Source organism: Acinetobacter sp. C32I (genome assembly GCF_023702715.1).
Taxonomy (GTDB): Bacteria; Pseudomonadota; Gammaproteobacteria; order Pseudomonadales; family Moraxellaceae; genus Acinetobacter.
In genome coordinates this window covers 2,767,005-2,824,675 of sequence record NZ_CP098480.1, presented here as the reverse complement: position 1 = coordinate 2,824,675, position 57,671 = coordinate 2,767,005, and the positions used below count along the sequence as shown (strand labels likewise).

The window sequence follows — 57,671 nt, the reverse complement described above, 5'->3', positions numbered from 1 at the left end:
GTCATGGCTAAAACTAAAGCAGTGGCTAAACCGAGTTTTTTCATAATGATTTCCAGCTTTAAAACAAGAAAGAGTAAAGTTGGAGTCATTGTATTGTAACAAAGTATGAAGTCAATGTAATAAATTTGAGCTTCCGATGAATGAACAAATGCTGACCAGCTTGTGTATGAAAAACGAGCAATTAAAAGAAATGCTGTCAACCTTTTATAAAATACATATCTAACAAATAGATAAGTTTATTTTTTAACAAGATAAGCGCTGTCATAAGAATGACATCTGCAAATATTTTAATTGGTTTATCCAATTGGTGTGATCGATTTTTTCATTTAAGCCATTCTTGTTGTTGTCATAATTTTGACGCTAAAAGTGTGGATTGAAATATTGTTCTACTATTTTTTGCGACCTGCTTTGCAGAATTTCATGTGATTGGCTACGCGTTAATATAAACCAAAAGTGTCGAATAAATCTGATTTTTAATGATCAATCAACAAAATCGATTGTAACAATAAACCCGATCTATTTAATCAACTTTACTTTGTGAGAGCTAATTCACATAATACATAGCAAGAGATATCTAATTTGCATTTAAGTATCTCGTAACATTTTCTTTTGAGTTTTTTGATGTTTTTACATCATTGTTTTACTAGCTCGGCTTTCCCCAAGGCTGAGCTTTTTTTTGTCTGTTTTTTTACAAACTATTGATGAAAATAACACTACAGAACAACGGTGATAAAACACTTATAGTGACAGATTATTCTACTTTTCCAGCTTTATGATCATGTCAAAAAAATTAACATGTCTGGCCCTTTTTACCGCTGTCTTTTGTGCAATTCCCATGGCTGCTTGTCAAACTTTTAGCCAACAAAAGCAACAGCTCACAACACAAAAAAATGAACAGCAGCAGATTTCAAGCTTATTCCAGAGTGCCCAAACCCGTGGTGTTTTGGTGATTTATGATGGCAAGAAAATTCAAAGCTATGGCAATGATCTTGATCGCGCAGAACAGCGTTATATTCCTGCCTCAACTTTTAAAATGTTAAACGCCTTGATCGGAATACAGCATCATAAGACTACTCCAGATGAAGTGTTTAAATGGGATGGCAAAAAGCGGGCATTCAGCAGTTGGGAAAAAGACCTCACATTAGCTGAGGCGATGCAGGCATCAGCGGTACCCGTGTATCAAGAATTGGCAAGACGAATTGGTCTGGAATTGATGACTCGTGAAGTGAAGCGTGTGGGCTATGGCAATAAAAATATCGGGACACAAGTCGATAATTTCTGGTTAGTTGGCCCATTAAAAATCACCCCCGTAGAAGAGGTTCGCTTTGCCTATGCACTGGCAAAGCAGAAACTGCCCTTTGACCAGCCGACACAGCAACAAGTCAAAGCGATGTTATTGGTGGATCAGATTCAGGGAACCAAAATCTATGCCAAAAGTGGTTGGGGCATGGATGTCAGCCCGCAAGTGGGATGGTGGACAGGCTGGATTGAACAGCCAAATGGCAAGATCACTGCGTTTTCACTGAATATGCAAATGAGCCAGCCTGAACATGCGGATGCACGTAAAGCGATTGTGTATCAGGCCTTACAAGAGTTGGGATTGTTAGCCCATTAAATAGGCAAAAAAAGACCCAGCTTTTGGGGAAAGCTGGGCTGAGAAAGGATGTTTCGCTTGGGGGAGAAAACATCCTAGAGGGTTAGAGGTTTAAATTCTGCAATCTCTGTATGTTTAAATTATCTGCTTTGGAAAGTAATTTGTAAAATTGATAATTTATATGTTTTGAATAGAATTTTTCGATTTTAAAGCATGTTCAAGATTGGAAAACCAGCGCCGAACCCAAGTGAAATATGATTGATATTATTTAAACTAGAAGTTTAGTGGCAAAACGTTTAGATCACTTGGTATGTGTACTAGAGACTTCAACCGTTTTGCCCATATGAGTGAATTAATTTCGTGATTACCACTCGTAGCGTAAGCGAAATAAATGCATGTCAGGCGTATGGTTGCTGTCTTGGGTATACAGGCGCTCGTAGTCAAAGCCAATACCATGATTGAAACGGATTGCCACGCCAATGCCATGATCGCGTCGAGAGAAATTGTAGCCGCTCCGATATTTTAAATAATTGCCCATCAGATAAGGCTGTATGTATTGCATGCCATGATGGTCAAGGTCGATATGATAGCCTGCATAATATTCAAGTCCATAAGCCTCCGTGTCTAACAGGTTTTCAACTGATTGGGTGGAGGTCTGATTGAATGCATCAAAATTAGGCAATAGATTTTTATACCAGCCAACACCGCTACTGAGCATCCATGTCCCATCAAAATAGAACAGGGCAGACGCAAGCATATCTTGAGAGAGCTTAGATGTTGCATGATCAGATTGCAGCTGAGCTTTGTTGTGTTTCCATGAAATCGCCCAGTTTAAGTTTTTATTTAAATGAATATCGACAGCGGCTTCTTGCCCAGATTTACGTTGATAACGGAGCTGATTCAGACTGGTGTGATCCTCAAATAAATAAGCCGCATAAAAATCAATCTTTTCCGTTTTTTTCTCATATCTTAAAGTCTTATTGGCTGCTTGAGTCCCATCGAAATAAGCAAAAGGACTCCATGTTTGTGGTTGCGCCAGTGTACTGTAGTCCCAAAGATCGGTTTTACTTCCGACCACATCGTAATACAGACTATAAATTTTTCCATATTTTAAAGTGCCATAGCGATGGCTTGAGATTCCCGCATAGGCTTGTTCTGTGGTCAGACGCTCATCATTGTTTTGATAATGTCCTTCCCAATCTAAAATTTTGGCTGGATTAATAAAATTCTGATAACCCGTAATCAAATGCAGATCATCATTGATTTTATAGTCAGTATTGAGATAGATCCTGCTGGTTGAGCTATAGCCATTGCGACGATATTTCTGTGCTGCATTGGATGGCTGATACTGATCGAAATTCAGGGCTTGCAGTCGGAGACTGCCAGCACTGCTCAGTTTAAAGTTGTCCTGCGCAGTGAAAATCTGATCTTGATTGATCAATTCAATCTGTGCAAATGCCGAAGAACAGAGTGCAAAACTCAGGGCAATAAAAACCCGATGGTATTGAAGTTTGAACTTAACCATTTTTAAATACGTCCATGTATAGATTTAAGTGTGAGCGGTTAATCTCCGATGAAAATATTCATCTAAGATGTTGTAATGATGCGTATTATCCAGTAACTGGAAGGAGACAAAGTCTGGGTCGATGGCTTTCCTTCGATGAAAATACGACTGACTTTGCCCGATCAACTCATCGAGCTCTTGCGCACCACAGAAAATGGCATAGGGCTTTTGGACAGCGGTCTCGACAAGGATGGGACTATATTGTCGAATCTCGTGTTCCGAGAGATTCAATGCTGTATTTAAATGGGTCTGTTGAATGGGCATGAGATCATAAATGCCACTCAATAAAACGGCTTCAGTTACAGCAGGATGGGTGAGCATTAATGCAGATAAATGAGCCCCTGCAGAATGCCCAATCAGCATGATGTCTTGAGTGCTCCATGCTTGTTGTTGGATAAAGTCAAGCGCTTGTTGGATTTGCTTGACGATTTCACTCATGCTGCGTTGCGGAGCCAAGTCATATTCAAGCAAGACACATTGCATATTGTTGGCAACAACATCCGTGGCGATAAAGGCAAAATCGGATTTATTACACCATTGCCAATAGCCACCATGCACAAACACGATAGTTTTGCGTGCCTGTGCTAAAGGAAAGAGATCTAAGCAGGATCGAGCCGTCTCAGCATAGGCAATATCCTGAATACAGGGGTGTTGCTGATAGCTCAACCGACTACGCTGTTGAAACTCCATCAGAATATCCTGCTCATTTGCAACCGTTCGAGAATTATCATAAAGCTTCATGGCGTGTTTACTCGGAAGCTTCGGTGTTCGTGCTTAAATCGAGCTTTGCTGAGCTGCGTTTTAGCATATAAAAAACGATTAACAGCGCAATGAAGGGAATGCCAAACTGTAGCGTAGATTTAAATTCGGCAGTAAACCAGGTGGTGAGGGTAATGCTCAGAATACTGAATAAACCAAACAGTGAAATGAACTGACTTGCTGGAATTTTGTATTTTAATCCAATGCCATTTTTCGCAATATGCCGTCTAAAGCAGATATGGGTCACAAAGATGCTGCCCCAAGTAAACAATGCGCCGAACATGGATAAGGCAATCATGATGGGGAAAGCTGATTCAGGATTGATGGTATACACTACGCTAGCAACAGCAATCCCCATCGCGGATAAAAACAGCGCATTGATGGGCACGCCATTGGGACGGATTTTACCGAAGATTTGAGGTGCATCGCCTGCCCGTGACAAGCTAAATAACATTCGGGTTGAAATATACAGCATGCTATTCATGGCAGAGAGAGCGGCGACAATCACGATGAAATTGAGAATACTATCTGTATATGGAATCCCGACAATTTTCATCACGGTGACAAAAGGGCTGCTGGCATCTTTACCAATCAGTTCTGTCCATGGAACCAGTGCTACAATTAAGGACAAGGACAGTAAATAGAATAAAATCAAACGCAGTGCGGTACTCTTAAAGGCGTATTTGACCGCTTTTTCCGGATTCGATGCTTCACCTGCAGCGACGGCTATCATTTCAATACTTAAATAACTAAAAATTGAAATAATCACCCCAATCCAGACGCCACTGAATCCATTGGGAAAGAAGCCACCGTGTCCAGTCAGATTACTCACAACATGGTGACTTTGCTGATTGTTTTGAGTCAGAATGCCGATTGCCAACAGAATAAACACGATAATCGCAAAGATTTTAATGGTGGAAAACCAGTATTCCACCAGTCCAAATGCCTTGACACTATAAGCATTCACTGCAAGCAAAGTACCTGAAAAAAACACGATCCAGATCCATGCGGGCAGATCGGGAAACCACATTTTCATATAGTCTGCGACGGCGGTGATCTCGGTTCCAACCGCCAGTACGATACAGGCCCAATAACTGTAGCGCACCAAGAAACCTGCCAAGGGGCTGATATAATGTTCAGCATAGGCCCCAAATGAGCCTGAAGTCGGGTGTTGTACTGTCATTTCGGCGAGACATGCCATCAGCGCAAAGGCAATTAGCCCGCCAATGGCATAACTCAAAATGACAGCAGGGCCAGCAAAGCTAATCGCAAATTTGCTCCCCATAAACAGCCCGGTTCCAATCGCGCCACCAATCGCAATCATTGCCATCTGTTTGGCGGATAATTTTTTATGTAATCCTGCTTCACGTGCTTGAATCTTATCAAAATTATTCATTGGCCTCTCCTAGCCATCAGCTCAATCCGAAAGTGACGACTTAGGTCACTTCTCCCCGTACCAGGTAGCTTTCATTGTTCCATTCTTGATGCTGCATGATGGCTTTGAGATGTTGCACCGCATGCCAGATATCTTCAAATCCAAGATACAGCGGAGTAATGCCAAAGCGTAAGACTTCAGGTTCACGATAGTCTCCGATCACGCCACGGGCAATCAGTGCCTGAATAATTTCATAGCCATGTGGATGTTGATAGCTGACATGACTGCCGCGATATTGATGCGCTTTCGGGGTGATCAGCTCGAAACCATACTCAGCACACTCTTGATCAACCAGCGCAATAAATAGGTCAGTCAATTTAAGCGATTTCTCACGAATTTTCTGCATGTTGGCTTGCAGGAAAATATCTACCCCACATTCGATCAGACTCATGGAGATAATTGGCTGAGTACCGCACAGATAACGGCGGATATTGTTGGCTGGCTGATAATGCTGAGCCATGGCGAAGGGCTTTTGATGTCCCCACCAGCCAGAAAGTGGTTGCCAGAACTGATCCCGATGTTTGGGATTGACCCAGAGCAGCGCAGGTGAGCCTGGACCACCATTGAGATATTTATAGGTACAGCCAATGGCAAAATCACTGTTCGTTTGATTGAGATCCATCGGTACAGCGCCAACAGAGTGACACAGATCCCAAATGATTAAGGCATTATTGGCATGCACTTGCTGATTAATCGCGGCCATATCATAGAAATAACCTGTGCGATAATTGACATGAGACAGCACCACAACGGAGACATCAGACGCTAAAATTTCGCTTAAACCAGCAGGGCCCTCAATCAATTCGACCTGATAGCCTTGATTGATCAAGTCAATGAAGCCTTCGATAATATAAATATCGGTGGGGAAAGCGTCTTTTTCCGCGACAATAATTTTGCGCTGCGGATATTTTTCAGCCTGAATTTTAACTGCGGCCGATAATACCTTGAATAAATTTAAGGTGGTCGAATCAGAAATCACGGTTTCGCCAGCATTGGCCCCGATCAGTTGTCCGACTTTATCGCCTAAACGGGTCGGTAAGCCCCACCAATCTGCTTTATTCCAACTGTTAATGAGATCTTCACCCCATTCTTGTTGAATAATATGCTGTGCATAATTTAAAGATTGCTTCGGTCTTGCACCTAAAGAGTTACCGTCTAGATAAATCACATTGTTAGGCAAGGCAAATTCATTTTTAAATGTGCCGAGCTCGTCTTGTTTATCCCAATACAGACATTGTTCATGTGTCACCATATTGAATTTCATCCCTTTATTTATTGAATTCCACTGTTAAATTTTATCACTGCAATTTTTGTTTTTTTCCGATAAAATCAGTAGATAAAGTTAAAAATTAGGATATGATTTCAATAATATTTAAATTATTAGAATAATTTCCGAATATGAATATTGATGCGATTGATCTTAAAATCCTAAATTTCTTGCAGAACGATGCACGCCTGAGTAATCAGGAATTGGCCGATCTGGTGAATCTTTCACCCTCCGCCTGTCATCGACGGGTCAAACTTTTGGAAAGCAATGGCATTATTGAGAAGTATCAAGCTCGGCTCAATTATGAAAAATTAGGCATTAAAATTGAGGCCATAGTTGAAATAAAATTAATTCAACTAACTGAAACTGATCATAATTTTTTCTTAAAGCAGATTGATGGCTTTGAAGAAGTCATCAATGCCTATGTGATTACAGGTGAGTCTAACTATGTGCTGCATGTCGCAACCAAAGACCTGAATGCGTTTTCACAATTCATTATTAATAAATTGAATAAGATTAAAGGCATTATGAGTATTAATTCTAAGATCATCTTAGATAAGGTAATTCAGAAAAAACTGCTCTAACTGATAGGGGGATATGGCGAATTGGGTTAGATTTCAAAATATTTATTTTAATAAGATAAATTACTTAGTTAATTTAATTTAAATAAAAATCATTCTCACTTTTAGTTTTGACAAATAAGCTCGATCTTAAAATAATGATTTAAACCAATGCATCGCGATTAATGTAACCAAAAACCTCGGTTTAAGCGTGGTAGTGCGATTTAGAATTCGGGTAAAATTAATCTCTGTTTAAAAATCAATTGAGATCGTTCTTGAAAAGTGCAAGGTGTGTGAATGGGGCGTAAATTAAAAAGCTCGAAATTACGATCTGAGCAAATTAGCCGTCGCCTCTTTTTCTGCATGATTGTCATTATCTTTTCGATTTTTTATCTGTCCATTCCTCTAATTATCAATAGTTACCAAGAATATATAAAATCTGACCAGACGCTGACCGAAATTACCTGTCTGCGCGCCTTAGTCAAAACATCCAATAAAATTTCCAGAGAACGGGCTCCTTCCAATAAATTGATGTCGAGTCAGCCTGAGGTGTTGTTAGAAAATCAGAAGGAATTATTCGAGTATCGTAAAATTGTTGATGCAGAAATTGATGACACGATTGCGATCTTAAAGCAAAACGGTTTTAGGCTGATTGCCTATGAATTGGAAACAGATTTAAAAGTTAAATTATCCAAAGCGCGCGCTATTGTTGATGCCTATGCCAATACACCACATGCTGAGCGAACATCGAAACAGTATGATCATGCAATTTTATCGATGTTTAGTGTCTGGGATGAAAGCCGTGAGTTTTTAACGTGGTTATTGGTACGTTCCAATAGCAAGAATAGCAAGATGTCGAATTACTTTACGGCAATTCTGGTGCTCACGGATATGCGTGATCAGGCAGGGCGGGTGGCGTCTAATATTATGGCGCCTGTGACCTTTGATGAGAAAATTTCAGATGAAAACCGAGCGCGCTCGTTACAGACTCAACATCAAGCAATTTATCTCTGGGAATTAATTGACACGATTCAGCCGGAACAGTCAAAGACGCCTGAATATGTGCGTTTATATCGCCGTGTAAAAACCGAATTTTTAGATAAAGGCTTGCCGATCGTGGCGAAGCTGCTTGATGAAAGCAAGAATAATCAGGCCTATTTCCTGTCGGGCACGGAACTGACAGAACGAATGGTGGGGAAATTCACCACGGTGATGGATTTGCAAAACTATATTCTGGATTACAGTATTCGGGTGGCTGATGAACAGAATAAGTTGGCAAAGCGGCAATTCATATTCACCTTGTGTATTTCAAGTCTATCTTTGCTGATCGCTATTTTTACCATGATCTACGCGAAGCGAAGGGTATTTAGCCCATTAATTCATGCGCGTAATATGATTTTACGCCTTTCAGGAACTTCAGATGAACTCCCTGCGGAAAACAAGCGGAAAGGTGAGTTTTTTTCCTTGTTTGAGGCGATTGATAAACTCAAAGTCATGTTGACACAGCGTGATCAAATGGAACTACAACTTAAAAAAATTGCGAATTCAGATGTGCTAACAGGAGTCGCTAACCGCTTGGCCTTGGATGAATATATTCAAATGTTGGAATCCAAACCTGAGTCTTTGTCTCAGACCTGCGTGATTGCAATTGATATTGATAATTTTAAGTTCGTGAATGACCAGTATGGGCATATTGTCGGGGATCAGGTGATTAGCATGATTGCCGATCAACTGAAACATAATGTGCGGGCCTCGGATTTAATCGTGCGTTATGGCGGTGATGAGTTCTTGGTCGTAATCGAGAATATCCAGATGGGCGCTGCTAAAGTGATGGCAGAAAGTATGCGTTCGGCTATTTTAAAACAAAGGATTGTGATCCCGAATGTAACTGAATCACTTCATGTTTCGGTCAGTATCGGTGTGGCGATTGGCGCCAAAAGTTGGTTGGAGCTGTTGGAAAAAGCGGATCAGTCCTTACTTAAAGCGAAGGCAAAAGGGAAGAATATTGTAGAGACTTAAAGCTTGTGCGGAAGGTCTGATGCTTATTTTGCTTTAGGTATCTTGAAATATTGAATCAAAAACAGGATTAAGTTTGTGTACTTAATCCTGTTAGAGAACTCTAATTCTTTATAAGAAGGATCATTTCAACATCGGTTTTAAGAAACGACCAGTATGTGAAATTTCAACTTGTGCTACGTGTTCTGGTGTCCCTTCGGCAATAATTTGACCACCACCCGAACCGCCTTCAGGACCGAGATCAATCACCCAATCGGCAGTTTTGATCACATCCAGATTATGCTCAATCACCACGATGGTATTGCCCTTATTGCGGAGCTCATACAAAATGTCGAGTAACTTGGCAATATCATGGAAATGCAGACCTGTGGTCGGTTCATCCAAAATATATAAGGTTCGACCTGTATCGCGTTTTGCCAACTCTCGTGCCAGTTTCACCCGTTGTGCTTCACCACCTGAAAGGGTTGTCGCTGCTTGTCCTAAACGAATATAGCCAAGCCCGACCTGGGTTAAAGTATCTAAACGACGATGAATCACAGGTATTGCACTAAAGAACTCAGCGGCATCTTCAACTGTCATTTCCAGTACATCAGAAATATTCTTGCCTTTATAACCCACTTCTAAAGTTTCACGGTTATAACGCTTGCCATGGCAGGCATCACATGGCACATACATATCAGGCAAGAAATGCATCGCCACCTTGATCATGCCATCGCCTTCACAGGCTTCACAACGACCGCCTTTCACGTTAAACGAGAAGCGACCTGCGCTGTAACCACGGGCTTTGGCTTCAGGCGTTTGTGCAAACAATTCACGAATCGGCGTGAATAAACCGGTATAAGTAGCTGGATTGGAACGTGGAGTACGACCAATTGGACTTTGGTCAATATCGACCACTTTATCCAAATGCTGTAAGCCATCAATCGAATCAAATTTTTCGGCAGTCAGTGTGGTTGCACCATTCAGTTGAGTCGCAGCTAAAGGCAATAAGGTACGGTTAATCAAGGTTGATTTACCTGAACCTGAAACCCCAGTCACACAAGTCATGATGCCCAATGGAATGGTCAAATCCACATTCTGTAAGTTATGTCCGCTGGCACCAGAGAGCTTGATGACTTCATCTGGGCGCGGTGAGATGGTACGTTGTTTCGGTACTTCAATTTTGAGCTTGCCTGACAGGTATTGGCCTGTGAGCGAGTCCGCATGATTGGCCAATTCATCGTAAGTTCCTTCGGCAATCACGGCACCGCCATGAATCCCCGCACCTGGGCCGATATCAATAATATGGTCAGCGGCACGAATCGCATCTTCATCATGCTCAACCACCAGTACCGTATTGCCCAAATCACGTAGGCGAATTAGGGTTTGTAATAGGCGATCATTATCGCGTTGATGCAGGCCAATTGATGGTTCATCCAGTACGTACATCACGCCCATGAGGCCCGCACCAATTTGTGAGGCCAGACGAATACGTTGTGCTTCACCCCCTGAAAGGGTTTCAGCTGAACGTGCCAAGCTGAGATAATTCAGACCAACGCTGACCAGGAAGTGTAAACGCTCACGAATCTCTTTAAAGATTTTATCGGCGATTTCGCCTTTAGCCCCTTCAAGGTTCAGGTCTTGATAATAGTGTTCCGCATCACCAATCGACATTTTGGTGATTTGGGCAATGGTCTTGTCTTTGACTCGCACATGACGAGAAATTTCATTCAGACGTGAACCACCGCAAGCGTCACAAGCCGCATTCGATAGATATTGCGCCAGATCATCACGTACATAATTCGATTCAGTTTCGCGGTAGCGACGTTCCAAATGCGGCAAAATCCCTTCAAAGGCTTGCACACGGCTGTGTTTACGACCACGTTCATCGATATAGCTTAGATCGATTTTCTCTTTGCCTGAGCCTTGTAAGAATTTTTTCTGCGTGTCTTTATCTAATGTGTTCCACGGTTGATCGAGGTCAATATTGAAATGATCAGCCACTTTTTGCAGCATGGTGTAGTAATACGGACGCTGTCTGTCCCAACCACGAATTGCACCTTGGCTGATGGACACTTCTGGATTCGGAATTAACTTGTCGGCGCTGAAATGGCTACGCGTTCCCAAACCATCGCAGACAGGGCAGGCACCGAAGGGGTTGTTGAATGAGAATAGACGTGGTTCAAGCTCTGCTACAGCACGGTCACATTCAGGGCAAGAATGTTTGGCTGAAAACACACGTTCAGGATGTTCGCCATTCATCCATGATAGCACTGCAATATCGCCGCCTAGACGCAGTGCCGTTTCAAACGATTCTGCGATACGGTTACCCAGATCATCACGCACTTTAAAACGATCGACCACCACTTCAATGGTATGTTTTTTCTTTTTGTCCAGTTCCGGCGGGGTATCAATATCAATGATCTCCCCATCGACACGGGCACGTACAAAACCTTGGCCTTGAAGCTGTTCAAACAGTTGAGTGTATTCACCTTTACGCTCACGGACTACAGGAGCGAGCAACATCAGTGCAGTGCCTTCTTCAAGGCTTTTTACTGCATCGACCATTTCTGAAATGGTTTGTGCCACCATCGGCAGATCATGTTCAGGGCAGTAAGGTGTTCCTACACGCGCATAGAGTAAACGTAAATAGTCATAAATTTCGGTAATGGTGCCCACGGTTGAACGTGGGTTATGACTGGTCGACTTTTGCTCAATCGCAATTGCGGGGGAGAGACCTTCAATCGAATCGACTTCTGGTTTTTCCATTTGTGACAGGAATTGACGCGCATAAGCGGAAAGTGATTCGACATAACGACGTTGACCTTCGGCATACAAGGTATCAAAGGCCAAGGATGATTTACCTGAGCCAGAAAGTCCCGTAATCACCACAAACTTGTCACGTGGAATATCGAGTGACACATTTTTTAAATTATGGGTACGTGCGCCTCGAATACGGATATGACTTTGACTCATAAATACATCTCAATAAGCTGAATATGAAAACGTGTATATGATAGCGATTTAAAATCGTTCAAGTGGTATAAAAATAATTAAAACGACAAATTGTGACGGTTAATGAACTGGTTCACATTTGTCTCACGCCAAGCGCCTAGTATTTTTAGCATTCAATGCCTCAGATTACCATGTAAAAATTGATCACTTATTAAAATAGATATTTTACTAGACGACTGGTCTAATATTGATTTATAGTGTGACGATGAAACGATCAAATAAAAGTGAAGCCACGCGACAACACATTCTCGATACCAGCTTTGAACTGGTATTGCGTAAAGGTTTTGTCGGTGTTGGCTTGCAAGAGATTCTCAAGGCCTGTGACGTCCCGAAAGGATCGTTCTACCATTATTTTGCTTCGAAAGAGGCGTTTGGTTGTGCCTTGCTGGAACAATATATGGCGGACTATAAAGCCCGTGTCGAGCAGCTCTGGCAACAGGCCGAACAAAGTGCGTATGCGCGTTTGATGGCGTTATGGCAGGCGTGGATCGATGATCCTGTTTATGGTAGTTGGGCAGAGAATTGTCTGATTGTGAAATTGGCCGCAGAGGTTTCAGATTTATCTGAAGACATGCGCCAAATTCTCAACCTCGGTGTGCATCGATTGACACAACGCGTGGCGTTGTTATTACAAGAAGGGCAACAACAAGGCTCAATTCCTACCCATCTTGACCCATTAAAAACAGCTCAGGTGATGTATCAATTGTGGTTGGGTGCCGCTTTGATGACCAAGTTGGCTCAAGACAAAGCACCGCTATATTTAGCTTTAGAAACCACTCAACAACTGCTCCAACCGATTAAGGAATAAAACATGCAAAGTATTATCCATCACAGTTTTGGTGAACCCGTCGATGTGTTGCAGTTGGGTGATATGCCTCAGCCTGAGCCGAAAGCAGGTGAAGTTCGTATCAAGATGATTATGTCTCCAATCCATAATCACGATGTTTGGACTGTACGTGGTAGCTATGGTTATAAGCCAACCTTGCCTGCGATTGGTGGCAGCGAAGCGGTGGGTATCGTCGATGCAGTGGGTGAAGGTGTTGATGCAAGTAAATTAGGACAGCGTGTTGCAGTCGCAGGAGTACATGGCAGTTGGGCGGAATATTTTATCGCGCCGGCAGCTAGTATTATTGCTTTAAATGACGCGATTGATGACCAAACCGCCGCACAACTAATCGGGATGCCGATCAGTGCGCTGATGCTCCTCGATTTTGTCAACGTACAAGCAGGTCAATGGTTGATTCAAAATACCGCAAATGGTGCGGTAGGAAAAACTGTCGCCATGATTGCTCAAGCGCGCGGACTACAAGTGATTAATTTGGTTCGTCGTAGCGATGCGATTGCGGAAATGCAGGCCTTGGGGATTCAGCATGTGGTTGCGACAGACCAGCCAGATTGGAAACAACAGGTAAAAGCGATACATGCGGATCAGTCATTAATTGCTGGGGTGGATTCAATTGGCGGCAGCGCCAGCGGGGAAATGTTGAATTTACTCAGTGAAAATAGTCTGTTGGTTTCGTTTGGCAGTATGACTGGCGAGACCATGCAGATCTCATCGGGGGATCTGATTTTTAAACAAGCCACGGTTAAGGGTTTCTGGGCCAGTGTGGTCAATAAAGAAATGCCAGCAGAGCGTAAAAAGGCTTTGTTTGTGGAACTAATTACATTGGCGACGCAGAAAAAACTGGTTCTACCCGTCGAAGGTGTTTTTAGTTTCGATCAGATCGAAGCCGCGGCATTGAAAGCAACTCAAGGCGCGCGTCAAGGTAAAGTGTTGTTAACACCATCACTATAAAACATATGAGGTCAGTCTAGGGTTTGGCCTGATTAAATTCGAACACAATAAAAAGGAAAAATCGCATGTTGGGACAAGTATTGATCGGGTTGATTGCAGTATTGCACGTTTATATCTTGGTACTGGAAATGTTTTTGTGGGACAAGCCCTATGGTTTAAAGGCCTTTGGCAATAGTTTGGAAAAGGCACAACTGACCAAAGTGTTGGCACAAAATCAGGGGCTGTATAATGGTTTTCTGGCAGCTGGATTATTCTGGGCCTTGCTAGCACCCGCAGACTACGCCACGGCAATTGCCAATTTCTTTTTAGGCTGTGTCTTGATTGCCGGGATTTATGGGGGGCTGACTGCGAGTAAAAAGATTATTTATATTCAGGCGGTGCCTGCATTGATTGCTTTAATTGTGGTGAATGTTTTTTAACCCAGCAATAAAAGTAGGCATTTGAGCTGATTTATGCTTTAATGCGCTCAGTTTGAGATGAGCCTCATACAGTATATCGGACGATACGATATACGACTAAGCCCCTTAATTGGGGCTTTTTTATGTCTGGAGAAAATATGGCTCAGGGCTAGGCGCTTAGGCTTGATCCAGACCTAACCATTGACGTTGCTGATAAGCGCTGTCCCAGAATAACCACTCCAGTTTTGCCCCCATGGTATAAGCCGCATGCATTTTGGCTAAGGTATCTTCATCACAACGGGCTGCCACTTTATCAACCGTCGCAATCACATTGCGTACCGCAGTATTAAATTCCTCGCCTGCATAAGTATCGATCCATGCTTGGTACGGATTGTTGGCAACCGATTGGCTGACGATGTCTTTACCTACTTCGGCATAAATCCAGAAACAGGGCAGTAAGGCCGCTAAAATCACAGGATAGCTTTCCGACCATGCGGTTGCCGTCAAGAATGAGGTGTAATGATGGCAGGCCAAAGTCAGCGGTGTGCTTTCAAACTCGGTCTTGCTGATTTCAAATTCCTGCATAAAGTCACTGTGCAAGCTGCGTTCCACAATAATGGCGATTTTTGCTGCTTCAGAAAACTGAATCACATCATCGGCTTCATAGGCCTTTGCGGCAGCAACCGCCAAGGCACGACCATAGGCCAATAAGTAATGCGCATCTTGAATCACATAATGACAAAAAGCTGAACGATCGAGTGTGCCTGCTGCAAGCTCTTGATTAAACGGAAGCGCTAATATTTTTTGATATAAATCTTGATTACGTTGCCAAACATCTTGAGAAAACGTCATGGAATGAACCTATTAAAGTACATATAAAAGAAATCTTTCAGCACTATAGCAGAGTCTGGTCTGGATGGTTTTTTTTGCCAAACAAGTCCAACAATCTTTTCTCTTTTGGGGCAAAACTCGCCTACAATAAGCACATTTTTATCACTCTATATTTGGATAAAAGGCTGCTCATGAAGCATTTCCGTTTCTCAATATTTTTTACGATTGTGTGTTTAGCACTTTCGGCTTACTGGGGCTATACACATGGCCCTGAAGCGGGTGTTGCCACCATGCTAAAAGCACTGACCATTACTGCAATTCTAGCGGTGATGGAAGTGTCTCTTTCTTTCGATAATGCGGTGGTGAATGCCTCAGTACTGCGTGGTTGGGATCATTTCTGGAAAATGATCTTCTTGACCGTCGGTATCTTGATTGCCGTATTTGGGATGCGTTTAATCTTCCCTGTGGTGATTGTCGCGGTAACCGCTGATATGGGCATGGTTGAAGTCGCTAAAATGGCTCTGAACGATCCAAAAACCTATTCAGAACGCTTAATGGCCCATCATGCTGAAATTTCAGCTTTTGGGGGTACTTTCTTATTGATGGTGTTCTTAAACTTCTTCTTTGACGATGGTAAAGAAACCCATTGGTTTAAATGGTTGGAAGCGAAATTAGCCCATTTGGCCAACGTGCCTGCCATGTCGGTGTTCTTGGCCTTGATCGCGATGATCATCATGGCAGCGAATGTCGATGAGTCTGCTCGTTTGGCTGTAACCATGGCCGGAATCTGGGGCATCGTGGTGTATATCGGAGTACAGGTCTTGAGTCATTTATTGGGTGGCGAGCCTGAGATTGATGAAAATGGCAATGCCATTGGCCATGACTCAAGTGGTGCAGCTTCGGGGGTGGTAAAAGCTGGTTTTGGTGGTTTCCTCTACCTTGAAGTACTGGATGCATCCTTCAGTTTTGATGGTGTGATTGGTGCATTTGCGATTACCAGTGATGTGGTGATCATCATGCTGGGGCTAGCAATTGGCGCGATCTTTGTCCGCTCAATGACCATTTATCTGGTGGAGAAAGGCACTTTGGATGCGTATATCTACTTAGAGCATGGGGCGCATTATGCGATTGGTGCTCTGGCATTCATTATGATTGCCAGCGGTACAGGTTTACATGTGCCTGAAGTGGTTACGGGGCTGATCGGTGTGGCCTTTATTGTGTGGGCAGTGATTGCTTCGATTCAATATAGCAAGCGTGAACAACAAGCCTCTTAAGCTTGTTTTCAGTTTGATCAGTTAGTGTAAATAAAGGAGCGAATATCGCTCCTTTATTTTTTCTCTGCAGAAAGATTATGTTTTTCATAATCTACGTACAACCTTTGTAGGCGAATGGCTTATAATTCGCTGAGCCAGTTATAGTGTCTTATCAATAATGAATGCTTTAGAACGCCGTTCAACCTTTGCCTTAAGTAGCATTTTTGCCTTACGCATGTTGGGCTTGTTCATGATTATTCCTGTGTTTTCAGTCGCAGGACAATCCTATCAATATGCCACACCTGCCTTAATTGGGCTTGCAGTGGGGGTCTATGGCTTAACCCAAGCAATTTTACAGATTCCATTTAGCTTATTGGCTGATCGCTTTAGCCGGAAGCCTCTGGTGGTGCTTGGCTTATTGTTATTTGCCATTGGCGGTGCTATCGCAGGTCTATCCGATACCATTTACGGGGTGATTATTGGGCGTGCCATCGCAGGTGCAGGTGCAGTTTCGGCTGTGGTGATGGCATTACTGGCCGATGTCACCCGTGAAGAACAGCGGACCAAAGCCATGGCCGCAATGGGCATGAGTATTGGTCTGTCTTTTGTGGTGGCCTTTAGCTTAGGGCCGTGGCTGACCAGTTTAGTTGGCATTTCTGGCTTATTTTTTGTGACCACGATTATGGGCTTGGCTGCGATTGCAATGCTCTTGCTGGTCCCTAAAGTCACGCGACACCATCGCAACTATCAGCAAGGCTATCTGAATCAGCTCAAGCAAGTCATCCAAATGGGCGAGTTGAATCGTCTACATGTCTCGGTGTTTGCACTGCATTTATTGCTGACTGCGATGTTTATTTATGTGCCTTCACAGCTGATCGAATATGCTGGAATTCCTTTAGCAAAGCATGGTTTAGTCTATTTACCTCTGTTAGTGATTAGTCTGTTCTTTGCCTTTCCAAGCATTATCATCGCGGAAAAATATCGCAAAATGCGCGGCATTTTTCTCACTGCAATTGCAGGGATTATCGGTGGCTTACTGATTCTGATCTTTGGCTATGAATCTAAATATGTATTGCTGGCAGGACTGGGTTTATTCTTTATTGCATTTAACGTGATGGAAGCATTATTACCCTCTTGGTTATCCAAAGCAGCTCCGATCCAATCCAAAGCCACTGCCATGGGCGTGAATGCCAGTAGCCAGTTTTTGGGTGCCTTCTTTGGCGGAACCTTGGGTGGGCAGCTTTTGATGTTACAGAATACTGCGCTCGGGTGGAGTGTGCTGACGGGGATTGCTATAATATGGCTGCTAATTAGTTTTGGTCTGGCTCAGCCGAGATATTTGTCTTCTATTGTGTTGCCTTTACCTCAAGCAATACAAACAGATGAATGGACTTCAAAACTGTTGGCGATTCGTGGTATTGAAGAAGTCGTGGTGATGCCAGAACAGCAAGTTGCGTATATTAAAGTCGATAAACAGTGCATTAATGATGCTGGGCGACAAGATTTAACGCACTTGATTGGCAAAGAGGTAGCCATTTAATCATAACTCTTATAAAGTAAAACATAGAAATATATAGGATGAAGACAGCTAATGCGTGGTGTGAATAAAGTTATTTTAGTAGGTACTTTAGGTAAAGATCCAGAAACTAAAACTTTTCCAAATGGTGGATCATTAACTCAATTCTCGATTGCAACCAGTGAATCGTGGATGGATAAAAGTACGGGTGAGCGTAAAGAGCAAACAGAATGGCACCGTATCGTGTTGCACAACCGTTTAGGTGAAATTGCACAACAGTATCTCCGTAAAGGTTCAAAAGTATATATCGAAGGTTCATTACGTACCCGTCAATGGACAGACCAAAATGGTCAAGAGCGTTACAGCACTGAAATTCGTGGCGATCAAATGCAGATGCTGGATAGCCGTCAACAAGGCGAGCAGAGCGGTGGCGACTTTAACCAACCCCGTTTTAACAACAATAATAACCAAGGTGGCGGTTACCAAAATACCGGTTATAACAATAACAACAACAACCAAGGTGGTTATGGTCAAGGCGGCGGCTTTAATGGCGGCAACCAGCAAGGTAATTATGCAGGTAGCCCACAAGCAGGCAATGGTTTTAATACACCAAAAGCAGCACCTCAACCTGCTGCGGCAGCACCTGCTGATTTAGATGACGATTTACCGTTCTAAATCGAAGTAACAGATATAAAAAAGGCATAGAACTCAGTTCTATGCCTTTTTTGTTGGCGTTGATTTTATCGCGCAGAGTCCAAGGTTTCATGGTTGGTCGCCACTTCTTGAGCTTTGCTGTAACTTTCAATCAGAAGCTGATAAGCCGGGAAAATCTGGGTATAGACCTGTGCCCATTCCAGAGCATCGTCACGGTTCCACGTGCGTTGAATCTCAGAAGCCACAGCAGCAGTATCCATTGGCACCACGCCGGCTTGCACCACACGGGCTAGGGTAATTTCTTCTGCCATTTTGCTATAGGTTCCAGAAGCATCAATCACGGCAAAGACTTTATAGCCTTCGGCAACGGCACTGATCGCAGGGAAGGCCATACACACGCTGGTAATGGTTCCTGCAATGATCAGGGTATTACGGCCTGTCGCTTTAACGGCATTGACAAAGTCTTGGTTATGCCATGCATTGATTTCACCTTTACGTGCTACATATTGGGCATGAGGTGCATTGGCATGGATTTCAGGAATTAAAGGGCCATTGGGGCCTTGTGGTACGGAAGCGGTGGTGATCACTGGAATTTTGGCCAAACTGGCAATCTTAGCCAAGGCTGCTGCTCGTTGACGTAATTCAGGCATTGGCATATCGCCGACGGTTTGGAATAAACCACTTTGGTGGTCAATCAATAACATCACGGCATCATTGACATCGATAACAGGTGCTTGACCATTGAAGTTTGCTGGCATTGTCATTGTTGTATCCTCATCTTGTCTTAGGGGTATAATTGATGATATAGACGGGACGATGACTGAAAAATATCTGAAATAGGATATATTGTCATGTCACAAGAACAATTGTGGTCATCATTGACGGGTCGAGCAAATAATATGAAAGATTTAAATGACTTATATTTCTTTGTGAAAGTGATCGATTGCGGTGGCTTTTCGGCAGCCAGCCAAGAATTAATGGTGACCAAGTCTTTACTGAGCCGTCGTATTGCCGAATTGGAAGACCGACTCGGGGTGAAGCTGATCAATCGAACTACCCGACAGGTGTCGATTACCGAGGTGGGTAAAATTTATTATCAGCACTGCAAGGCCATGTTGATTGAAGCTGAAGCTGCCGAAGAAGCAATCGAATTTTTAACGGCTGAGCCACGTGGATTGATCAAGCTGTCTTGCCCGACCAATTTATTACATATCAATATCAGTCACATGTTGAATGAGTTTTTACAGCTGTATCCGAAAATCAGTCTGCATGTCGAAGCCACCAATCGCCGTGTGGATTTAATCAATGAACGGTTTGATTTGGCCGTGCGGATTCGTCCTTTACCTTTGCCAGACAGTGATTTAATTGTGCGCGAGTTGGCTTTGGCACGGCAGTTTATTGTTGCAAGTCCAGACCTGTTACATCAGTTTTATTCAATTAGCGAGCCGCAACAACTGACCCAATTTCCCGTGCTGATGATGGAATCTTTTGCCCCTGAATATTATTGGCAATTATTTTCACGCGAGGAAAAAGAGCTAAAAGTCCAGTGCCATCCACGCCTCACTACCACGGATTTAACTGCACTTAGAGAAGCCACGCTGCAAGGTTTGGGCGTGGCAAAACTACCAGAATTAATGGTGGCTGAAGATATTAAACAAGGGCGTTTGATTCATGTATTGCCTGAATGGCAGCCTAAACCCGAGCTGATTCACTTAGTCTATACCTCTAGACGTGGCTTGCTGCCATCAATGAAATTATTGATCGATTTTCTGGTGCAAAAATTTGCTGAGTTAAAACAGCAGAACTCAGTTTTATACTAAAAACTGCACTATAAAGAATAGCCACTGTCAGTTTTTGCCAATTCTCGCAGGCCTTCCATCAGGGTTTCGATCAGCTTTTCTACCACCAAGCGTTGCCCCTTGCGTGAAGCATAGACCAACTGAACTGTGCCTCGATTGGATTTCCATTCGGGTAACAAATGAATTAACTTACCTTTCTGAATATCAGCTTGAACCGTGAGATAAGGCAGATCAGCGATGCCCAAACCATCATTGACCGCATAATAAACCCCTGCCAAATCATTACTTTTCACTCGTGGCTGATAAGGTACATCTACACTTTCATCATTGTTAACATGACATAAATGCCAATAATATTGATGTTTTTGAATACCCAAGGCCACGCTCGGATAGTGCTGTAATTCTGAATAATGCTGAATGGTTCTGTCTTGTAATAATTCGGGTGCTGCCACCAGACAATGCTCGGTTCGAATCACATCGCGGACAATGAGACTGGAATCCTGATTCGGTTCAAAACTAGTACGGATCGCGATATCAATATCATCATGTAGCACATCGACACGACGGCTGGTCAATTCTAAAGAGATTTCAACTTTGGGATAGGCTTTTAAAAACTGATTGAGTAATTTCCGAATTTGGAAATGCATCATTAACGGTGGGCAACTGATTTTGACCATGCCTTGCGGTTCATTTTTCTGCTTGAGCAGGACATTCTCGGCACATTCGACCTGTGCAATCACTTTGCAGCATTCTTCATAAAACTCTTGACCTAAATCCGTGACTTTAAAATGACGGGTGGTGCGCTGAATCAGGCTGACATTAAATTTATGTTCAAGTTCAATGATGCGACGGCTGAGCTTGGATTTACTGATATTTTCAGCTTCGCTGGCCGCGCTAAATCCGCCGTGTTTCACCACCAAATAGAAATAATGAAAGTCATCAAATGAGTTGATCAAGGCAAAGCGAATCCGATAAATATGACAAGATTAGGATAGCATTAACTAGGGGGCTGTTGACATTTCACAGATGCTTGCGACAGAAGACATTTTTTAGACGCTACAAGGCATGCCTTATGAGATTTAGTTATTCTAAATGAATAAGGCATAACACAGTAGCGGCAAAAAGTGTCTCTGTCCCGTAGGGTTATAGCTAAAACTTCCCTAAACTGCGTTATGAAACTTGGTAAGGGGATGACCATTACCTGCATTTCATGCCTTGTTTATGTCGTTTTAGCTGATAACGCAAGACATGGCTGAAATATCAACAGCCCCTCTTCTAATCTTGATATGACGGTTTATTTTTCTGCAGTATTGGTGAAATAACTGGTCATCAAGTTGCGATAATCAGGAATATGATTCGAGAATAAAGCGCCTAAGCCTTCGATATCATTGCGCCAGTCACGGTGCAGTTCACAAGCCATCCCAAACCAGGTCATCAGCTGTGCGCCTGCTTGTGACATACGATCCCATGCTGCATCACGGGTTAAGGCATTGAATGTTCCTGATGCATCGGTAATCACAAATACTTCAAAATCTTCTGCCAGTGCAGACAGGGCTGGGAATGCGACACAGACTTCCGTGACCACACCGGCAATAATCAATTGTTTTTTACCTGTTGCTTTGACCGCTTTAACAAAGTCTTCATTGTCCCACGCATTGATTTGGCCTGGACGAGCGATATAAGGAGCATCTGGGAACAGCTCTTTCAGTTCAGGGACCAGTGGACCATTTGGGCCATTTTCAAAGCTGGTGGTGAGAATTGTCGGTAAGTTGAAGTATTTTGCGGCATCTGCCAATGCCAAAACATTGTTTTTAAATTTGTCTGGATCAATATCCCGAACCAATGAAAGGAGGCCAGCTTGGTGGTCGACCAAAAGTACGGCTGCGTTGTCTTTGTCTAGGCGAATATAGTCTTTAGCCATTGTTGTATCCTCATGTTTTTGTAAAAAGAACACGGAAAAGAAAGTGAATTTCCGTCGTGCTTGAAATGATACTAGTTAAATTTTTCATGTAGATGAAGCGCAAAAAATGAGATAAACAATATCAAAAATAGGATGATTGATAAGGTTTAGGGTTTGATTCGCTTTTAAATTTTCAATTGTCCTATATGTAGAATAATGTGTTGCCATTCTGAGGCTATAAGCACACCTGCTTGAGGCGTAAAATAGATCCCAAGAACAGAACTTCTACTCTATAGGAGAAACCAAATGAAAAGAATTCTGGGTGTGTATCAAAATAAACACATGCACTGGGTCGGTGATGGTTTCCCAGTGTATAACTTGTTTTCCTATGACCGTTTAGGCCAAAGCCTCAGCCCATTCCTCCTATTGGACTATGCTGCACCATACCGTTTTGACCCAACCACAGCACAACATGGTGTCGGTTCGCATCCACATCGTGGCTTTGAGACCGTGACCATTGCTTATCAAGGTGAAGTGACGCATAAAGACTCAAGTGGCGGTGGTGGAACCATCAAAGCTGGTGATGTGCAATGGATGACCGCAGGTGGTGGTATCTTGCATCAAGAGTTCCATTCGCCTGAGTTTGCCCATCAAGGTGGTTTGTTTGAAATGGTTCAGTTGTGGGTTAATTTGCCAGCGAATTCCAAAATGACGCCAGCAAAATACCAAGCCATTGAGGCCGATCAAATTCAGCACATTAAATTGGATGATGCGGGTAGTGAGATGCGAGTGATTGCAGGTCAATACCAAGACACCGCAGGTGCAGCAACCACCTTTAGTCCAGTCAATGTCTGGGATGGTACGATTGTAAAAGATCAGGAACATACTTTTTATGCGACCGAAGGCCATACCGCATTGTTGGTATTGCTCTCTGGTCAGGTGGTCTTAAATGAGAACCAAAGCATAGAAGCACCGAGTTTGGTGGTGCTGAGCCGTGAAGAAATTGACTTTAGCATCAAGGCCGAACAGGACAGTAAATTCCTGATTTTGACTGGTCAGCCACTGAATGAGCCGATTGAAGGTTATGGACCTTTTGTTATGAATAGCAAAGCGGAAATCGTTGAGGCTGTTCGTGATTTCAATAGCGGTAAATTTGGTTCAATGCAAGCTTAATTGCAAGTTAAATCAGTTGCTTATATAAGAAAGCCTATCACTCCGTTAGAGTGATAGGCTTTCGCTGTAAGGGTCCTCTATTGATTTTTTTAATATTATGTCACTTATAATTATTCAGCTTGTTATGTGACTTTGTTCTCGTTATTGTTTAATAAAAATAGCACTAATATTGGGCTTTGCAAAGGCTATAAAGCACTGAAAATGAAAAAATATAGAATGTTCTGTATGTTTTTGTGTCCTAAAATGTAATAAGTCTAATTTTTTCATTATGTTAAGATAGGAATGCAATTTGTGATAAAATGTAACAAGAACCCAACAACGATATTACGACAAAAGTCTGGCAGAAGCCTTCAATCTGGTATTTTTTAATACCGTGTTTCGCTTAACTATCGGTCATAATCAAGAAAAATCATCAACTGATGGGACATAATTTTGGATATTGCAATTATTGGCAGTGGAATGGCAGGACTTGCCTCAGCCAGAATCCTACATGATGCAGGGCATAAGGTAACTATATTCGAAGCACTCGCAGGGCGAGGCATGGATAGTCATAGTATTGATTTTGATGGTGGCATTATTGATGCCCCGCTACGCGTAATGAATCCAAAGCTTTGGCAAAATACTTTAAGTTTGGCAAGCTACTTGGGCATAGAAACTTTCCCTGTCCGTACCTTTATGGCTTGCAGTTGGTTGTTTGAAGATAAAACAGATACATGGCTCACCACTTCACGTAGCCGTATCGGCAATTTCCCGATTATTAATAACCGCAAAGGCATTCAGCAATATGGTTGGCGCTTGGTCAAAGGCATGTTGCAACTGAAAACTGCGGTACATCAATTCTTTAAATCAGATAATCAAGACATCACACTAGCCGAGTTCATGAATCAATATCATATTGAGGAAGTGTTCTGGCATGGTACAGTGATGCCAGTGCTGTATACCATTTGTACTTGCCATCCTAAAACCATTGGAGAATGGCCAGCCAAACCTTTATTAGAATTTATCCGTCAGTTGACGGAAGGTGAAGCCTTACTGCGAATGAAAGGCGGAACGCCTGCACTGGTCAATCGCTTGATTGAAGGCATTGAAATTCATAGTGGTTCGCCTGTTCAAAAAGTTGAAGAGCAGGGCGAAAAAGTTTTGGTGGAAAATGCACAGGGTGAAAGCCAGTTATTTGATCGTGTGGTGATTGCGACACCAACCCCAGTGATTGAAGATTTCCTCAAGCAGCCACAATTTGCCGATGATATTGCCTTACTGAAAAAATTCCGCTTTGAACAGGGCGATTTGGTGATTCATACCGATCCAATTGTGATGCCACAACGCCGTAAAGATTGGGCGGTATTGAGCTATATGATGGATCGTAAATTTACCCGTCAGCAATTTACCGTATGGATCAATGCGATTGAACCAAGCTTGGTGGGTAAAAATGCCGTGTTCCAAACCTGGTGTCCTGTGATTGATATCGATCCGAAGAAAATCATTTCCAAGGTGAAACTTACCCGTGCAGTGGTCGATTCAGAAACGGTCGCCTTGAATAAACAAATCCAGCAACGTCATTTGGACTTAAACCGTAAAGTGTTTTATTGCGGTTCATGGTCGTGCGATGGTTTACCGATTTTGGAATCTGCCGTGACCTCTGCGATGCATATTTCTGAAATCTTAGGTGCAGCCGTTCCATTTGTTGGATTAAAACCAAAAGTCAAAGTTGCGCCTGAACTCGGTTATTAAGCATGGCCACCTTCAAGCAAGCGCTGATCGAAAAAGTCATAGGGCATAAATATGCGATTGATGCCAAAAGACTCGGTGATGATGCATGGCTTGCTTGGAGTAATTTAGGTTTTTGGCAAGGCCAACATCATTGTTATCCACAGGCCTGCCAAAGTCTGGCCGATCAAATTGCACAATCGATTCAACTGAAATCCACAGATCATGTTTTAGATCTAGGCTGTGGACAAGGTGCCAGTTTGTTGCACTGGACCCAGCATTATCACATTCAACAACTCAGTGCAGTTGAGTTGCAGCCTGATTGTGTCAAACGAATTCAAAAACAATTACCGCAGGTTCAAATTCATTGTGGATCTTTTTTGAATTTAAAAGCACTGCAACTTTTGAATTCATTTGATGTGGTGCTGTGTATAGATGCGGCTTATCACAGTGATTTGAATTCATTTCTCTATTCAGCATCTTCAGTTTTGAATTCAAAAGGTCGGATCGCGTTTCACACCCTGATGTGGTCGGAAAATTGGCAGCAGTGCTCTGCGCTACAAAAACAAAAATATCACTATCTATTAAAAAGTGCCGATGTGAATTGGCAGCATGTGATGGATCAGCAGCAGCAAGGGCAGACTTTAGCGCAGCATGGTTTTACTGATATTCAAATTCAGGATTTTTCAGAGCCGGTGTTGAATGGTTTTGCGGAATATATCGAAACACGGAAAATTGAAAAATCAGCGTTTGATGTGGCCCAACTCAAAATAAACATGACTGCCAAGTTGTGCCGAAAACTCTACCAAGATGGATTAGTACGTTATATTCAAATCAGTGCAGTAAAAAAGTGAGAACAAGATGCCAAATGAATATAAAGGTTCATGCCTGTGTGGGGCAGTGAGTTATCAGGCGCAGGTTGCGCCACGTTATCGTTTTAATTGTCATTGCCGTGATTGTCAGAAAGCCACAGGCAGTGCTTATGCACCGATTGCTTTCTTTCATCAATCCGAACTGAAGATTACTGGTGAACTCAAATATTTTGAGTCTTTGGGATTATCTGGCAAATCGATCCGCCGTGCATTTTGCCCAAACTGTGGTTCACAAATGTTTGGTCTACCAGAACTCGTACCTGAAATGATTTCAATCCGTGCAGGAACATTGGATGATCCAAATTTGTATCAACCGCAAGCAGAATGTTTTGTGAGTCATGCCAATGAATGGGATTTATTAAATCCGAATATTTCGCATTTTGAGAAAATGATGGGGAAAAAACGAGAGTAAAGCGAGAAATGGTGCCGGCACACGGATTCGAACTGTGGACCTACTGATTACAAGTCAGTTGCTCTACCAACTGAGCTATGCCGGCAACGTGGCGAGAATTCTACAGAATCTGTTTAAAAAAACAAGCGAAAAAATGAGCAATCAGATAAATTTAATTGGATTGTCGAATTTTCGCCAATTTCAGCTTAGCTATTGAGTGCATAGACAAAGGAATCAATGGTTTCGCCTGTGCTTAAATGCGCTTTGACAGGGACGCGTTGGTAGCCTGCACCTTCGAATTCATCTAGTGCTTGCCAGTGTTGTTCTAGATTGTCAGAGAAAAATACAAAGCCAGAGACTTGATTTTCGCTTTGATCCAGCACAATACCCGGAAAGCCCAATTCAGCGCCCCAGCCTTGTTGTTTGAGTGTGCCAAATACATGTGCTTCTGCCCATGTACCACCAATATTTTCCATGATATGGGCATTGGGACGGTTGGGTCCTAAAGTGCCGTAAACAAATAAACTGAGCATAGTAAAACGCAGAAAAGTAAAAGAAAGAGAGTAGCAGAGATGGGGCAGGATCGGGTGTTAGCATGGATAAAAGAATTTTATTTTTTGAGAAATTATTATCTTTTGATATTTATGTAAGTGTTTAATTTTTGCCTTCTAACTCAATAAAAATAGACTTCATATTCTAATTTTAAAATTTATACCTAATAGGTCAGTTTAATATACATATCAGGTGGATTGTTGATTTATAAAATAAAGATTAGTTAGTATTAAAATCGCTAAAAATGTTGGTGGATACGATTTTATATTTGATTGCGAGCAGTGAAATAAAATAATGGGAAAATATAAATATTTTAAAATTAAAACGGTCAAGGATTGGGAGGGCGAGTATTGGGATGCCTACGAGGAGCGAAAAACACATACTGGGATTATCGTCTATCGTGGCTGGCCTTATGGGTTTACCGCTAAAGATGAGGGCGTTAGTCCAAGTTTTTCAGTGATTTTAACCCCAGAGATGGCTGATTTTGTAAAAGAATACAAAGTCTTTGAAGTTGCGAAACAACTTGAACTCTCCTTAAGTATGGTCGGTAAATTCAGACGGCTATTGGGTATTCAAAGAAATTTTATCTATCGAAATAATTCATGGATTCTGGCACATCAAGATGAACTATTGTACGACAGTTTAGAGACATTAAAAGCGAAGTATGGATTAACACGACCTCAAGTTTATCAACATAAAATCTGGTTAGCTGAACTTGTCGATATTCCTGTGCGAAAGCGACTTAGAAAAAAACAAGCTGAGGTGATTCAAGAGCAGTGGTTTCAAGCCAATAAACAACAGCTGAGCGGCTTAACTGTTCAGGAAATCGTAGAAAAATTTGATGTCAGTGTATTCATCGCTAAAAAATTTTATAACCGTATTCGGCAAGAGCTAGATGAATTCAGTTTTTCTGAAAAATTTCAAAATGATAAACAAGCAAAGCGGCAATGGCTATTGGATCATCAGGAGGAATTATTAAACTCAGGAAAAACGGTTGCCGTCTTAGCTGATCAATTCCAAAAAATGCCAGGAGAAATTTTAAGAGCAAAAGCAAGATTAAGAGAAATGCTGGAGATCCCCAAAATCAAAGCACAAAAAGAGGCTTGGTTTGCGCTACATCAAGAAGACCTCCTTAATCCTGAGTTAAGTAATGAGGACTTAGTCAAAAAGCTTGGTTTGAGCCTTGAACAGATTTTTCGGAAGAAAGATGAATTAAGACAGCGTTTAGGTCTGGCAAAGCATAAGGATCGAGTTCAAGCATGGCGTTTAGAAAATCAGGAGATTTTATTGGACTTGCATTTAAGTTTGACTGAAATTGCGAAAAGATTAAAACGGAGTGAAAAATATATTATTAAAAATCGCATGCTTTTAAGAAAATTTTTAAATATTAGCATTGAGGATCAAAAGAAGGCTTGGGTAAAACAACACCAACAGGATTTGGAGCAACTTAGTATTCCTAAAATACAAGAAAAATATCAGTTGGGCCGTTATGTTGTTCAAGGCTATCGAAGACTTTTAGTTACAATGACACAAAACGAAACCTGTTCATAATTGAATCAGACAAATCATTCTGGTAATTTTTTTTGATCAAGAATAAGGCAATAATAATGTTGAATAATATCTTTAACGTCTTAGATAAATTAGGCGTTGGCACTCAAAAACGTGCGATGAGTATTCAGTTTTCAAATACAGCACTTAATACTCAAGTCATGCTGCAACGCCTAGAGGGTTATCATGGTATTAATGATGGATTATCCTTAGAACTGATTTGTTTATCTACCAATCCTTATATCGAACTCAAACAATTTATTGGATGCCAAGTTGCTGTTGATCAAGTGACAGATGCTGGTCAACTGTTTAGAACCACAGGAATTATTACAGGCGCAAGTCAGGGGCAAAGTGATGGTGCTTTAAGCCTTTATCGACTGACGATGCAGGATGCTACCAGCTTATGGCATAAGCGACGCAATAGCCGCGTGTTTATGAATAAAAGTGCGGTGGAGATTTGTGAAATCATTTTTAAGGAATGGCAAAGCAAAAGCCCTTTATTTGCAGCTAGTCTTAAATTAGATAGCAGTGGTTTGAGCAAGGACTATGATATTCGTCCTTTCTCAATGCAGTCGAATGAAAGTGATTATGCTTATTTAACGCGGTTGTTACGTGAAGAGTCGATTAACTTTTTAATTGATGAATCCAGCTATATTGTCTCTAGTAATAGCCAGAGTATTGAGCCACAAAAATTACGTTTAATTGATGATAATGTACAATTTAAGGCACTTGAACGTCGAAACATTCGCTATCATCGCTCTCATGCGACAGAACAGTCGGATAGTATTACCAGCTTTATTGCACAACGCCAATTGCAACCCACTGCTGTTCATGTGCAGCGCTGGCAGGCGGATAGTTTAAGCCAAGAAGATGCCAGTGGTTCAGTGATCAGTTCACATCAGCACAGTGCTCAGCGAGATAATGAAAGTTTAAGTCTGGAACAAGCATGGAATATTTCACCTGCTTGGATTCGTGATCTCAATGGAGAGGATCAAGCTACAGTTTCAGGAAATAGCCAGCTAGATAAACTCAATAAACAGCTAAATCAATATCAGGCTTTACAAGCAAAATATTTTACTGCGCATAGTAGTGTGCGGGATACACAGGTTGGTTATTGGTTTCAGTTGAACGATCATCCTGAGTTAGAAAAAAATCATAGTCAAAATGATAAACAGTTTTTGATTCTGACCAAGCATTTTTATAACCAGAATAACCTTCCTAAAGAGATTAAAGACCAAGTTGAAAAATTATTGAGTCTCAGTCACTGGACGATCAGTAAAGACAGTGAACAAGAACGCCAAGCCAATGAATTGATGGTTGTGCGCCGAACGATTGATATTGTGCCTGAATATGATCCATTGCTGCACCGTCCCATAACGCATGTACAGCGTGCCAAAGTGGTGAGTGATGGTGAGGAAATCCATGTCGATGAATGGGGGCGGATTAAAGTTCGCTTCCTGTTCACCCGTACAGCAGATCATGCGCATGATGGTGGTGCTGGCGCTAATGACAGTGATGCCGATTCAGCATGGGTGGATGTGCTGACCCCTTGGGCAGGTGAAGGTTATGGCGCACGCTTTTTACCGCGTAAAGATGAATTAGTTGTGATTGACTTCTTTGATGGCAACATTGACCGCCCATTTGTGACTGGCCGTATTCATGAAGCACAACGTTCACCAACCAAATTTGACATTAAAGGCCAACTTCCCGATACCAAAAAGCTGAGCGGGATTCGTTCTAAAGAAGTCGGTGGTGAAGGTTATAACCAACTGCGTTTTGATGATACTACAGGGCAAATCAGTGCCCAGTTACACAGCAGTCATGGTACAACTCAACTGAATCTAGGCAATTTAAGTCATCCGAAAGAGAAAGCCGAAAGTGAAGGTCGTGGCGAAGGTTTTGAGTTAAGAACGGATGAGTGGGGCGGGATTCGTGCCCCCAAAGGGATTTTGATTACGACTGAAAGTGCTTCTAATGCAAGTGGAAACCAACTTGATCGACCTAATTTACAACAAAATATTGAGAAATTCTTAGCGACTAATGCAGCAATAAAAGATGCAGCTAAAGGACATCAAACCACGGAACCTGAATTAGAACTTCAAGAGTCCCTAAAAACTGAACTTCCTCACTGGAATGAGTCAGATTCTACGCCATATATTGCGATTGATGCTAAAGATTCAATCATTCTAGATGCAGATAAAGGGATTGTTGCCCAAGCCAAAGAAAATATCGATTTAAGTTCTGAACGGAATGTACAGATTTTTTCAGGGCGAGGCTTTTTGGTGAATGTCTTAGATAAGATTTCCCTTTTTGCGAAAGCTGCGGGTATTAAAATTAAAGCTGGGCAGGGTCCCATAGAAATAGAAGCTCAGGCTGATACGATGAAAATAGCCTCACAAGAACTGATGCACGTTTATGCGATTAATGACTTTGTCAAAATAGAAAGTGGTAAGGGAATATTATTAGCCGCGGGGGGAGGTTATATCAAAATTGAAGGTGGAAATATTGATGTTGTTTGTCCTGGTACCATGTCGCTAAAAGCAGGGCAGATTAAAACAATGTCGGGGAGTAATTTAAGTACTGACTTGGCGGCAATGCCAAAACTACAGATGGATTATGACGAGCTCTTTGTTTTAAGAAACAAAGCAGGCAAAGCGATGCCAAATATGAAATATCGAATTAAAACAGAGGATGGAAAAACAATTGAGGGAGTGACCGATTCAGAAGGGAAAACTGAAAAAGTTACCTCTCTTTCAATGACGAAAGCCGTGATCACACTATTAGGATATATTGATGAATAAAATATATGCCCCTCTATTATTCACTACCTGTGTATTTAGTGTCGGCTGTATATCTGCAAAATCAGACATAAAAAATAGTGTAAATGACAAAGTGAATTTAGAAACAACCAAAAGCTATTGCATTGGGCGTTATACGGTAGAGATTCCTGCTGAGGCCAATCCTTTGAATCGCTATGATCAATACGACTCATTTATTATTAAAGTCAAAGAAAATGCGACACGTCAAGATTTTGATGCGGCTATTCAAAAGTGGCGACAAGATTATTCTAAATATGATAGGTTTATTACTGAAGATTCTGTAGAACAAAAAATAGAGGGGCGTATTACTAAAATACTTAAAGGAAAAAAATCAAAAGATAAAGGTGATCCATTTGATGTTTTTGGTTTTGTACTCGATAAAAAGACTTTGTTTTTAATAGAAGGTGGGCATAGTGATCTACCTGAGTGGACCGAAAAAAGTAACGAAGCTATACAGCATCTCGTTAAAAATTTACGCTATCGTCCAGAACATGAAATCCCCACAGAAAATGGTCAATGTATTTATCAAGGTTTTATCAAAGATAATGATCAAAAATTTAGACACAGTAAACAAAAAATGGGCTTTGATTTTAAAGATTATCCGAGTGTCGTATTACGTTTTGATAGTGAGACCAACTCAAGAGAAACAGCAGCCCTTATTCCAAGGATTGAAAGTAAGTTAAGCCAAGCAGGACAAAGTCAGCGTCAAATAAATAAAGACAATATTCGAAAAGGTGAAAAAAATACGAGCTATTTAAATGGGCAAGAGTGGATTTCGGTTGAAAAAATGAAAGGTCGCAATGGCCTAAGTGCCTTATGGGAACATACGGGTACAGCACGTAACAATAAAGACCCCTTAATTGGCCTAGAGGTAGATACCTCATATTCATCATTTGGAGATCAGACCAGTAGTTTAGCGCAGGGTGAAGCGTTAAAACTATATGAGTCTATTTTAAAAACCATTCGTACATTTCGAGAATAACCATGTCAATAAATGTAATAGGATCATTTAAAACCGTGTTGCTAGAGGGACTTAGCAATGTAATGGCTCAGATCATAATTACACTATGAGGATATATTGATGAATAAAATATACGCTTCCCTATTATTAACTGCATGTGTATTCAGTGCTGGCTGTATATCTGCAAAATCGAACATAGAAAATACTGGAAACAATATGATAAATTTAGAAAAAACTAAAAGCTATTGCATTGGGCGTTATACGGTAGAGATTCCTGCTGAAGCCAATCCTTTGAATCGCTATGATCAATACGACTCATTTATTATTAAAGTCAAAGAAAATGCGACACGTCAAGATTTTGATGAAGCGGTTCAAAAGTGGAGAAGTGACTATTCAAAGGGGAATCGAAAAATTTTTGAAGATCCCCAAGAGCAAAAAATTGATGGTCGAGTGGCGAAGGTTTTTAAAGGCAAGTTGGCCGATAAAGAAATTCTTCCTTATGATGTAGCTGGTTTTGTACTTGATCAAAAAACTTTATTTTTAATTGAAGGGAATCATAGTGATCAGCCTAAATGGATCGAAGGTAGTAATGAGGCAATGCAACACCTCATTAAAAACTTACGCTATCGTCCAGAACATGAAATCCCCACAGAAAATGGTCAATGTATTTATCAAGGTTTTATCAAAGATAATGATCAAAAATTTAGACACAGTAAACAAAAAATGGGCTTTGATTTTAAAGATTATCCAAGTGTTGTGTTGCGTTTTGATAGTGAGACTAACTCAAGAGAAACGGCACATCTTATTCCAAGGATTGAAAGTAAGTTAAGTCAGGCAGGACAAAGTCAGCGTCAGATGAACAAAGACAATATTCGAAAAGGCGAGAAAAATATAGCTTCTTTAAATGGGCAAGAGTGGATTTCAGTTGAAAAAATGAAAGGTCGGAATGGCCTGAGTGCCTTATGGGAACATACGGGTACAGCACGTAATAATAAAGACCCCTTAATTGGCCTAGAGGTAGATACCTCATATTCATCATTTGGAAATCAGACCAGTAGTTTAGCGCAGGGCGAAGCCTTAAAACTATATGAGTCTATTTTAAAAACCATTCGTAAATTCTGAGAATAATAATGTCAAATAATGTACATAACCATGAGGCGTATGAAACCCTTCATCAGTCTGGAAAAACTTCCTACGTTTCACAGACCACCCCCAATAGTGTTAACACCGAATGTGAAATCCCAGCACCAGTCAAATATGTGGTGCCAATTATTTTTATTCCAGGGATTATGGGATCCAATATCAAAGATAGCAATAAAAAGAGAGTTTGGTATCCTGGCATTTCGACTTTAATTGAATACAGTAAAAGAGATGCAAAGGAACGACAAATTGATTTAAATCCAAAAACAACTGAGGTTGGTTATGATGGTGATATTAAAATAAATAAAAAGAAAGCGCCGCATATCACTGAAGAAATTGCTAGAGCACGGGGTTGGGGGTCAGTGATTCCGATTGGCTATGCCAAAGTGTTAATTTATTTAGAAAGCCAGCTCAATAATCCCTTTAAGCCCCTAAAAGAGCAACAAAAAGACAAATTTAACGGTACAACAGAATGGGAAAAAATCGTCCAACCAGGCAATAAAGAAACTAAAAAAATACTCAAAAACTGGTCAAGTAGCAAAGTTGTTGAATTACTTAGTTTAGAACAGCATGAAGAACTAGCCGATTATGTTTTTCCTGTATTTGCCTGTGGTTATAATTGGCTGGATACCAATATGAATTCTGCGGACAAAGTTGCCGATCGAATGAATAATGAGGTTATGGCACAAATCAAAAAAGAATATCCGACAGCTAAATTTAAGAAGTTTATTGTAGTGACTCACTCTATGGGTGGGTTGGTCACTCGTGCCCTAATTCAAAATGACAAGGTCAAAGATAAAATCGCAGGCGTAGTGCATGGTGTCATGCCTGCGAGTGGTGCGCCAGCTGTGTATCAACGGCTTACAGTAGGTTGGGATGGCTGGAAAGCATCAACTGGGTTATTGAATAGTATTAAGGCTTGGGCGACCAAATTTATGTTTGGCAATACGTCTGAACGGCTTACCGCAACCTTAGCCAGTGCGCCTGGTGGCTTAGAGCTATTGCCATTTGCCAATTATTCCAATGTTGTTGATTTTCCTAAAAATCCGAAAGCGTGGATGTTAATTAAAGCCAAAACACCGATGGGTGAAATTACCGCATCATTGCCGCAAACAGCTGATCCTTATACTGAAGTTTATCAAAGAAAAGACAGTTGGTGGGCATTGATGAATCCTGATTTTATTGATCCTGCTGGATTGCTAGCTGTAGAAGCTCAAGAGAAACAACTAGATAGTACTTTTGATATTTATGTAAGAAATATAGAAATAGTCAGAGAATTACATAATCATATTAAAGATTCATATCATCCCAATACCTATGCGCATTATGGAGCAGATACAGAGCATCAATCGTTTGGGCAAGTGGTTTGGCGTTGTAAAGAAGTGCTCAATATTCGTTCTGAAGCTGAACTGATTGAGCTGATGAGCTTGTATGGTAAGAAAATTGGGCTACCAAATATTAAAGATCGAAGCAATGCAACAGAGAGTGATGAAACCAATCTGCTAGAAGATGAGATGAATTTAGCAATAGATGGTTCTAAAATGCATAACTTAAATGTAAATGCATATAAAGAGGATGGTGTTAGAGAAATTTTATTAGATCAAAAATCAAATATTTCAAAAACCAATAAAGCCACATTTTATTTAGATTTAAAACCAACATCGCGAGGCGATGGTACCGTTTGTTATCAATCTGGACAGGATGTTCGGGCGGACTCAAGAACCCCAAAAGAGACATTTGTGATTAATGGTTATGAACATTCTGGAAGCTATGATAATGCAGATGTTCAATTAAATACAATATATTGTATTGCGAATATAGTCGATACTATTAAAAAGGACTGTTAACTTTTAAAAATTTAAATTAGATCGAGTACATATCTTACTTGGTCTAATTTAGATGAAATTTCTAAATCCGAGTATTTTGCTGTCTTAAACTCGATAGAAACTCTCAAAGAAGGATTGGCATCCTGTAATAAAAATGGGTATAAAAATAAAAAATAATTTGATTAAAATTGTTTTATTCATAGCATATACTTCCTGTATTGATTTTAATACTATAAGTGAAGTAAAGCCTCAGAACAATAGAGTTAACAAAAAGTAGCATAGATGCAATATCTTCGATATATTTTTAATTAAAAATATAGATTGTTTAAGGTCAGTTAATCTTGTTAGATTTTATTTTTAAGAAACTTTGTTACACAAAAATTTAAAAGTTAATACTTCCCTAAGCAACTCAATTTTAAGACATAACTTGGGTATGAGGTCTGTCTAATTTGATAAATTTCTTCTATGTTTGTCTGACTATTTTTTCATATTAAGCTTCCTAAGTACTTGACTGCCTGAAGCAGATCATTGTGGAGTGGTACGTTAGAAACGGGACTGACTGGTATACTATGAACAAGAATAGGGGAAGTTTATCCCTCCATTTGTACAATGGAAGGCTTTTAGACATATTTGTTATCGCTCATTGGGATACTGTCTAATTTGTTTGGGCTACATTTTTACTATTTTAATTTTAATGAGAATAAGTAGCTAATTTTATCTAAAATTTTTATCGAAATAATGAGTTAGAAAGATTGATTCGTGTGTAAGCAAGGGATTTAAATAATGAAAAAGACAGATTTTATGAAAATAGCTTGTGTATTGGCTATCATTTTTCTGAGTGGATGCCAAACTTTAATTCGAGATATTTGGGGAGTTTAATAATGTATAGTGGTTTTTAAAAATGATAAACCTTGATGGTCTGGCAGGTTATAAAACATCAATGATTGTTATATATGGATTTGATTTTTAATGTTAAAATGTAGGTGTTCGCTCGAGTTGGTTGAATTAAATTAATTTATTTTTGAGAGAGTTTGAAAAGTTATGTTGAGTGCTGCAAATATTAGCCATGGAATAATGGTAGCTATTGTTATGCTCATTAGTATCTTATTTTTAATCGGTGCTGGTATATCAGCTTTGTACAGAATGAAAAGCAAAAAAAATAAGTCAGAGACAAACGATATGATTATTCTTATGGTTACTCTATTAGGTGTTGCTGGGTTACTGTTTTCATGTGCGGGGTAGGTTGGTTTTTTAGTTTTAAGAATTGATACCAGATAAAATGAAAGAAAGTCGATGAGGGAATTGGCAAGGAATAAAAATTGCAAAGTATATGAAATAAAAAGAGCTTAAATCCTTCGATTTAGGCTTTTTCATTTCATGCAATCACATGAATAAAAAATTCTGGCGGTGAGAGAGGGATTCGAACCCTCGATACGCGCAAACGTATACACACTTTCCAGGCGTGCTCCTTCAGCCACTCGGACACCTCACCAAGGTGTGCGATAGTACCCAAAAAAATGCACGCTGCCAAGTTGTAGTCGAACAGATTTGCAGAAAAACTTTTTGGCTAATGATAATATTGCGCCATATAACGTTCAATTTTGAAGACAACATCATATGCAAAGTACTGCAAAAAAAGCCGCATTGCCCGCGATGACGCTGGCAGCATTAGGGGTGGTATTTGGAGACATTGGAACCAGTCCACTCTATGCAATACGGCAATGCTTTGTCACAGGACATGTTGATATCAGTGAAGGTTCGATTTTAGGTATTCTTTCGCTGATCTTCTGGTGTATGAACCTAACCATCAGTTTTAAGTATGTCTCAATGATCATGCGTGCGGACAACAATGGCGAAGGCGGGATCATGTCATTGCTCGCACTGAATCTGCGTTCCTCCGTTTTTAGCAATAAAAATAAAATCTTTCTGATCGCATTGGGCTTTATCGGCGCATCACTGTTTTTTGGTGATGGGATCATTACCCCAGCAATTTCAGTACTGTCTGCGATTGAAGGTTTGAGTCTAGTGACGCCTGCTTTAGATCGTTGGCTGGTACCGATTGCGCTCGGTATTTTAACCGCTTTGTTTATGGTGCAACGACATGGTACCGCCACCATGGGCAAATTCTTTGGGCCAATTACACTGCTATGGTTTGCGTCTATTGGTTTGATTGGTCTCTGGAGTATCGTCCAGACCCCGTATGTCTTGATGATGGTCAACCCTTATTGGGCATTCCATTTTGTCTTTGATCAACCGACAGTTGCCTTTATCACCATGGGCGCAGTGATTCTGACCATGACCGGTGGTGAGGCGTTGTATGCCGACATGGGACATTTTGGGCGCGTGCCAATTAAACTGGCGTGGTTCTTGGTGGTACTGCCTTGTTTGCTTTTGAACTATGCAGGTCAAGGTGCATTGCTATTACGTGATGCCAAAGCCATTGAAAACCCATTCTATTTACTGGTTCCGGATTGGGCCTTATTCCCGATGATTGGCTTGGCGACGGCAGCAGCCGTGATTGCCTCTCAAGCAGTAATCACAGGCGTATTTTCGATGGCGAACCAAGCCATTCAATTACGCTACTTACCGCGCTTAACCGTGCATCATACTTCGGATGTGGAACAAGGGCAGATTTATTTGCCTTTTATTAACTGGGTGCTGTTTATCTCGGTGGTGATCCTGATTTTACTGTTTGAAAGCAGCGCCGAATTGGCAAGTGCTTATGGTGTAGCGGTGACCATGACCATGCTCTGCGGTACGATTTTGATCTCGACCTTAGCCTATGGCGTATGGCGTTGGCCGTTATGGAAAGTTGCTTTATTTGCGGTGCCGTTCCTGATTATTGATTTAATTTTTGTGGGTTCAACCTCATTAAAAATCCTGTCAGGTGGTTGGGTGCCGATCCTGATTGGTGTGGTGGTATATACCATTTTGATGACGTGGAAACGTGGTCGAGAAATCGTGTATAACCGTATGGAAACCAATGCCTTGCCAATTGAATTGTTTATCAAAAGTATTGGCATGAGCAAAGAAACCCATTTCGTACCAGGCGAAGCGATTTTCTTAACTGGTACACCGAATATTGTGCCGCATGCGATGTTACACAACATCAAGCACAATAAAGTGCTGCATGAACGTAATGTGATGGTCACGGTGTATACCCAAGATATTCCGTATGTGGCAGATGAAGATCGCTTAAAAGTTGAAAAACTGGATGAGCATTTTTATCGCATCTATGTTTATTATGGCTTTAAAGATCAACCGAATATCCCCGTCGCTTTGGCACAAGCCTATAAAACGCTGGATTTTGAGTTTGATATGATGCAAATGAGCTTCTTTATTTCACGTGATCGTATTGTGCATACCGTGGGGGATGGTATGTCGCCGTGGCGTGAAAAGTTGTTTATTTCAATGCAGCGCAACACCAGCCCTGTTAGTGACTTCTACCAGATTCCAACTAACCGTGTGGTGGAGTTGGGTAGTCAGATCGAAATTTAAGAAAACTGTATAAAAAAGGCACCTGAGCGTGCCTTTTTTATTGTCTGTAGATCAAATGTACAGATTTGCGACATAAAGTGTCGCTCTGGGCTGAAACTCAATATACACAGTGCTTTTGAGTTGTTAAGCTGCGCGTTCATATTGATTTTGATGTAGTTATGGCAAAGAGACCAACCCGAAAGAGTAAAAGCCCATTTGCTTTTTTGAGCCAAAATGTTGGAAAAATGATGTTGGCACTGGTCGCAACAGGGAGTTTTGCGATCGCATTTGGCAGTGAAAAAATTTCCAAGTTCATCCCATTTCAATCCAGTAATACGGGTTGTTTAAAACAGTTTTATCGTGATGTTCCACCCTTACTCAGCAAAGACAGTCTGAAAAAAGACAGTTATGCGCTATGTTTTAATGATTTTAATGTGATGTATTCAGGTATTTCCAAGACTCCATTGTGGACGGCAGAATATCTGACCCCAGAACGCTTAAGCATTAAAATTAAACGTGAAGATAATTTCCATGAAGAGACACGGCTAAAGCCTGCACATCGTGCTTTATTGTCAGACTATCGTGGTTCAGGCTATGACCGTGGTCATATGGCGCCGAATGGTGATATGAATAATACTGCGGCGCAATATGACAGCTTCTCATTGGCCAATATGGTGCCGCAAGCGCCGAAGAATAATCAGGAAGTGTGGCGTAAATTAGAAGAGGCGGTGCGCTCGATGGTGACCAAGCAGCATAAAGATGCCTATGTGCTGACTGGTCCTGTATTTGAAGGCAAGCGACTTAAAACCATAGGCAGCGGTGTGATTGTCCCGACTGCAGTGTACAAAGCGGTGTATTTACCTAAGCAGGGGATTATTGGGGCGTATTATGCGCCGAATAATAATTCTCAACAGGTCAAAGTGGTCAGTGTTTGCTATTTGGAAGAGAAACTGGGCATTAATTTATTTCCACAGTTGACTGAACAGCAGAAGCGTAATGTTTATCAATTGCCACTTTCTGCAGTGCAAGTGAAGCCGAATAAAGACATTAGTTATTCGCATTGGGATGGTCAGAGTCAATGTGCTGAAGAAGCCAAAACCGATGCCATTCAGGCGCAGCAACGTGAGTTTAGTTCAAAGCCGACTGGAGCCACGGAGAGTAAATTCCCGCAAATTGATGAAGAAACCAAGCAAGCCTTGATCAATCAATTGGTAAATGCTTTGGTGCAGTATTTCTTACAAATCTTGCGATAAGTACAGCTTGCAAAGTTAGCCTGCTTGGCTCATGTTGTGGGTAGACAAGAACAATGAGAGGGAAACGATGTTTAAACCTTTTGAACAGGGTGATGAATCCTCGGCAATTTATGATCTGACCTTGGAAAATCAGGTCGATTGCGTGAGTTTATATGGCAATTTGCAGATTACCAAAGATCAGTCGGGCCTTAAAACCGCCAAGGCATTGCAAAGCTTTATCAATGAGGTGGTTGCCGCTTTGGAAAAAGAACAACTTCCTGAGCAGATTGACAGAAAACCTGAGCAGGATATTGAAAATCCATTTCTATAAATAAAAAAACAGCCGTTGCAGGCTGTTTTTTTATGGGGTATATCGCGCTTAGTCTTTCTCGCTACCCACCACTTTATAGATCACTGCACCAATGATGGCACCGATGATTGGTGCAACCCAGAATAACCAAAGTTGGCTGATTGCTGCTGTCTCAGCAAATAACGCAACTGCAGTACTACGTGCAGGGTTTACTGAGGTGTTGGTGACTGGAATACTGATCAAGTGAATCAATGTGAGAGCTAGACCAATTGCGATTGGTGCAAAGCCTGCAGGCGCGCGACGATCTGTAGCACCCATGATCACGATCAAGAAGAACGCAGTTAAAACAACCTCAATCAGGAATGCTGACGCAACAGAGAAATGGTTTGGAGAGAGTTCACCATAACCATTGGTTGCGAAACCGCCTGTACCTGCAAAGCCTGCTTGACCTTGTACGATGATGTACAGCACGAATGCTGCAAGCGCACCACCAATTACTTGAGACACGATATAAGGAACTAAGTCTTTTGAGTTAAAACGTCCACCCACCCATAAACCTACACTGACCGCAGGGTTAAAGTGACCACCAGAAATATGACCGAAAGCATAAGCACCAGTTAATACGGTTAAACCAAATGCTAATGCAACGCCTAAAAAACCAATGCCAAGTTCTGGGTATGCAGCTGCAAGTACAGCACTACCACAACCACCAAAAACAAGCCAAAAGGTCCCGAGAAATTCTGCTAAATATTTGTTCATTGTTATCACCACATCAGTTATAAAAAATAAAAAAGCAAGCATCCAAAATTTATTATGGATATGTTTAAACCTTGTGAAAAAATTGTGAACTAATTCACATAGGTATATAGGCTCTTGTATAAAACGTGCAATGAAAACGATCAGTTGCGAAACCGTTAGTTCATGAGTATTTTTATTACGAATTGTAAGTTGTGTTGTTGTTTCGCCACTGTTGTGGGGTTTGCCCCGTCCAAATCTTAAAAGCTCGCTGAAAAGCACTTTGTTCAGAATAACAGAGCAGTAGCGCAATTTCTTGTAAACTCAGATGAGGATCTTTTAAATATTCGGTCGCCAGCATAAAACGAACTTGCTGCACCCGCTCCTGAAAGGTGGTGTTTTGTTGTTGTAAATGGCGTTGTAATTGGCGCACGGACAGACCCAGTTTTTCGGCGATAAAATCGATTTGATATTGGTTCTTTTGTAGACCTGTCAAAATGGCATGTTGCAGCCGTTGATCCAATTGGGTTGAATTGGGCAATTTATCCAGCAAGGCTTGTGCTTGTTGTAATAACAGTTGTTGTAAGGTGTGATCTCCTGTTTTAAGTGGCTTAAAAGCTTCGCTGACGGGCAATAATAATTGGGTTTTGGGTTGTTCAAAACGCACTTTACAGTGGAAATACTGCTCATAAATGCTGATGTTTTTGGGTGCGGCATTGACGAAATGCACTTCATGCAGATGAATCGTGTCACCCGACATAAACAGTTTCAGGAACTGCACCATCAAGGCAATCGCGATTTCATCGGTCAACTGGGTCGGATGTGGTTCAGGGGCTTCCCAACGAATCGATGCATAAGGGTGATTAAATTCAACCACCAAAGGGCTGCCATCATAAATCAGGCGATGGAAGTCATGATAACGAGACAGTGCCTCACCTAGGTTTTCACAAGATAAAGCCAAATAGGCAATGATACCCAAGTGTTTGGGTTGTACATAGGCTGCGATTTCCAAGCCTAGACCACTTTTCGGATGCAGTCGATTTAGATCTTCTAACAGATCCCGCCAAATCACATAATCAAAGCGCTCTAGGTTTTGAACCTGTTGTAATTGTTCAGGAATATGGATGTTCTCTGCTTCACAATAGGCTTTTAATAAATGCCCCAAACCACCAAAAACAGAGCCTGTATAGTTCTTGAGTTGAGACATCCTGTCCACTCCTTATCTTGTCGTGTTTTGTCAATATAAATATATCGTATCGTCAATACTTCGCCTACAAAAATTTATATCTTGAATAAAAATAAGGAAACATTTGGAGAAAACCATGATTAAGGGTTTTATCGCAGGTTTGGCTGTAGCCAATGCATTTGAATGGTTTGCGCATAAATACATTTTGCATGGGGTACATCGTCCGGGGCAGCCACGGTATAGCCCTGTGCCGAAAAGCATGGAGTCGCACTGGGCGCATCACCGTGAAGTACGTAAACAGCAGTTTTTGGATGATTGTTATGTGGAAGGTGTCGAGCATTGGCGTACCCGTAATGAAATCATGTCATTGGCAGTGGTGGCAGGCGTTGCCAGTGTAGCGTTTTATCCAATTTCAAAAGGCATGTCTTTGGCGGCACTGTATAGTGCGGGCAATTATTATTATGTGCATCGTCGTGCGCATTTAGAGCCAGATTGGGCCAAACGGACCATTCCTTGGCATTATGATCATCATATGAATTCCAACCAAGATGCCAACTGGTGTGTGACCCGTCCATGGTTTGATTATGTGATGGGAACGCGTGTGGTGTCTTCTGCGGATTTAAAAGAGGCCAATCCATTGGGCCTTCCTTTACCTACAGCTTTGTCTAAAGCATTGACGCAAGCGATTGAATCGGTTTTTCCTGCAAAATGGGTCGAGCAAAAACCAAAATTGGTGGAAGCACCTGTAGCTGAGCAACCGCAAAAACAATCGCAAGAATCGGTGGCCTAAATTCGATTGATCTAGCGGGCTGAGCAGGTTTTTATTGACAAATCATGACGACAAAATTGGGGGGTGTCGTGAATTGTCAATAAAATTGGTTTTTAATGTCAATATCTTTACTCATTTTCTCGCTAAGTTAGCTCAAGCATTTTAAATGCTCAGAATTTGTTCAAAATAATGATATTGTGCTTACCCTCTAGCGTTGTATAACGCAGTTTCCATACCTTGCTCAGCAAGGTATTTTTTTTATCTGTATACAGCGATTTTTAAATAAAAAAACCTCTCGTTTGAGAGGTTTTTATGGCTCACCTAATTAAAGACGCATCTCAATGCCTTGTGCGGCAAGATATTGTTTTGCTTCTGGAATGGTGTGTTGACCAAAGTGGAAAATAGAAGCAGCCAGTACTGCATCTGCACCACCTTTTAAGATGCCATCGGCCAAATGCTGTAAGTTACCTACGCCACCAGAAGCGATGGTCGGGATATTGACGCGATCATTGATCTGACGCATCAAGGCAATGTCATAACCTGCTTTGGTGCCATCGGCATCCATACTGGTAATCAGCAATTCGCCTGCACCGAAGTCGGCCATTTTCACCGCCCATTCAATCGCATCGATGCCTGTTGGCTTGCGACCGCCGTGGGTAAAAATTTCCCACTTGTTCTCGCCGGTTTTTTTCGCATCAATCGCGACCACGATGCATTGCGCACCAAAGCGTTGCGAGGCTTCTTGAACAAATTCAGGAGTAAATACCGCAGCCGAGTTGATACTGACTTTATCGGCACCTGCATTCAACAATAAACGAATATCTTCAACTTTACGGACACCACCACCCACAGTTAAGGGTACAAAAACGCTTTCTGCCATGCGTTCTACGGTACGGTAAGTGGTGTCGCGTCCATGATGGGTAGCAGTAATATCTAAAAAGGTAATTTCATCGGCGCCTTGTTCGTTATATCGACGGGCGACTTCAACAGGGTCACCTGCGTCACGAATATCAAGGAATTGAACGCCTTTGACGACTCGACCATTATCAACATCTAAGCAAGGGATAATACGTTTTGCGAGCATAAAATTTTCCAAAAAATCGCCAATAAAGAAAGGGGTGCTACACCTTCATGGAGGGAACAGGTATTCTATCAAACTTCACAGCTATTTTTTGCAGGTTTTCCATGTCGGTTTATACCCCGTTGAGTTTAGAAGAAGTTCAAGCCTTTGCTGAGCCCTATGGTTTAGCGGTGATTGACCTGATTCCAATCCAAGGCGGTATTCAAAACACCAATTATTTTTTGGTGGATCAATCACAGAAACAATATGTTTTAACGGTTTTTGAAGAATTAGATGCTGAAGGCGCAGGTGAACTGGTACCTGTACTGGATTGTTTGGGTGAGGCAGGTGTGCCTGTGGCGGTGCCTTTAAAGCATAGTGGTCAGGCCATTCATACTATTGCAGATAAACCTGCGCAAATTGCGCTACGCTTGATGGGTGAGCATCCAGAAGATGCCAGCATTATCCAAATTCAGGCGATTGCACAAGCACAGGCAAAATTGCATTTGGCCTTACAAGGCTTTCCTTTAGAACGTGATTTTAATCGTAATCATCAATATTGGTCAGATGTCGCTGAGCAACTTAAACCACAAATGAATGCGCAAGATCAGGAATTATTAGCTCAGGTGTTCCAGCAGTTTGCGGCAATTACCCAGCAGCATCCTGACCGCCCGATGGGCTTTATTCATTCAGATTTATTCAGAGATAACACCTTGTTTGAAGGTGATCAACTACAGGGTATTCTTGATTTTTATGAATTGAATCAAGATGAATGGTTATTTGATATTGCGATTAGTATCAATGACTTCTGTACTGCCTATCCACAAGCACATTTAGATCAAGCCAAGGCCGATGCCTTTCTTGCGGCCTATCAAAGCATTCGTCAGCTCACCGTTGATGAATTGGCTTGTTTAAATATCTTCTTGGCAATGGCGGCGTGCCGTTTCTGGAGTATGCGCTTACAAGTGGCGCAGAAAAATGCCGAGCAAGGGCGTACCGGCGATGATATTTTGCAAAAAGATCCGCTGGAAATGCGAATGATGTTACAAGACCGTTTACAACGAATCACAGCTTAGGGAATAGACATGCGAGATCAAGGTCGTTTAGTTGAATGGTTTGATGATAAAGGCTATGGCTTTATCCAACCCAATGACACAGCAAAAGATCGTGTCTTTATCCATATCAAAGACTTTGCTCGCACAGGGCCGCGACCTTTGGTTGGTTGTGCTTTGGAATATGTGGTGATTCTGGATGAGCGCGGTCGTTATCGCGCTCAACAGGCGACGTATTTAAAAGCATCGCAGGTGATTGAACATCGTGCTCGTCCGAGTCAGCCTCAACCGTCGAAGCGCTGGTCTGCGATGCAGATTGGTATCGTGATTTATATTGTCTTTATGCTGATCGCAAGCTTTAGTAAATTGCTGCCACCGTATACTTTATTATTTGTCAGCTTGATGAATGTATTGAGTTATTGGTTGTATGCACAAGATAAAGAAGCAGCTCAGTTGGGCAATCGACGTATTCCAGAGCAGACTTTGCATATCGTGGATTCTTTGGGTGGATGGTGCGGTGGTTGGCTTGCTCAGCAAAAACTGAGACATAAAACACAAAAACAACCGTTTCGTAAGATTTATTTCTGTACCATAGTCTTCCATATACTATTGATATGTTGGTTGATTTCTCCGCTCAATGTGTTTTATTGATTGAGCGAGTTTGTTTCTGGAGATTAAATAAAAATGAATTATTCCGTTGATCAAGATCCAAATCGTACTTTGACTTTGGTGTTGTATGTGCTTTATATCATTGCGATTTTTACTGGTGGTCTATTGGCAATCATTGCTTTGATCATCAACTATGTAAAACGTAGTGATGTCCAAGGCTCGATTTTTGAAAGCCACTTTACTTGGCAAATCCGCACCTTCTGGTGGTATTTGGCTTGGAATATTATTGCCTTTCTTCCGTTCTCATTCTTGTTCTTTACCGGTGATAACGGCACCGCCTTTGCAGGCGTTGCGGTTTCTGCAACCACTTTTGCCTTTGCGGTAATTTTTGGTGCATGGATCTGGATTGTCTATCGTGCTATCCGTGGTCTGATCGCCTTAAATGACAATAAGCCGATGTATCAAGGCTAAAGTCCGCCAGAACTCGCTGGGTTGTGAACCTAAGCGAGTTCTTTATTGTTATTGGTTTTCGCTGTTGCATGATAGCGATAGCTTGCCCCGCGGTGCTGTTCTGTCAGTAATGGACCTTGTCCAAACAGTTTCTCACGTAAAGTCCCCTCGGTATATTCAGTTGCATACACGCCACGTTGCTGTAGTTCTGGCACCAGATATTCCACCACATCTTCAAAGCTTTGATGCGCTAAAATATAAGCTAAGTTAAAGCCATCAATATCAGTTTCTTCCGTCCATGCCTGTAGTTGATCGGCCACCGTTGCAGCGGAGCCTACCAGTATGGGGCCATTGCCACCGATACTAATAAATTTGGCAATCTCTTCAATGGTCCAGATTCGATTCGGATCGGCTTTTACATAAGAATCCAGCATTGATTGAATCGCATCAGTATGAATATATTCAACTTTGTCCTCTGCATGGAATTGTGAAAAATCGACACCTGACCAGCCTGATGCCAAGGTTAAGCCGCCATGATAGCTGGCGTAGCTTTGATATTCTTTGAATTTTGCTTGGGCTTTTGCATCGGTTTCATCCACCACAATCGACAGCATGGTATAGATCAAAATCGAATGAGGATCTTTGCCTTGTTCAACTAGGTTGGAACGAATGCCTTGCACCAGTTTTTTCACCGCTGCTTTGGTCGGAGCTGAAATAAACACACATTCAGCATTTTGGCTGGCAAATAATTGCCCACGACTGGATGCACCTGCTTGATAGAGCACAGGGGTACGTTGCGGTGATGGTTCACAAATATGAATGCCGGGAACGCTAAAATATTGACCTTGATGATTGATCGGATGGACTTTACGATGGTCGGCAAAGATGCCTTTTTCTTTATCACGCAGCACAGCATCTTGTTCCCAAGAACCTTCCCAAAGTTTATAGAGAACCTCTAAATATTCATCAGCGATGTCATAACGTTGATCATGACTGACTTGCGTTTTAAGACCTAAATTCTTTGAGCCACTTTCCAAGTATGAGGTGACGATGTTCCAGCCAATGCGGCCTTTGGTCAAATGATCTAAGGTACTCATACGCCGTGCAAAGGGATAAGGGTGTTCAAACGAAATCGAGGTAGTGAGGCCAAAGCCCAAGTGTTTGGTGACTGCTGCCATAGCAGGCACGATTTGCAAAGGATCATTCACGGGAACTTGCACGGCACCTGTGAGCGCATGTTGTGCTGATTGATGATAAACATCATAAATGCCTAACACATCGGCAATAAAAACCCCATCAAACTTGCCACGCTCTAATATCTTGGCCAAATCGGTCCAATATTCGAGGTCTTTATATTCAGTCGAGCGATCCTGAGGGTGACGCCACAATCCCGGCGATTGATGCGCAATACAGTTCATTTCAAAGGCATTAAATCTAATTTGCTTGCTCATTGCTCTTTACTAAATTAAAGATTTTTATTGATCTTAATTAAAAAAGATTGAATTGATTAATCATAAAAAAATAAATGGTTATCATGAATCTATTTAATGGGTTTTTGGGTTGTTGTTTTAAAGGTTGTTTTTTATTAAATTCAAAACGTTATTTTGTTTACTTGGGCAAATGGTGTTAACGCGCTCGTCCGTCTTGTTGAGTTGTTTGTTATTGATTTTAAGTTGTTTTTTAAGTCGATAAGTAATAATCTGAGGTTATTTTAAATAAAAAGATTAGTTTCTATATTTAACTTATAAATAGGAAATAAAAATAGTGCTAGTTTATTTTTATAACTGCAAGATGAGTATTTATAATGACCTCAAAAATAGAAATAAAACTGGAAGATGCACAGAGTATTCCGCAAGATTTTTACTTGAATAATACGCCAGCATATGTGATTGCTTCAGATCAAGAAGCCATCGCTGTGGCACATCTCATAGCGGCTGCTTTTGCCAAAGATGCGGCAAAGCGTGACCATGAGCGCAAGCTGCCACTGCAGGAAATCCAGCAATATTCCGCCTCTGGCTTGTGGGGGATCAATATTCCAAAACAGTTCGGTGGTGCAGGGGTGAGTTATAAAACCCTTGCTGAGGTGGTGACCATTATTTCTAGTGCTGATTCATCTTTAGGGCAAATTGCACAAAATCATTGGGCTTTTTTAGAACATATCCGTTTGGATGCGTCATTGGAACAGCAGCAGTTCTTCTTCGAACAAGTGCTGCAAGGCAAGCGTTTAGGCAATGCATTCTCTGAAAAAAACTCGAAAACCGTCGCGGATTTGACCACTAAAATTGAATTTAAAGAGGATTATGCGCTGATCAGTGGTCAAAAATTCTTTGCCACAGGCGCTTTATTGGCGCATTGGATTCCTGTGGTTGCGGTCAGTGACGATGGCAAAGTATTTGCAGCATTGGTTCCGCAACATACACCAGGTTTGACCATTGTGAATGACTGGAGCAGCTTTGGTCAGCGCACTACGGCCAGTGGCAGCGTGCAGCTCGATCATGTTCGAGTCGATTTAAAATATGTGGTGCCGATCCATCAGGCTTTTGAACGTCCAACAGCAGCAGGTGCAATTTCGCAAATTATTCAGTCTGCTGTCGATGCGGGAATTGCGCGTGGGGCCATTGAGGAAACCATTCGCTATGTGCGTGAGCATGCCCGCCCTTGGATTGATTCAGGTGTGGAACACGCCAGTGAAGATCCTTATACCATTAGCAATATTGGCGAGCTAAAAATTAAACTCCGTGCCGCAGAGGCCGTTTTAGCTTTGGCAGGCGAGGCAATTGATCGTGCTTTGGCCAATCCAACCGAAGACACCGTAACAGAAGCAACTTTACTCACGGCTGAATCGAAAGTATTAACCACTGAAATCGCACTCTTGGCGGCCAATAAATTATTTGAGTTATCCGGTACCCGTTCCACCTTATCCGAGTTGAATCTGGATCGACACTGGCGCAATGCACGCACGCATACCCTGCATGATCCGGTACGTTGGAAGTACAATTTAGTGGGCAATTATTATTTGAATGGTGTGGCACTGCCACGTCATGCGTGGAGCTAGGAGGATGCTATTATGACCAGTCAAACGAATCAAAATCTTTCCTTGGGTGCGCATTATGAACAGGTGGCGGGCAAGTTCCGTCCGATCTTCGAACGAATTGCGGAAGGTGCTTTAGCACGGGAAAAAAAACGAACCTTGCCCTATGAACCGATTCAATGGTTAAAACAGGCAGGCTTTGGCGCGATACGTGTGCCTGTGGCCTTTGGTGGAGATGGGGTTTCGCAAAAGCAGTTGTTTCAGCTATTAATTGAACTTGCTCAGGCAGATTCCAATGTGGTTCAGGCCTTACGCGGGCATTTTGCCTTTGTCGAAGACCGCTTAAATGCACAAAAAACGGCAGCACAGACACGCTGGTTTGAGCGCTTTGTCCGTGGTGAGATTGTGGGGAATGCGTGGACTGAAATTGGTAAAGTTGAAATCGGGGATGTAGTGACCCGTGTTACGGCAGCGCAAGATGGCAAACTCCGTATCAATGGTCAGAAGTATTATTCTACAGGCACGATTTTCGCGGACTGGATTGATCTTTTTGCTTTGGATGAGACCACCAATCAGCATGTGATTGCTACGGTGTCTACGCAAGCAGAAGGCATTGATATTGTGGATGATTGGGATGGCTTTGGGCAAAAAACCACGGGCAGCGGAACCTTAACCTTAAACAATGTAGAGATTGACCGAGATCATATTTTGGTGTTTGAACACCGATTTAAATACCAAACCGCATTCTATCAGGTGGTGCATCTCGCGACTTTGGCGGGTATCGCGCACAGTGCAGTGCAGACCTTTAAGCAGGAAGTACGTCAGCGAACGCGGATTTATAGTCATGGCAATGCCAGTCTGGTGCGTGAAGATGCACAAATCCTGCAAGTGATTGGTAAAGCTTCTGCACAGGCCTATGCGGCGCAAACGATTGCACTGAGTACTGCGGAAGCTTTGGATGCTGCTTATTTACAGCATTTTCAGAATGATGAACAGGCTGAATTGGAGGCCAATGAGCGTGCTGAATTAGTATCGGCGCAGGGGCAAGTGGTGATTGCGGAGTTGGTCTTGAATCTGAGCACTGAGCTGTTTAATGCTCTGGGTGCATCGGCCAGTAGCAGCGACAAGCAGTTGGACCGTTTTTGGCGCAATGCCCGTGTGGTCGCATCACACAACCCATTGGTCTATAAACAGAAAGTGATTGGCGATTGGGAGGTCAATCAAGCACCATTGCCGTACGTGTGGCAGATTGGTAATAGTCCTGTTGCTGCGAATCAAACACAAATTCCAGCTTAGTGATCTCAGCGCACAATAGATTTTATTGAACCAAAACTGTTGTGCGCTTGCCTGTTTCTATTTATTTTCTGGCAGTGGTTTCTTTGCAAAGAATTTAAATTTTAATTCGCTGACGAGCACTCCAAGTACCACTAATACTCCTCCAAACAAAGCCAATAAGGGTAAACGTTCTCCAGCAATACGACCGATCACCCCCGCCCAGACGGGTTCACCTGCATAAATAATCGCAGCACGCGTTGGGTCGACCATGCGTTGCGCCCAGTTCATCACAAATTGAATCAACGCACTGGCTAAACCGAGCGCCACTGCAATAATCAGCAATCCCCATGAAAAGTTAGGAATACTGTGTTCACCAACCAAAGGCATACTGGCAAAAGATAAGCATGAAGCAACCGCCAGTTGAATCACCGTGACTCGTCTTAGATTAACTTTCCCCGCAAAATAACCAATCAAGATAATTTCGAGCGCAATCACAAAGGCGCAGATGAGGGTGAGTACTTGCCCATAACTGAAGTTAATACTGGAAAAGCCATTGCCTGTTAACAAGATTAAACCAGTAAAAGCCAGTGCTGTACCGACCCAAGTCATCATTGAGGGCATCTTTTGGAAGATCACCCACATTAAAATGGGCACTAAGGGCACATATAGCGCGGTTAAAAAGGCGGATTCGCTACTGAGAATGCTTTGTAGACCGATGGTTTGAGTACCATAGCCAATCGCGATCACAATCCCGATGGCTGTACCAGCCAAGCCCTCTTTTAGGGTTAAGCCACGCATGGACTTGATCGAGATTAAAAAGATTGCCAAAGCCGCGACTGCAAAACGACAGCCGACAAAAAACATCGGGCTACTAAAATTCAGCGCATATTGCACCGCTAAAAAGGTGCCACCCCAAATCATGGTAATAAAAATAAGCGCGAATTGGGCGGCTTTCGGAGATTGAGACAAAGCGGTCAACGCAGCCATCCTCATGAGTAAAGTGCAATATACTGCACATATTGCATTGCCTATTGGCTTTGTGCAATATATTGCGCAGATTTTTTATTTTCATTGTAGGAATGCATGAGTCATTCAGAGACGGTATTGCAATATGTGGGACAGAATATCCGTCTGTTTCGTACCGAAGGTCAGCTCAGCCAGCAAGATTTGGCAGATCGAGCAGGTGTCAGTCGCCGTACCATTGCTGCTTTGGAAACAGGCCAAGTCAATATCAGTCTGGCCAAGCTCGATGCGATTGCAACGGCTTTAACGGTCGATTTCAAAAAGCTGGTCAGTCCATCCGAACTGAGTGAATCTGCCATCGTCAATACCTTGGCGTGGCAAGGCCAACAGGCTGAAAGTCAGGCCACGCTTTTGGCTGCGGTACCAACTCAGACACAGGTTGAATTGTGGACATGGTCACTGGCTGTGGGTGAGATCTATCAGGCTGAACCAGATCAAAAAGGCTGGCAAGAGTTGATTTATGTTGTCGATGGCGAATTGACGATTTCGTTTGAACAAGAAAATCGAGTGCTTCTAGCAGGCGAGTCGATTTTATTTGAGAGTTCTGTCAATTATCGTTATCTCAATCAAGGAAGTAGCACTGTTCGTTTTGTCCGAAACGTAATTTATTAACGCTATAAAAAGCGCTTAAGCTGGATTACTTAAGCACTTTTCGCATTGATGGATATTTCTGCAAACCTAGCTTGAGCTTTGATGCGTCCCATATTTATCAATCATGATCGAGCTGGCTTCATTCAAACCTCGTACAATGACATGGATGCCTTTGTGTTGGAATTTATGCACCACGTTGTCAATCATGGCCACTGATGTGACATCCCAAATATGTGAATGGGTTAAATCAATAATGACTTCTTTCACATCCTCATTGAAATCAAAACCTTGCATAAATTTTTCTGAAGAGCTAAAGAAAATTTGTCCTTTCAGATCATAAACGCGTGCCTGATTTTCAAAATATCGCTCAACTCGAATATCTTGTTCTAATTTATTGGCAAGGAATAAAGCCGACAGTAACACGCCCGTGAGCACGCCCAAGGCCAAATTATGGGTTGCAACCACCACAACCACTGTTGCAAGCATTACGATATTGCTACTGATTGGATTCTTGCTAAAACTGCGGATGGATTTCCATTCAAAGGTGCTGATCGAGACCATGATCATCACGGCAACTAGGGCAGCCATGGGAATCACCTTTAACCAGTCGCTGATAAAAACGACCAAGATGAGGAGGAAAATCCCTGCCGAGAAGGTCGATAAACGGGTCAAGCCACCTGATTTGACGTTAATCATCGATTGCCCAATCATGGCACAGCCCGCCATGCCGCCCATAAAACCTGAGGCGATATTGGCGATGCCTTGACCTTTGCATTCTTGGAATTTATCGCTTGGGGTATCGGTCATCTCATCAATAATTGTTGCTGTCATCATCGACTCAAGCAAACCGACTGCTGCTAAAGCAACAGCATAGGGAAAGATGATTTTTAAGGTTTCAAAGTTAAGGGGAATATCAGGAATCAAAAATACAGGAAGCGTATCAGGTAATGACCCCATGTCTCCCACCGTACGAATATCAATGCCGAAGTAGATGGCGAGCAAAGTCACGGTGATGATACAGACCAGAGGCGAGGGTAATAATTTTCCAATCTTCGGAATCAGCGGAAATAGATAGATAATGATCAGGCCCAATAACACCAAAGCATAGACCTGCCATGTGACATTGACCAGTTCAGGCAGTTGCGCCATAAAGATCAAAATCGCCAATGCGTTGACGAATCCAATCACTACAGATTTGGACACGAAACGCATGAGTTTCGCTAGCTTTAGATAGCCCGCGATAATTTGCAATACACCCGTGAGCAAGGTGGCAGCCAGCAGATATTGTAAGCCATGCTCTTTGACCAAACTGGCCATGACCAAAGCCATTGCACCTGTTGCGGCTGAAATCATGGCAGGGCGACCACCAACGAAAGCAATCACCACGGCAATACAGAATGAAGCATATAGACCGACTTTGGGGTCGACCCCTGCAATAATAGAGAAGGCGATGGCTTCCGGGATTAGTGCTAAACCGACAACCAGTCCAGCCAAAATATCCGCACGGATATTGGAGAACCATTGCGCTCGAATATTGGAAAACATAGAAATAGCCTATTTTTTAGGAATTTTTAAAGGCTAGTGATGTGATATACAGACACACAACTACACCACATCACTAGACAGTGATGAGTTAATACATAGGAAATGTAAAACTTAAGGTGGCGTAAGCATCATGTGAGTAGAGAGGGGGGCTTTATTTGAACTGGGGCAAGCATAACATCCAAGGGGATAAAGCTCTAGCGATTGTTACAATAACTAGAGCCTGAAACGATTAGAGTGATTGTTGGTCTAACAATAGCTGTGCTTCACGAAGACTTAAAGTACCTTCATAGATGGCACGACCTGTAATCGCACCGAGGATTCCTTTTTTGTCTTTTAGATTGCGCACATCATCCAGATTGGTGACACCGCCAGAAGCAATTACAGGCAGACCTGAATAGTTGGCCAAGTTCACGGTCTGTTCAACGTTCACACCTTGCATCATGCCATCACGTGCAATATCGGTATACACAATGCTGGATACGCCTGCATCGGCAAAACGTTTAGCCAGATCGGTCGCTTTTACGTCAGTCACATTGGCCCAGCCATCGGTTGCCACCATGCCATTGATGGCATCAATCCCGACAATGATATGACCTGCGAAGCGTTTACATGCTTCTTCAACAAACTCAGGCTCTTTCACGGCTTTGGTACCGATAATTACGAAAGAAACGCCTGCTTCCAAATAGTGTTCGATGGTTTCAAGTGAACGGATACCACCACCAATCTGAATTGGAAGTTCAGGTTGTGCGCGTGCAATCGCTTCAACCACGGGTTTATGAATTGGCGTACCTGCGAAAGCACCATTTAAATCGACTAAATGTAAACGACGTGCGCCTTCATCCACCCAATGTTGTGCAGTTGCCACAGGGTCTTCAGAGAAAACGGTATCGTCTTCCATACGTCCTTGTTTTAAACGGACACATTTACCATCTTTCAGGTCAATTGCTGGGATGATTAGCATGCTTTCGCTCCTTGCGTCATCATAGAGTTTAAATTGGCTACATATTAGCAAAATATTGATCAATCGCTAAGCCTTGTCTACTAAACCTGCCAGTATTCTCCTGATTTGTTGCAATAATTGGGTTGTGAGTAATTGTTGCTGATACAGTTGTTCGAAACAGAGCACTGCTGCATAGGCATCTGCGGCGGCATAATTGATTTGTTGTGGACTAAGATTTTTAACAGACCAGTTTGAGGTACTGACTTTTTTACTTTTGGCAAAATAACGTTGAAAAAGCAGCGCGATTGCCGTTTGAGTACCGACTTGGCTGCGATAACCAAAACTTGCAAAGCTTTTGGATAGGTCAATCATAGCATTGGGGTGAATTCCTTTACTACGAAAGATATGCGCATCATTTTTCAGTCCAAAACCGACTTTGAGTTGCTGTTCATTTTCGAGAATCGGCTTGAGGAAGGCTAAAATTTCAGCATTGACTTGGAATAGATAAGCTTGCTTTGCTGTTGCCAGTTGGATCAGGTGAGGGCCCGTCGATTTTTCGCCGACTTTGAAGGTTGGTTTAGATTCGGTGTCGAAACCAAAAACTTGAATAGAAGTGAGTTCTGTTTGAATGGCCTTGCACTGTTCAAGCGTTTGGATCACCAAGATACGATCTGTACTTAGATTCTGAAATGCAGGCAATGCGCGGATTTGTTCTTTGCTTAAAAGGGGAGTGTGTTGAGGCGTATCCATCTGCATTAAAGGCTCAAAGCGTTTGATTGAGCTTAAAGGGTTTTATTGAAATAAAAAAGCCAAGTGGGAACTTGGCTGTTGTTGATCTCTTTTAAGTGGGCTATTGTTGCTGTATTAACTGACTTCGTTGCACATATTCCTGATATGCAGGAACTGCGCTGCCCACTAAGGCAAAAATGATGGCAAGTGGAATAATCACAATATAAATCCAGCCCAAGACCTTTTCCCAGCCCGATGTCTCACGCTCAGCTCCAAACTTATTCTCGCCAGTTGTTCCTTTGGCACAGAACAGATAAATAATGAAAATGAAGTTTACAAAGGGGACAATGGCTAATAATGACAACCAACCCGTTTGATTCCGGTCATGTAGACGACGAATGGTAAATACAAAAGAAAAATAGACGAGTGCGATATAGAGAATGATAAACAGGACAATTGCGAGGATTGGATAATCTTGCCCTTGTTCAAGACTGCCACCAGTTACGAGCGCAGCGCCAAATGCCAAGACAAAAATGATGACCACTGCAACGATAGAGCTTAAAAATGTCCAAGCTGCATAGGAAAGTCGACCAAAACGGCCTTTGGGGCTCAGTGGGTGATCCACACTTTGAGTAGATAAATTCATTGTTATTCCTATCTAGGTGTTTTTATCGGATTGTAAAAATTGAAAAATGTATCATTTAGAATAATAAAGAAAAAATTGCAAAATTAAAGCTTAAATTATTTTATCAGTTGCAGATCAAGTGATAACAAAAAACTTGATCTGCATTAAGTGGACTTAAATCTTCCATTCCACAAAGTTCTTTAACAGCTGTAGACCAGCGGTATGACTTTTTTCAGGATGGAACTGCGTTGCAAACAAATTGTCTTTATGAATCGCAGTGCAAAAATTCACGCCATAATCACAAGTCGCCGCAGTGACTGCGGTATCTTTTGGTTCAACATAATAGCTATGCACAAAATAGAAACGCGCATCTTGCTCAATGTTGTTCCACATTGGATGACTTGGATCAAGTTGATGCACTTGGTTCCAGCCCATATGCGGCACTTTTAAATTGGGGATTTCAGGAAAGTGCTTCACTATACCCTCAAAAATACCCAATGCAGCCACACCGCCATTTTCTTCCGAATTTTGCAGGAGGGCCTGCATACCGACACAAATTGCCAGCACAGGTTTGTTGAAAGCAGCCTGACGGACCACCTCATCAATTCCAGCTTCATGCATGCCTTGCATACAGTCACGCATGGCACCGACACCTGGGAAAACAATTTTATCTGCTTTGGCAATCAGTTTTGGGTCATTGGTGACATCAACCGTCGCACCAACATGCTCTAGCGCTTTCGCCGCAGAGTGTAGATTGCCCATGCCATAATCAAGTAAAGCAATACGGGTCATTACAAACTACCTTTAGTCGAAGCGATGGTGTTTTCTGCGCGTGGATCAATTTCACAGGCCATACGCAATGCTCGTGCCAAAGCTTTAAACACACTTTCAATCTGGTGGTGACTATTTTTGCCTTTCAGGTTATCAATATGCAATGTCATCAGCGCATGATTGACAAAACCTTGGAAGAACTCTGAAAATAAATCGACATCAAAGGTTCCGATGCGGGCACGTGTATATGGAATATCCATAAACAAACCTGGGCGACCAGACAGATCGACCACAACACGAGACAGTGCTTCATCTAAGGGTGCATAAAAATGCCCATAGCGACGTAAGCCTTTTTTATCGCCGAGTGCTTGTGCAAAGGCTTGTCCCAAGGTGATTCCACAGTCTTCTACCGTGTGATGGTCGTCAATTTCTAGGTCACCATCACAATGAATGTCGATATCAAATAGACCATGGCGCTTGATTTGATCAATCATATGGTCTAAAAATGGAACTCCAGTGTTGAGTGTGCCTTGACCAGTACCATCGAGATTGAGACGAACTCGAATTTTTGTTTCGTTGGTATTTCTTACCACTTCACTGATACGTTGCGTCATGGACACGTTCCTCAAAAAACGTCAAAAATGATTGAATTAAAAACCAATAGTTTCGCTGTGACGAAAAAGTGACAGCATCATAGTTTGCTCAGGAGGGTTAATCAATGCCTATTACCGTACATGCTTACAGTTCTCTGGATAATCTAGGAATTCGTACTCAGCTAGAGCGACTTTACGATACCAGCCCAGAGTTTGGCGATGGGCAAGATGCAATGGAACAACTTGAACAAAATCTCCAGCAATATACCACAGTTTACACTGCTGAATTTAACACCAAAATTATAGGTGCAATTTGGGCAACAGGACAAGGTGAAAGCCGTGTT

Annotated in this window: 52 protein-coding genes and 2 tRNA genes (2 of these 54 cut by a window edge); 30 read left to right on the top strand and 24 right to left on the bottom strand. The window is 42.0% G+C overall.

Annotated features, from left to right (window positions below):
• Positions 1-44, bottom strand: the 5' portion of a protein-coding gene (omp33-36, locus tag NDN13_RS13490; protein ID WP_251118238.1) for a porin Omp33-36. The gene continues 856 nt to the left of window position 1, outside the view; only the first 44 of its 900 coding nucleotides appear in the window; the start codon lies at positions 42-44; its stop codon lies beyond the left edge, outside the window.
• Positions 45-772: 728 nt separating this feature from the next.
• Here omp33-36 and blaOXA point away from each other — a divergent pair.
• Positions 773-1,615 carry an OXA-286 family carbapenem-hydrolyzing class D beta-lactamase gene (gene blaOXA, locus NDN13_RS13485; RefSeq protein ID WP_251115818.1) on the top strand — a complete coding sequence of 281 codons (843 nt, stop codon included), beginning with the start codon at positions 773-775 and terminating at the stop codon, positions 1,613-1,615.
• A 343-nt stretch (positions 1,616-1,958) separates the two neighbouring features.
• Here blaOXA and NDN13_RS13480 read toward each other — a convergent pair whose 3' ends face one another.
• The 4 genes from NDN13_RS13480 to kynU are packed head-to-tail and all read right to left on the bottom strand — an operon-like array spanning position 1,959 to position 6,604.
• Positions 1,959-3,119 carry a porin gene (locus NDN13_RS13480; RefSeq protein WP_251115817.1) on the bottom strand — a complete coding sequence of 387 codons (1,161 nt, stop codon included), beginning with the start codon at positions 3,117-3,119 and terminating at the stop codon, positions 1,959-1,961.
• Positions 3,120-3,143: 24 nt separating this feature from the next.
• Positions 3,144-3,899 (bottom strand): alpha/beta hydrolase, encoded by a 756-nt coding sequence (locus tag NDN13_RS13475; RefSeq protein WP_251115816.1) that lies wholly within the window; start codon positions 3,897-3,899, stop codon positions 3,144-3,146.
• Positions 3,900-3,906: 7 nt separating this feature from the next.
• A complete protein-coding gene (locus NDN13_RS13470; protein WP_251115815.1) occupies positions 3,907-5,313 on the bottom strand; it encodes an amino acid permease in 1,407 nt (468 codons plus the stop codon).
• A gap of 40 nt (positions 5,314-5,353) precedes the next feature.
• The gene (gene kynU, locus NDN13_RS13465; RefSeq protein ID WP_251118237.1) at positions 5,354-6,604 is read right to left on the bottom strand and encodes a kynureninase; all 1,251 of its coding nucleotides are present in this window, start codon (positions 6,602-6,604) and stop codon (positions 5,354-5,356) included.
• 146 nt (positions 6,605-6,750) lie between these two features.
• Here kynU and gigD point away from each other — a divergent pair, with 146 nt between their 5' ends.
• Both gigD and NDN13_RS13455 read left to right on the top strand, forming a co-directional pair.
• The gene (gene gigD, locus NDN13_RS13460) at positions 6,751-7,203 is read left to right on the top strand and encodes an Lrp/AsnC family transcriptional regulator GigD (RefSeq protein WP_241271675.1); all 453 of its coding nucleotides are present in this window, start codon (positions 6,751-6,753) and stop codon (positions 7,201-7,203) included.
• A gap of 273 nt (positions 7,204-7,476) precedes the next feature.
• Positions 7,477-9,198, top strand: a complete 1,722-nt coding sequence (locus NDN13_RS13455; protein ID WP_251115814.1) for a GGDEF domain-containing protein — start codon at positions 7,477-7,479, stop codon at positions 9,196-9,198.
• A 120-nt stretch (positions 9,199-9,318) separates the two neighbouring features.
• Here NDN13_RS13455 and uvrA read toward each other — a convergent pair whose 3' ends face one another.
• On the bottom strand, positions 9,319-12,150 hold the full coding sequence (gene uvrA, locus NDN13_RS13450) for an excinuclease ABC subunit UvrA (RefSeq protein WP_251115813.1): 2,832 nt from the start codon (positions 12,148-12,150) through the stop codon (positions 9,319-9,321).
• Positions 12,151-12,394: 244 nt separating this feature from the next.
• On the opposite strand from uvrA, the gene NDN13_RS13445 reads away from it, so the two are divergent.
• The 3 genes from NDN13_RS13445 to NDN13_RS13435 all read left to right on the top strand — a co-directional run bounded on the left by NDN13_RS13445 (position 12,395) and on the right by NDN13_RS13435 (position 14,403).
• Complete coding sequence (locus NDN13_RS13445) at positions 12,395-12,997, top strand: TetR/AcrR family transcriptional regulator (RefSeq protein WP_251115812.1); 603 nt, start codon at positions 12,395-12,397, stop codon at positions 12,995-12,997.
• A 3-nt stretch (positions 12,998-13,000) separates the two neighbouring features.
• Positions 13,001-13,984, top strand: coding sequence for a zinc-binding dehydrogenase (locus NDN13_RS13440; RefSeq protein WP_251115811.1), 984 nt, complete (start codon positions 13,001-13,003; stop codon positions 13,982-13,984).
• Between the two features lie 65 nt (positions 13,985-14,049).
• The gene (locus NDN13_RS13435; protein ID WP_251115810.1) at positions 14,050-14,403 is read left to right on the top strand and encodes a DUF1304 domain-containing protein; all 354 of its coding nucleotides are present in this window, start codon (positions 14,050-14,052) and stop codon (positions 14,401-14,403) included.
• 156 nt (positions 14,404-14,559) lie between these two features.
• Here NDN13_RS13435 and tenA read toward each other — a convergent pair whose 3' ends face one another.
• Complete coding sequence (gene tenA, locus NDN13_RS13430) at positions 14,560-15,234, bottom strand: thiaminase II (protein ID WP_251115809.1); 675 nt, start codon at positions 15,232-15,234, stop codon at positions 14,560-14,562.
• Positions 15,235-15,404: 170 nt separating this feature from the next.
• Between tenA and NDN13_RS13425 the strand changes: the two genes are divergently transcribed.
• The 3 genes from NDN13_RS13425 to ssb all read left to right on the top strand — a co-directional run bounded on the left by NDN13_RS13425 (position 15,405) and on the right by ssb (position 18,657).
• Entirely contained in the window at positions 15,405-16,487 is a 1,083-nt protein-coding gene (locus NDN13_RS13425; RefSeq protein WP_241338286.1) for a DUF475 domain-containing protein, read from the top strand.
• 154 nt (positions 16,488-16,641) lie between these two features.
• Complete coding sequence (locus tag NDN13_RS13420; RefSeq protein WP_251118236.1) at positions 16,642-18,006, top strand: MFS transporter; 1,365 nt, start codon at positions 16,642-16,644, stop codon at positions 18,004-18,006.
• Positions 18,007-18,057: 51 nt separating this feature from the next.
• The gene (ssb, locus tag NDN13_RS13415; RefSeq protein WP_251115808.1) at positions 18,058-18,657 is read left to right on the top strand and encodes a single-stranded DNA-binding protein; all 600 of its coding nucleotides are present in this window, start codon (positions 18,058-18,060) and stop codon (positions 18,655-18,657) included.
• 65 nt (positions 18,658-18,722) lie between these two features.
• Here the strand turns inward: ssb and NDN13_RS13410 are convergent, their stop codons facing one another.
• Positions 18,723-19,400, bottom strand: coding sequence for a hydrolase (locus NDN13_RS13410; RefSeq protein WP_251115807.1), 678 nt, complete (start codon positions 19,398-19,400; stop codon positions 18,723-18,725).
• Between the two features lie 135 nt (positions 19,401-19,535).
• On the opposite strand from NDN13_RS13410, the gene NDN13_RS13405 reads away from it, so the two are divergent.
• On the top strand, positions 19,536-20,456 hold the full coding sequence (locus NDN13_RS13405) for a LysR substrate-binding domain-containing protein (protein ID WP_251118235.1): 921 nt from the start codon (positions 19,536-19,538) through the stop codon (positions 20,454-20,456).
• A gap of 8 nt (positions 20,457-20,464) precedes the next feature.
• Here NDN13_RS13405 and NDN13_RS13400 read toward each other — a convergent pair whose 3' ends face one another.
• Both NDN13_RS13400 and ycaC read right to left on the bottom strand, forming a co-directional pair.
• Positions 20,465-21,391, bottom strand: coding sequence for a LysR substrate-binding domain-containing protein (locus tag NDN13_RS13400; protein WP_251115806.1), 927 nt, complete (start codon positions 21,389-21,391; stop codon positions 20,465-20,467).
• Positions 21,392-21,729: 338 nt separating this feature from the next.
• Positions 21,730-22,356: an isochorismate family cysteine hydrolase YcaC gene (gene ycaC, locus NDN13_RS13395; RefSeq protein ID WP_004657244.1), complete on the bottom strand. Its 627-nt coding sequence runs from the start codon at positions 22,354-22,356 to the stop codon at positions 21,730-21,732.
• Between the two features lie 285 nt (positions 22,357-22,641).
• On the opposite strand from ycaC, the gene NDN13_RS13390 reads away from it, so the two are divergent.
• The 4 genes from NDN13_RS13390 (at position 22,642) to NDN13_RS13375 (ending at position 26,499) form a co-directional block, all read left to right on the top strand.
• A complete protein-coding gene (locus NDN13_RS13390; protein WP_251115805.1) occupies positions 22,642-23,508 on the top strand; it encodes a pirin family protein in 867 nt (288 codons plus the stop codon).
• A 432-nt stretch (positions 23,509-23,940) separates the two neighbouring features.
• Positions 23,941-25,239, top strand: a complete 1,299-nt coding sequence (locus NDN13_RS13385; protein ID WP_004803715.1) for an FAD-dependent oxidoreductase — start codon at positions 23,941-23,943, stop codon at positions 25,237-25,239.
• A gap of 2 nt (positions 25,240-25,241) precedes the next feature.
• Positions 25,242-26,069 carry an SAM-dependent methyltransferase gene (locus NDN13_RS13380; RefSeq protein ID WP_251115804.1) on the top strand — a complete coding sequence of 276 codons (828 nt, stop codon included), beginning with the start codon at positions 25,242-25,244 and terminating at the stop codon, positions 26,067-26,069.
• Between the two features lie 7 nt (positions 26,070-26,076).
• Complete coding sequence (locus tag NDN13_RS13375; protein WP_251115803.1) at positions 26,077-26,499, top strand: GFA family protein; 423 nt, start codon at positions 26,077-26,079, stop codon at positions 26,497-26,499.
• A 9-nt stretch (positions 26,500-26,508) separates the two neighbouring features.
• Here NDN13_RS13375 and NDN13_RS13370 read toward each other — a convergent pair.
• Positions 26,509-26,584: transfer RNA gene (locus tag NDN13_RS13370), tRNA-Thr, on the bottom strand.
• 100 nt (positions 26,585-26,684) lie between these two features.
• Positions 26,685-27,011 carry a gamma-glutamylcyclotransferase family protein gene (locus NDN13_RS13365; protein WP_251115802.1) on the bottom strand — a complete coding sequence of 109 codons (327 nt, stop codon included), beginning with the start codon at positions 27,009-27,011 and terminating at the stop codon, positions 26,685-26,687.
• Positions 27,012-27,324: 313 nt separating this feature from the next.
• Here NDN13_RS13365 and NDN13_RS13360 point away from each other — a divergent pair, with 313 nt between their 5' ends.
• The 5 genes from NDN13_RS13360 (at position 27,325) to NDN13_RS13340 (ending at position 35,345) form a co-directional block, all read left to right on the top strand.
• Positions 27,325-28,581 (top strand): hypothetical protein, encoded by a 1,257-nt coding sequence (locus NDN13_RS13360; protein ID WP_251115801.1) that lies wholly within the window; start codon positions 27,325-27,327, stop codon positions 28,579-28,581.
• 56 nt (positions 28,582-28,637) lie between these two features.
• Positions 28,638-31,379 (top strand): type VI secretion system Vgr family protein, encoded by a 2,742-nt coding sequence (locus tag NDN13_RS13355; RefSeq protein ID WP_251115800.1) that lies wholly within the window; start codon positions 28,638-28,640, stop codon positions 31,377-31,379.
• A complete protein-coding gene (locus tag NDN13_RS13350; protein ID WP_251115799.1) occupies positions 31,372-32,379 on the top strand; it encodes a T6SS immunity protein Tli4 family protein in 1,008 nt (335 codons plus the stop codon). Before NDN13_RS13355 ends, NDN13_RS13350 begins: the two co-directional genes overlap by 8 nt.
• A gap of 99 nt (positions 32,380-32,478) precedes the next feature.
• The gene (locus tag NDN13_RS13345; RefSeq protein ID WP_251115798.1) at positions 32,479-33,480 is read left to right on the top strand and encodes a T6SS immunity protein Tli4 family protein; all 1,002 of its coding nucleotides are present in this window, start codon (positions 32,479-32,481) and stop codon (positions 33,478-33,480) included.
• 8 nt (positions 33,481-33,488) lie between these two features.
• Positions 33,489-35,345 carry an esterase/lipase family protein gene (locus tag NDN13_RS13340; protein ID WP_251115797.1) on the top strand — a complete coding sequence of 619 codons (1,857 nt, stop codon included), beginning with the start codon at positions 33,489-33,491 and terminating at the stop codon, positions 35,343-35,345.
• Between the two features lie 1,381 nt (positions 35,346-36,726).
• Here NDN13_RS13340 and NDN13_RS13335 read toward each other — a convergent pair.
• A tRNA-Ser gene (locus NDN13_RS13335) sits at positions 36,727-36,816 on the bottom strand.
• A 125-nt stretch (positions 36,817-36,941) separates the two neighbouring features.
• On the opposite strand from NDN13_RS13335, the gene NDN13_RS13330 reads away from it, so the two are divergent.
• The 3 genes from NDN13_RS13330 (at position 36,942) to NDN13_RS13320 (ending at position 40,364) form a co-directional block, all read left to right on the top strand.
• Positions 36,942-38,822 carry a potassium transporter Kup gene (locus tag NDN13_RS13330; protein WP_251115796.1) on the top strand — a complete coding sequence of 627 codons (1,881 nt, stop codon included), beginning with the start codon at positions 36,942-36,944 and terminating at the stop codon, positions 38,820-38,822.
• A gap of 158 nt (positions 38,823-38,980) precedes the next feature.
• Complete coding sequence (locus tag NDN13_RS13325) at positions 38,981-40,054, top strand: DNA/RNA non-specific endonuclease (RefSeq protein ID WP_251115795.1); 1,074 nt, start codon at positions 38,981-38,983, stop codon at positions 40,052-40,054.
• A gap of 67 nt (positions 40,055-40,121) precedes the next feature.
• Positions 40,122-40,364, top strand: coding sequence for a hypothetical protein (locus NDN13_RS13320; protein WP_251115794.1), 243 nt, complete (start codon positions 40,122-40,124; stop codon positions 40,362-40,364).
• 48 nt (positions 40,365-40,412) lie between these two features.
• Here NDN13_RS13320 and aqpZ read toward each other — a convergent pair whose 3' ends face one another.
• Together aqpZ and NDN13_RS13310 are read right to left on the bottom strand one after the other, a co-directional pair.
• Complete coding sequence (gene aqpZ, locus NDN13_RS13315; protein WP_004657301.1) at positions 40,413-41,102, bottom strand: aquaporin Z; 690 nt, start codon at positions 41,100-41,102, stop codon at positions 40,413-40,415.
• Positions 41,103-41,277: 175 nt separating this feature from the next.
• The gene (locus tag NDN13_RS13310) at positions 41,278-42,285 is read right to left on the bottom strand and encodes an AraC family transcriptional regulator (protein ID WP_251115793.1); all 1,008 of its coding nucleotides are present in this window, start codon (positions 42,283-42,285) and stop codon (positions 41,278-41,280) included.
• A gap of 115 nt (positions 42,286-42,400) precedes the next feature.
• Between NDN13_RS13310 and NDN13_RS13305 the strand changes: the two genes are divergently transcribed.
• Entirely contained in the window at positions 42,401-43,054 is a 654-nt protein-coding gene (locus NDN13_RS13305) for a sterol desaturase family protein (RefSeq protein ID WP_251115792.1), read from the top strand.
• A 304-nt stretch (positions 43,055-43,358) separates the two neighbouring features.
• On the opposite strand, the gene hisF is transcribed toward NDN13_RS13305, so the two are convergent.
• Entirely contained in the window at positions 43,359-44,117 is a 759-nt protein-coding gene (gene hisF, locus NDN13_RS13300; protein WP_004657307.1) for an imidazole glycerol phosphate synthase subunit HisF, read from the bottom strand.
• 101 nt (positions 44,118-44,218) lie between these two features.
• Here hisF and NDN13_RS13295 point away from each other — a divergent pair, with 101 nt between their 5' ends.
• The 3 genes from NDN13_RS13295 to NDN13_RS13285 are packed head-to-tail and all read left to right on the top strand — an operon-like array spanning position 44,219 to position 46,225.
• Entirely contained in the window at positions 44,219-45,169 is a 951-nt protein-coding gene (locus NDN13_RS13295) for a homoserine kinase (RefSeq protein WP_251115791.1), read from the top strand.
• Positions 45,170-45,178: 9 nt separating this feature from the next.
• On the top strand, positions 45,179-45,796 hold the full coding sequence (locus NDN13_RS13290) for a DUF1294 domain-containing protein (protein WP_004803792.1): 618 nt from the start codon (positions 45,179-45,181) through the stop codon (positions 45,794-45,796).
• 33 nt (positions 45,797-45,829) lie between these two features.
• On the top strand, positions 45,830-46,225 hold the full coding sequence (locus tag NDN13_RS13285; RefSeq protein WP_251115790.1) for a DUF4870 family protein: 396 nt from the start codon (positions 45,830-45,832) through the stop codon (positions 46,223-46,225).
• Positions 46,226-46,254: 29 nt separating this feature from the next.
• Here the strand turns inward: NDN13_RS13285 and NDN13_RS13280 are convergent, their stop codons facing one another.
• Positions 46,255-47,655: an LLM class flavin-dependent oxidoreductase gene (locus NDN13_RS13280; protein WP_251115789.1), complete on the bottom strand. Its 1,401-nt coding sequence runs from the start codon at positions 47,653-47,655 to the stop codon at positions 46,255-46,257.
• Positions 47,656-48,008: 353 nt separating this feature from the next.
• Between NDN13_RS13280 and NDN13_RS13275 the strand changes: the two genes are divergently transcribed.
• Positions 48,009-49,259, top strand: a complete 1,251-nt coding sequence (locus tag NDN13_RS13275) for an SfnB family sulfur acquisition oxidoreductase (protein WP_251115788.1) — start codon at positions 48,009-48,011, stop codon at positions 49,257-49,259.
• Positions 49,260-49,271: 12 nt separating this feature from the next.
• Positions 49,272-50,531 (top strand): acyl-CoA dehydrogenase family protein, encoded by a 1,260-nt coding sequence (locus tag NDN13_RS13270; protein ID WP_251115787.1) that lies wholly within the window; start codon positions 49,272-49,274, stop codon positions 50,529-50,531.
• A gap of 57 nt (positions 50,532-50,588) precedes the next feature.
• Here the strand turns inward: NDN13_RS13270 and NDN13_RS13265 are convergent, their stop codons facing one another.
• Positions 50,589-51,497 (bottom strand): DMT family transporter, encoded by a 909-nt coding sequence (locus tag NDN13_RS13265; RefSeq protein ID WP_502799544.1) that lies wholly within the window; start codon positions 51,495-51,497, stop codon positions 50,589-50,591.
• A 96-nt stretch (positions 51,498-51,593) separates the two neighbouring features.
• Here NDN13_RS13265 and NDN13_RS13260 point away from each other — a divergent pair, with 96 nt between their 5' ends.
• The gene (locus NDN13_RS13260) at positions 51,594-52,145 is read left to right on the top strand and encodes a helix-turn-helix domain-containing protein (protein ID WP_251115785.1); all 552 of its coding nucleotides are present in this window, start codon (positions 51,594-51,596) and stop codon (positions 52,143-52,145) included.
• Positions 52,146-52,211: 66 nt separating this feature from the next.
• Here NDN13_RS13260 and NDN13_RS13255 read toward each other — a convergent pair whose 3' ends face one another.
• The 6 genes from NDN13_RS13255 to hisB form a co-directional block, all read right to left on the bottom strand.
• A complete protein-coding gene (locus NDN13_RS13255; RefSeq protein WP_251115784.1) occupies positions 52,212-53,669 on the bottom strand; it encodes a SulP family inorganic anion transporter in 1,458 nt (485 codons plus the stop codon).
• Positions 53,670-53,898: 229 nt separating this feature from the next.
• Complete coding sequence (gene hisA, locus NDN13_RS13250) at positions 53,899-54,630, bottom strand: 1-(5-phosphoribosyl)-5-[(5-phosphoribosylamino)methylideneamino]imidazole-4-carboxamide isomerase (RefSeq protein WP_004803807.1); 732 nt, start codon at positions 54,628-54,630, stop codon at positions 53,899-53,901.
• A gap of 66 nt (positions 54,631-54,696) precedes the next feature.
• A complete protein-coding gene (locus tag NDN13_RS13245; protein WP_251115783.1) occupies positions 54,697-55,365 on the bottom strand; it encodes a 3'-5' exonuclease in 669 nt (222 codons plus the stop codon).
• Positions 55,366-55,459: 94 nt separating this feature from the next.
• Entirely contained in the window at positions 55,460-55,984 is a 525-nt protein-coding gene (locus tag NDN13_RS13240; RefSeq protein ID WP_241271651.1) for a DUF805 domain-containing protein, read from the bottom strand.
• 153 nt (positions 55,985-56,137) lie between these two features.
• A complete protein-coding gene (hisH, locus tag NDN13_RS13235) occupies positions 56,138-56,755 on the bottom strand; it encodes an imidazole glycerol phosphate synthase subunit HisH (protein ID WP_251115782.1) in 618 nt (205 codons plus the stop codon).
• Positions 56,755-57,348, bottom strand: a complete 594-nt coding sequence (gene hisB / locus NDN13_RS13230) for an imidazoleglycerol-phosphate dehydratase HisB (protein WP_004803817.1) — start codon at positions 57,346-57,348, stop codon at positions 56,755-56,757. The genes hisH and hisB overlap by 1 nt, the downstream gene beginning before the upstream one ends.
• A 104-nt stretch (positions 57,349-57,452) precedes the next feature.
• On the opposite strand from hisB, the gene NDN13_RS13225 reads away from it, so the two are divergent.
• A protein-coding gene (locus NDN13_RS13225; RefSeq protein WP_005147436.1) for a GNAT family N-acetyltransferase crosses the window boundary here: on the top strand, positions 57,453-57,671 show its 5' portion. It continues 159 nt past the right edge of the window; only the first 219 of its 378 coding nucleotides appear in the window; it begins with the start codon at positions 57,453-57,455; the stop codon falls past the right edge of the window.

Bases quoted from the DNA above. Each gene is read 5' to 3' on its own strand.
- NDN13_RS13285 (WP_251115790.1), top strand. From the start codon at position 45,830: ATGAATTATTCCGTTGATCAAGATCCAAATCGTACTTTGACTTTGGTG.
- ssb (WP_251115808.1), top strand. From the start codon at position 18,058: ATGCGTGGTGTGAATAAAGTTATTTTAGTAGGTACTTTAGGTAAAGAT.
- NDN13_RS13365 (WP_251115802.1), bottom strand. From the start codon at position 27,011: ATGCTCAGTTTATTTGTTTACGGCACTTTAGGACCCAACCGTCCCAAT.
- NDN13_RS13410 (WP_251115807.1), bottom strand. From the start codon at position 19,400: ATGACAATGCCAGCAAACTTCAATGGTCAAGCACCTGTTATCGATGTC.
- NDN13_RS13435 (WP_251115810.1), top strand. From the start codon at position 14,050: ATGTTGGGACAAGTATTGATCGGGTTGATTGCAGTATTGCACGTTTAT.
- NDN13_RS13320 (WP_251115794.1), top strand. From the start codon at position 40,122: ATGTTTAAACCTTTTGAACAGGGTGATGAATCCTCGGCAATTTATGAT.
- NDN13_RS13425 (WP_241338286.1), top strand. From the start codon at position 15,405: ATGAAGCATTTCCGTTTCTCAATATTTTTTACGATTGTGTGTTTAGCA.
- kynU (WP_251118237.1), bottom strand. From the start codon at position 6,604: ATGGTGACACATGAACAATGTCTGTATTGGGATAAACAAGACGAGCTC.
- NDN13_RS13405 (WP_251118235.1), top strand. From the start codon at position 19,536: ATGAAAGATTTAAATGACTTATATTTCTTTGTGAAAGTGATCGATTGC.
- NDN13_RS13355 (WP_251115800.1), top strand. From the start codon at position 28,638: ATGTTGAATAATATCTTTAACGTCTTAGATAAATTAGGCGTTGGCACT.
- NDN13_RS13245 (WP_251115783.1), bottom strand. From the start codon at position 55,365: ATGCAGATGGATACGCCTCAACACACTCCCCTTTTAAGCAAAGAACAA.
- hisH (WP_251115782.1), bottom strand. From the start codon at position 56,755: ATGACCCGTATTGCTTTACTTGATTATGGCATGGGCAATCTACACTCT.
- NDN13_RS13480 (WP_251115817.1), bottom strand. From the start codon at position 3,119: ATGGTTAAGTTCAAACTTCAATACCATCGGGTTTTTATTGCCCTGAGT.
- NDN13_RS13455 (WP_251115814.1), top strand. From the start codon at position 7,477: ATGGGGCGTAAATTAAAAAGCTCGAAATTACGATCTGAGCAAATTAGC.
- NDN13_RS13310 (WP_251115793.1), bottom strand. From the start codon at position 42,285: ATGTCTCAACTCAAGAACTATACAGGCTCTGTTTTTGGTGGTTTGGGG.
- NDN13_RS13270 (WP_251115787.1), top strand. From the start codon at position 49,272: ATGACCAGTCAAACGAATCAAAATCTTTCCTTGGGTGCGCATTATGAA.
- NDN13_RS13275 (WP_251115788.1), top strand. From the start codon at position 48,009: ATGACCTCAAAAATAGAAATAAAACTGGAAGATGCACAGAGTATTCCG.
- tenA (WP_251115809.1), bottom strand. From the start codon at position 15,234: ATGACGTTTTCTCAAGATGTTTGGCAACGTAATCAAGATTTATATCAA.
- NDN13_RS13240 (WP_241271651.1), bottom strand. From the start codon at position 55,984: ATGAATTTATCTACTCAAAGTGTGGATCACCCACTGAGCCCCAAAGGC.
- uvrA (WP_251115813.1), bottom strand. From the start codon at position 12,150: ATGAGTCAAAGTCATATCCGTATTCGAGGCGCACGTACCCATAATTTA.
- NDN13_RS13255 (WP_251115784.1), bottom strand. From the start codon at position 53,669: ATGTTTTCCAATATTCGAGCGCAATGGTTCTCCAATATCCGTGCGGAT.
- NDN13_RS13390 (WP_251115805.1), top strand. From the start codon at position 22,642: ATGAAAAGAATTCTGGGTGTGTATCAAAATAAACACATGCACTGGGTC.
- gigD (WP_241271675.1), top strand. From the start codon at position 6,751: ATGAATATTGATGCGATTGATCTTAAAATCCTAAATTTCTTGCAGAAC.
- NDN13_RS13280 (WP_251115789.1), bottom strand. From the start codon at position 47,655: ATGAGCAAGCAAATTAGATTTAATGCCTTTGAAATGAACTGTATTGCG.
- NDN13_RS13260 (WP_251115785.1), top strand. From the start codon at position 51,594: ATGAGTCATTCAGAGACGGTATTGCAATATGTGGGACAGAATATCCGT.
- hisF (WP_004657307.1), bottom strand. From the start codon at position 44,117: ATGCTCGCAAAACGTATTATCCCTTGCTTAGATGTTGATAATGGTCGA.
- hisA (WP_004803807.1), bottom strand. From the start codon at position 54,630: ATGCTAATCATCCCAGCAATTGACCTGAAAGATGGTAAATGTGTCCGT.
- NDN13_RS13475 (WP_251115816.1), bottom strand. From the start codon at position 3,899: ATGAAGCTTTATGATAATTCTCGAACGGTTGCAAATGAGCAGGATATT.
- NDN13_RS13265 (WP_502799544.1), bottom strand. From the start codon at position 51,497: ATGGCTGCGTTGACCGCTTTGTCTCAATCTCCGAAAGCCGCCCAATTC.
- NDN13_RS13295 (WP_251115791.1), top strand. From the start codon at position 44,219: ATGTCGGTTTATACCCCGTTGAGTTTAGAAGAAGTTCAAGCCTTTGCT.
- NDN13_RS13290 (WP_004803792.1), top strand. From the start codon at position 45,179: ATGCGAGATCAAGGTCGTTTAGTTGAATGGTTTGATGATAAAGGCTAT.
- NDN13_RS13470 (WP_251115815.1), bottom strand. From the start codon at position 5,313: ATGAATAATTTTGATAAGATTCAAGCACGTGAAGCAGGATTACATAAA.
- NDN13_RS13445 (WP_251115812.1), top strand. From the start codon at position 12,395: ATGAAACGATCAAATAAAAGTGAAGCCACGCGACAACACATTCTCGAT.
- NDN13_RS13305 (WP_251115792.1), top strand. From the start codon at position 42,401: ATGATTAAGGGTTTTATCGCAGGTTTGGCTGTAGCCAATGCATTTGAA.
- NDN13_RS13345 (WP_251115798.1), top strand. From the start codon at position 32,479: ATGAATAAAATATACGCTTCCCTATTATTAACTGCATGTGTATTCAGT.
- hisB (WP_004803817.1), bottom strand. From the start codon at position 57,348: ATGACGCAACGTATCAGTGAAGTGGTAAGAAATACCAACGAAACAAAA.
- blaOXA (WP_251115818.1), top strand. From the start codon at position 773: ATGATCATGTCAAAAAAATTAACATGTCTGGCCCTTTTTACCGCTGTC.
- NDN13_RS13350 (WP_251115799.1), top strand. From the start codon at position 31,372: ATGAATAAAATATATGCCCCTCTATTATTCACTACCTGTGTATTTAGT.
- NDN13_RS13375 (WP_251115803.1), top strand. From the start codon at position 26,077: ATGCCAAATGAATATAAAGGTTCATGCCTGTGTGGGGCAGTGAGTTAT.
- aqpZ (WP_004657301.1), bottom strand. From the start codon at position 41,102: ATGAACAAATATTTAGCAGAATTTCTCGGGACCTTTTGGCTTGTTTTT.
- NDN13_RS13340 (WP_251115797.1), top strand. From the start codon at position 33,489: ATGTCAAATAATGTACATAACCATGAGGCGTATGAAACCCTTCATCAG.
- NDN13_RS13325 (WP_251115795.1), top strand. From the start codon at position 38,981: ATGGCAAAGAGACCAACCCGAAAGAGTAAAAGCCCATTTGCTTTTTTG.
- NDN13_RS13330 (WP_251115796.1), top strand. From the start codon at position 36,942: ATGCAAAGTACTGCAAAAAAAGCCGCATTGCCCGCGATGACGCTGGCA.
- NDN13_RS13380 (WP_251115804.1), top strand. From the start codon at position 25,242: ATGGCCACCTTCAAGCAAGCGCTGATCGAAAAAGTCATAGGGCATAAA.
- ycaC (WP_004657244.1), bottom strand. From the start codon at position 22,356: ATGGCTAAAGACTATATTCGCCTAGACAAAGACAACGCAGCCGTACTT.
- NDN13_RS13360 (WP_251115801.1), top strand. From the start codon at position 27,325: ATGGGAAAATATAAATATTTTAAAATTAAAACGGTCAAGGATTGGGAG.
- NDN13_RS13440 (WP_251115811.1), top strand. From the start codon at position 13,001: ATGCAAAGTATTATCCATCACAGTTTTGGTGAACCCGTCGATGTGTTG.